This is a genomic window from Psychromonas arctica DSM 14288 (genome assembly GCF_000482725.1).
GTDB classification, from domain to species: domain Bacteria; phylum Pseudomonadota; class Gammaproteobacteria; order Enterobacterales; family Psychromonadaceae; genus Psychromonas; species Psychromonas arctica.
On record NZ_AXWP01000052.1, the window covers coordinates 1 to 51,318 of the forward strand.

Below are 51,318 nucleotides of genomic sequence, written 5' to 3' on the forward strand. Positions count from 1 at the left end.
GAGCAACAGATAAATAACCGTGAGAGCCACCATTTTCAGGTTTTAATTTGCCCGTCGCAAGATATTCATTGATGTGTCGATTAACACTTGTCTCATGAATGAGTAAAGCTTCCGCAATCTGACTAGTAGACCACCCATTTGAATGGTGGATAATGGCTTTAATACGATCACAAACACGCTTATCACGAGTTTCGTGATGTAACTGCATTAATTTATGCTTTTGGTCAGAAGTGAGGTTTATTTTTTGCATTGAGGTAGCATGATCCTCATTAAGCTAAAAATCAAGCATCTTCATTGATCACGGGTATATACCTCCGGTACAACGGGAAAACCGAAAGGCGTGGTACGTGAAAATGGCGGGCATGCTGTCTCAATGAAATACAGTATGTCGACAATTTATAACGCAAAACCGGGCGACGTATTTTGGGCGGCCTCTGATGTGGGTTGGGTAGTAGGACACTCCTATATCGTTTACGCTCCGCTTATTCACGGCTGCACCACTATATTGTATGAAGGAAAGCCGGTCAGAACACCTGACCCAGCGGCTTTCTGGCGAGTGTGTGAAGAACACCATGTTAATATTTTATTTTCTGCTCCAACAGCCTTTAGAGCGATTAAAAAAGAAGATCCTGAGGGCGAATTAATTAAGCAATATCCGATGCCTGCATTACGTACTATCTTTATGGCGGGCGAGCGCTTAGATCCTCCCACGTTAAAATGGGTTGAACAAAAAACGCAGCGACCAGTGGTCGATCATTGGTGGCAAACAGAAACGGGCTGGGCTATTTCAGGTAATCCTCTTGGTTTAGAACAATTTCCATTGAAACCAGGTTCTTCAACTAAACCAACTCCAGGTTTTGATGTACAAATTTTAGATGAACTAGGAGAGCAAGTGCCCGTTAATACACAGGGCATTATTGTGATAAAACTCCCCTTACCACCGGGTTGTTTAGCAACGGTTTGGCGTAACCATGATCGTTTCCAAAGTGGTTATTTATCACAGTTTCCAGGGTATTATGTTTCCGGTGACGGTGGTTATATTGATTCTGACGGTTACTTATTTGTGATGGGCAGGACCGATGATGTAATTAATGTGGCAGGGCATCGTTTATCTACCGGCGAGATGGAAGAAATACTGAGTGCCCATGATGATGTCGCTGAGTGTGCCGTGATTGGAGCTCATGACGAATTAAAAGGACAGATCCCTTTTGGTTTTGTGGTACTCAAAGATGGCCACTATTCAGTAGATGGCAATGTAGAAAAAGAGTTATTACAAAAAATGCGCGATGAAATAGGCGCGGTGGCAAGCTTTCGAAAAGTGGTGATTGTTAACCGCTTGCCTAAAACACGCTCAGGAAAAGTATTACGTCGAACAATTAAACAGGTTGCAGATGGAGAACAGTACGTCACACCATCAACCATTGACGATCCAACGAGTTTGACTGAAATAGAGAATGTATTTAATCAAAATAGGAAAATTTAGATTAACACGAAGAAAAACTAAACAATAAACGCTGTAGTAGTTGCTGTTATATTTATTGTTTTGAGCTTACCTTCTTTGCCCTTCGTGCCTTCGTGCCTTCGTGGTTATTTAGCTTTTGATTTTAAAAGAGCATAAGCAACCACGAAGCGCTACGCTTCACGAAGAGCACGAAAAAAACCTAAAAGTATAGAAATTATTGTTTTGATCTAACCTTCTTTATCCTTCATGTCTTCATGGTTGATTTGCGTTTGGCTTTAAAAGTAAAAAAACGAATATCACCATCACAAAGTGTCAGTTATTTTTACACCATTATTAGTATTTAATATAGAAATAAATTAAGACGCTTAGAATCATGCACTTAAAAAATAGGAACGATAATTGCAAAGCATATTACTATTAGGGTAGAAACAAAAACCAAGGAATTAAATTATGAATAGAATCGCAAGTATGTTTGTTTTATTATTTGCTAGCATAACCGCTAATGCTGGTATTTTATTAGACTCAGGTGACCCATTTTATGATTCTGGAAAGTGTGTAGCACAGGGTTGTAATGGTACAGGAGAGTGGTGGGCAGTATCTGCTTTTACAGCGTCTACTGATTGGACTATTACTGGTTTTAATTTTTTTGCCGTTGATACAAAATCGGTAGGTAATGCAAATTATCAATCAACAACGTGGAAAATATTTGAAGCACCAAGTACAACTGGTATCGCTAATTTAGGTACGGCAACTTATGAAGCTACAATTCAGGCATCAACATCTCAGTCTCTATTTACAGACGCATTTGGTGGGACTATTAATGTTACTTCATTTTTAATTTCAAATTTAGATATTGAATTATCTGCAGGTAATTATTTTTTAGCCCAACATCATGATTTTTCACAAGCAACGAACTTGACTATTGCTGGTACAGGAAATATTTCATCATTTTATAATACTGATTTTGCAGGAATAACTAATAAAGTGAATGATCAAATTGCACAAAAAATATTCGGTAAAGTATCGATTCCAGAGCCTGCTTTAATTGCATTATTTGGGATAGGTTTAGTTGGTTTAGGCTGGTCTCGTAAAAAAAGAGCCTAAATAAAGCTGAATTCAGTTAATAATATTCTTTTAGCCTCGTTATTTAACGGGGCTTTTTTATACCTGCTGTTCAATATGTCCTGCCTGTCGCTACTTTATCCACAAACCTAAAAAGACAACATTTATCAGACAATTGTAGCCTTGAATTTAAGTAATAAGCGCAATCAGTTCCAAAATAATAATTTGAAAGTGATAGCAATGTAAATTACTCTTTGTGCATGCTTTAAATTTAAACTTTGGCTGATTTAAAATCATAGCAATATCCCTAGTGTCGATAATATAAAGAACAAAATAAAAAGGAAGTAAACAATGAATGGAGCAGGAGGAAATACTGGTGGTATTGGACATTTTTTTATTGGTTTAATCATGATGTGTGGTGGCTTTTACATGTTACTTAATGCAATCACTGTCTCATCAAATTTTGGCTTGAGTTCGCGTATTTATAATCTACATAGTTTCGGAAGTGGCATAGGTATTACTGGCGGTACGATTATGATCCCTTTTATACTAGGGATCGGCATGATCTTTTATAATGCAAAAAACATCCTAGGCTGGTTACTCGCTATAGGCTCTATCACTGCTTTAATTTTTGGTGTTATTTCTTCAATTCGCTTTAGTTTACATAGCATGTCTTCTTTTGACCTGATTGTCATTCTAGTGTTAGCGATCGGCGGTTTAGGCTTATTTCTTCGTTCATTAAAGTCATTATCTTAATTTAGATCCGTTAACAATCAACCGACAACAATATGTTAAGTTGATACCTGTACCCAAGCATTTTCTCTTTAGTCTAATTAATACAAATTTCATTATCTATATGATCAATTATTGGCAAGGAAAAAATGTATCAATTTAAGCCAACAATATTGAACAACGATTTAACGGGATTGATATAATAGAGCACGTCAAAACTGCCCGATTAGGTATACACAAATGTAATCCTTTATTTGGGTGAAATGTCTGCTGGTATTGATTAACCATAATAGTTACCGGTATTGATTGTTCGGCTTTTTATTTCAAATTACTGAGAGTTAGACATAACAGGATAGAGGTCTTGTGCAGACCTGTATATAATCGCCCCACCATTAATTACTAAGATAGCCTTTTTATGAGCATGAATACACTGACTGATTTTTTAGAACAAGCCCAATGCCAATATCGAGCGTATGATTTAGGACGTATTGTGCAAAAAATTAATAACAGCGAATTCCAAAAAATAGCTAAAAATGAAATGGCCTACCCTTTCCCTATTCAACAACATGCTTTTATTGCATTAACTTTTTGGCAGGTAGCCGCTCAGAAAGAACATTTTATTTGGTTTTTAAAATTACCTTTAGATGAACAAGGTTTGATGAAGATAACCGCGCAGACAAGCTTTATTCGCATGGTAGTTGAAGCGATGGGCGAAGACCTAACTGCTGATATAAGTGATAAATTACAAGAAAGGTTAGCCAGCAACCCCTTTGTTTTTAAACCTAGTGCAGAAAAACTGGCCATTTTCAATGCCAATATAAACAGCGCATTTATTCGTCCACCTTCTTCTTTCTATGCCGCTATTCAACATTACTTTTCGGATCAATGTGATTGGCAACAATGGCAAAACTTAGGTTTACAAGGTTTTGCAGATCTTGCGGCACGTTTAAATCATGATAATAACCAGAAAAAAATAATAGATGCATTGGATTTTTTACCTGAACAACCTCTACAAACGTTATCTTTATGCCTTGAAAACCAAACGCAAATAAGCACTGAGCTCGCGACTCATATTGCAAATCAAGCAAATAAACGTTTGCAACAAGGTCAAGAAACCACCGCTATTTTATTATTAAGAGCAATAACCAGTGCCAATGCACAAGGGATCACGAAACAGCTTTTAAATGATCAATTTTCATCACCACTCGTGCACCAAGCTGATTGGTACATCACGATAGCCGGACGTTGCTGGATGCAGTTAGAAGATGAAACCTTGTTGAACCGGTACTTTGAGGCATTAGCAAACCATCATAAAGCACTGTTTCCACAACTTTTTGCTGACTTAGTTGCTATCCCGTCATTAAGAGATAAAGTATTAAAACAATTACGTTTAACGGCCCGTTCACCCGCATTATCAGAGGCAATTGGTTTATTATTTTCTGGCCTAAAAGCTGACACTTAAAAATACTTAAGGATGATTATGTGGGATTTGTTGTTTATTCTCGGTATGGTTTTTATTGGTACCACGGTATGGAAATTACGCCAACAATCAGAGCTAGCCAAAACCTTGATCGAACAGCATTGCAATAAACTTGATTTACAGCTTCTCTCCGTCGCTCGCTCTCGGTTTAATTTCAAATTAGGCAGTGACTTTTTACAAGCTAGTTTTATTTTCGAGTTTAGTAGTGATGGCACCAATCACTACCAAGGGACATTGACCTTAAATGGTTTAGTCAAACCCCGTTTTCAACTACCCGCTTATCGTCTTGTGGACGATCAAAGTACATTATATTAAAAAGGTCATTTCATGGATCGTATTATATTAGTTGCCCAACAACTTGCTAAAGAAGGTAAAACACCTAACACCGCTTTAATTAAAGCCCGTTTACCTAAAAACATACCTTTACCTGCAATTATTCAAGGGTTAAAAATGTGGCAAGATAACCCGAACAAACAAATAGAGGCACCGACTGAGCCGGCTTTAACTGGTGCAACTATGCACTCCGTAGGTGGCAGTATCGATGAGATAATCAATAGTAAAATTGCGCAAGCAATTAACCCATTAAAACAAGAAATCAATGAGTTAACTTTACAAATTGAAGCGCTCAAAGATAAGATTAAAAGTATCCCAACTACCGCTGTGGAAGAATAACTGTGTTCATTAAAGAATTAAGCTTTGAATGTTATCAAGATACTCAATATGCAAGCGTTGAGCGCGCCATTAACAACTACTTAGATATGTTACGTTATAATGGGCAAATCTTGGGCAGGGAATTCCCTGTCGCCATGCAAGGGGCTATATTTACAACACGATTGGTTTGCCCTGAAGAACAAAGCTTAAGTACACGTTTTAATAGCCCACAAGTTAACCATGCGTTGTCAGGACTAACCAAAGCAGGTCTACTTTCACCTAAAATAAAAACCATTGCAGAAGATTTAAATTCACAGCAATGCGCAACTAATTTTACGCCAAGTTGGCAGATTCTTTATACGACTTTTTTAGATACCTGCTCACCTATTCGCTGCGGTGAAACATTAGCCCCTATTCCGCTTTACCGTACACCAGAGGAAATTAGTAATGGAGACCGTAAAAGCGCAATAAAATGGCAAGAAGAATGGGTTAACTTAGACGAGTTGCAGATGAATGGTTCTGCCGTTTCAAGTGCCGCCTTAAAAGAGTTAGGTGATGTCAGCAGTAAATTTTTTCACCGTGGCAGTAATTTATGCAAACGTATTCAATATATAACTAAAGTGCCTACTTATTATTACTTGTACCGTGTTGCAGGCCAATCCTTACAACAAGAGCAAGACCGACTTTGCCCTAGCTGTAACGGAGAATGGCGATTAAAAACACCACTGTTTGATATTTTTGATTTTAAATGCGATCAATGCCAGTTAGTATCTAATCTATCTTGGGATTTCAAAAAATAGGAAATGAATATGTTAAAAAAATTAAAGTTAGTGGCAATGGTATTATTGCTACTTGTGATTGGCTTCTTTGTACTAAGGGGTTGCTCGCAAGATGAAGTAGGCGATGTCAGCTTAGGCTTATTCACCACTCAAGATATTAAACTCAATATATTAAAAGATCCGTTGGTGTCAGGTGTCACCTGTCATATTGCGTCAATCGAAGCAGATTTAAGCTTTTCAGACCCAAGTGATAGTGCGATTTCATGCCGTCAAACAGGTGAAATTACATCAGCAATGATAGCTAAGATTGATAAAAGCAAATCTGGGGATGTGGTCTTTAAAAAATCAAAAAGTATTTTCTTTAAAAACATGAAGATACGTCGTATTTTTGATACTGAAAACCAAACCTTAATGTATGTTTCATACTCAACTAAAGAAACGTCAGGTAGTTTTAAACATAGTCTTTCAACTGTGCCACTATGGGGTACAGATGCTTACCAAGAGCAAAAACAAGTGACAGAAAACGTAACAACAGAATAATAATTATCATGTCATAAAAGGCATATTGAGCATCGTTTTATGGATATAAAAAAACCTCGATCAGTGACAACTCATCGAGGTTTTTTATTGGATTTTAGTAAAACTTGTATTGCCTAATTCTATTGCGTCACGTCTACTGTTTAACTTTTACAGTTTATTGAGAGTTCTACAATTTATTGATAGCTCTCTTTGCTATAAACCTGACACCTATAACGTACGTATCAGTCAAACACGAATGCGATTCAATATGCTTCCATTGCTCAATTTACCAAGCTTAAGGGGTCTCATAAGCAATTAAGAGAGATTAGGCTCTAATATCGCTAACATTGCTTCAATATGATCATCACGATCATTTAGCGCGGCAATATAACGATACTTTTCACCACCAGCCTCTTCAAATATTTCTCTATTTTCAGATTCGATCTCTTCTAATGTTTCTAAGCAATCAGCACTAAAAGCAGGACTAATAATGGCAATATCTTTAATACCTTGTTCAGGCAACCCTTTCAATGTTTCGTCGGTATAAGGTTTTAACCACTCCGCTTTGCCGAAACGACTTTGGAAAGTACTAATAACATTGTCTTTATCTAGCTGCAGATCTTTATCTAAATTTAGTTTTTCAACAACTAAACGGGTCGTTTGTAAACATAAACAATGATAAGGGTCGCCATTATCTAAGAATAATTTTGGCATACCATGATAAGAAAAAACTAACTTTTGCGGCATACCATTTTTCTGTAAGTCTTCTCGAATACTATTAGCGAGAGCATCAATGTAGGTGGTATTTTTATGGTATCCATTAATAAAATGTAACTCTGGCACCCAGCGCCATTCACGTAACACATTGGCAACCGCATCAAATGTTGAGCCTGTTGTTGGGCTTGAATATTGAGGATATAAAGGTAATACAACGATCCGCGTAAAACCTTTCTCACGCAATTCCTCTAAACCCGATTGAATAGAAGGGTTACCATAACGCATACTCATAACCACTTCTGTATTTACATACCCCTGTTGTTTTAAGAGTGCACTTAATTTATCGCGTTGCAGTCGAGTAATGTGCGTTAATGGTGAGCCATTTTCAGTCCAAATACTTTTATACAGTTTTGCAGAGCGTTTCGGTCTCACGCGAAGAATAATGCCATGTAAGATCATCATCCAAATTAGACGCGGGATCTCTACAATACGTCGATCAGATAAAAATTCATTGAGGTAAGTTCGAACTGAGCTTGCTGTTGGCGCATCTGGACTGCCTAAATTAGTCAGTAAAATACCTGTCTTTTGATGAAAGCGCCCTTCGTGGGGATTATCGGTAATGCCTGAAAAACGTGACACAAAAAGCTCCTTATGAGCATAAAAAATTAAAAGGTGAGTTAATACTAATAACAGTTTATAGAATATCTATTTTACTGCTTAAAAAAACTTATTGCTTGCAAATCGGTTAACGTAATCAACCTTACCTATCTCTTTATACATATTTCTATGTTAAATAACCTTTCAACAAACAGTTATTACTTGGAAAAATTGTTTCGATAATTTACCTTGAACGACACAAAACGAATGGCACAGTATCAACTAAAGATTTTACATATGAATGTTTAATAATATTACACCCCCATTATCCAGCACTCAGGTTAAATAACGAAACAACGGCTATTTTAGATCACTATTGCGCTGGATTTGTCATGATACTTGTAAATAAACGTCTTAACTACCGTAACTACCAGTTCAAACTAGTCTGCAGCCATTTTTACAATAAAGGCTATAACGGCATCCACTTTAGTTTCTCGATTTAGTCATTTGAGGTTTATGATTTGAAATTGATAACTTTGAAATTGATAACTTTGAAATTTATGATTTACAGAATTATAGTTTTGATATTTTAAATTTTATTGTTTTAAGAATGTATTTAAATAGAAAAAGTCACGTTACTTTTAAGGTTTGCAGATTGCCATGATATAATTCACCGAGACATCTTTTGCTGAAATTGACCAGCGCCATAAAATAGGATTAAACACAAAACCACTTTTATCGATAAGCTTTAACCCAGATGTTTTTGTTAAATGATGAAGCTCATTTGGTTTAATAAACTTATGCCATTGATGTGTACCGATAGGTAACCAACGCATCACCCTTTCCGCTCCAATAATAGCTACTAAATAGCTTTTAGGAGACCGGTTGATAGTAGAGCATAACATCAGTCCATCTTTATTAAGCAATGCTTCACAGGCATTAAGAAGCGCTTGCGGAGAGGCGACATGTTCAATGACTTCCATATTAAGGATCACATCAAACAACTCACCTTCATCAACTAATGCTTCAGCCATGGTATTACGGTAGTCTATTGTTAATTCTGATTGCTTAGCGTGAATTTGTGCCACAGGTATATTTTTTGGCGCAGCATCCGCACCGACCACTTCAGCGCCTAAACGAGCCATTGGTTCGCTTAACAATCCTCCGCCACAGCCAATATCTAATAATCGCAAACCTTTAAAAGGTGCTGGCTTATTAAGATCTCGATTAAAATGAGCGGCTATCTGTTCGGTTATATATCGCAACCGAGTAGGATTTAACATATGCAGAGGCTTAAACTTGCCTTGTTCATCCCACCACTCTTCAGCCATTGCTTCAAATTTAGCCACTTCCAATGCATCAACTGTATTGGTAGATGTTAACTGACTCATGTTGCCTCCTGTTTTCATGTAAAAGTGATATGGAAAAATGCTATCGAAAAGTGGTTTTGAAAAATGTAATCACAAATGTAATCACAAAGGCTTCAGCATTAGTTCTCTACTGCAAATTGAAGAATGTTTAATCGGTAGATTTATACTTCATCCAAGTGATTACAGCGCTTAGAAGCTGTCTTTATCGTCTAACATATTAGATATTTTTTTAAAAAATGCTTTCTGTGTATCTTCATCATCATAATCCATATCAAAAGCCCCATGGAATAATAAAGTCACCGTCAAATCTTTAAATGATAACCAGCATGTGTAACCATCAAAATCCTGAGATGCTTTTACACCTGATAGTTCATACACCCCATCGGTCTTTTTTCCCTTAGTAGTCACTAGATCAAAAGCCTGTAGTAAGTCTCGTTTTTTTAATTTATCTACGTCCATAACTTGTGCCCCTATAGTTATTCAATACCGACATTATTTAGTTAAGCGATAAAGGCCTTAAAATCAGTAAGTTTATTAACTTCTCTAGCCTTATCTAACTAACATGATAAACATATTTGAGTTAATACCAATCACACTAATTAACTGAGCTATTTTACTTGTTAAAATAACTTATTTATTCGTTATAAATTTCGTAAAGGGAACAACCAGTTAGCTAAATTTACGCCTTAAACTAAGTCATGTGTCCTGCACAAAATTTAGATCACTTATTTAATGTAATCGGTATAATTAAGGACCATTGTAATTAATACGAATCAACAAAGAAAAAGATCAGCGAGTTAAATTGAAACTTTATACGCAAAAAAAATGCCTCAATGATCGCTCATTAAGGCATTAGTTAAATACTATTTCATCGCCATATGAAACGATGAATCAATACTGATAGAAATTAATCTTCCGAATCGTCAACAATAATTCTTTTCTTACGACGCATTGGTGCAGCGCCCACATCGATAGACTCATGGAAAACATGTTCTTGCTTTTTAGTACTTACCTTGGCTTTTTTAGCCAATGGTTTTTTCTTATCTTCAACCACTTTTTTAGCTTTCACTATTTTCTTTTGTACTGGTTTTAAGCCTTTAAATTTCGGGTTAATACCTTCCACTTTGTCAAAACTGATTGTTTGTGCGACAAAGCTTTCTACTTTTTTAAAGTTATCCCAATCTTTAGGGCCAATAATAGAAATAGCATCACCTAATTCGCCAGCTCGGCCTGTTCTGCCAATGCGGTGTATATATTCCTCAGTGTGTTTTGGAATATCAAAGTTAAATACATGGCTAACATGGATTAAATCTAACCCACGTGATGCGATATCTGTTGTCACTAATATTTTATTTTTACCGCGTGAGAAGGTATCCATTATCTGGTTACGATTACTCTGGGTCAGGTCCCCGTGCAAGGCAGCAGCAAGCATGCCTTTCTCTAATAAAATAGCACTTAAACGTTCCGTATCAGCACGTGTAGCGGTAAAGATAATTGCTTGGTCTATTTTTTCTTCTTTAAGGAAGTGAAACAATAATTTTTCTTTTTGGTTTAGGTTATCAGCCAAATAAAAGCGCTGTGTAATTTCACTATGCTGTTGATTCTCTTCACCTACTGCAATACGAATAGGGGACTTTAACAGGTGACCAGCGAATTCATTCACTTCGCCATGTCCTAAGGTTGCTGAAAACATTAACGTTTGACGTAGACGATGATTGGCAGCTTCATTGATGGCCGTTAATTGCTCCGCAAAACCTAAATCAAGCATACGATCCGCTTCATCTAAAATAAGCAATTCTAATCCCGGTAAATGTAATAACCCTTTTTTAAGGTGGTCAACAATACGTCCTGGCGTGCCCACAATAAAGTGAGGGTGTTTATCAATCGCTTTTACTTGATCATTAAAGTTTTCCCCGCCCAACACTAAGATAGACTTAATACTGGTATTAGAGACTAACAGACGTAACTGCGAGTAAACTTGTTTTGCAAGTTCACGAGTTGGTGTCAGGATCAATACACGAGGATCTCGACGAGTTAACGCACGTGTTTTTAGTACACGTTGCATCGCCGGTAATAAATAAGCTAACGTTTTACCTGAGCCCGTTTTAGATGATGCTAAAAGATCTTTCCCAGATACAGCAATCGGCACAGCTTCAGCTTGAATTTGTGTTGTTTCAGTAAAACCTAAATGTGAAACAGAAGTGATCAAACGCTGATCAATGGGTAAATCTTTAATTAGCAATGTATGCTCCAAGGAAGTAAAAATAGAAAATAAGTGCGTAGTATAACGATTAAGCGGAAAAACAAGAAATGAAGTTTGTAATAGCGGGTAAAAAAATGCATTAATTTAAGGATTAAATAAAAAAAGGAACAAGCAAACGCTTATTCCTCTCTTAAATTGGGATAATATAAGCTAATAAGGTAAATTGGATAGAATTACTGACCCATTACACTGAGCCCTACTATCCTTGCACGACGAAATAGTTAGATTGCACTTAAACCCATTTCAAAAATAAGTTTTTCAGCAGTACATTCAAACTGTAGTGAGACTTTGCTTTCAACACTGTCATTAGTTTGTTGAAAATCCACGTCTACTTTTACTGTTGCAAAACGTGCTTTTGCCGCTTTAATATATTTATCTGCTAATTGCTCAACACTGGCTTGATCTGGTCCGCTAAAAGGCAATACAAGTAGTGTGTCATTTTCTGCTATAACACTACCTAGCTCAACAATAGTACCGCATGCTTCGCATACATCGTTTTCTTGAGTTTGGATATTTTCAGACATATTTACCTCTGTGTTTATTATACAAGTGGTCAGATTGTAGCTCGCTTTAAACAAAAAAGGCGACATATAAAATGTCGCCTTTTACCTTTTAATGATTTACATCATTAAGCTGCAGGAAATTTTTCTAATTTCCAAATTTTGCTTGCATAATCTTCAATTGAGCGGTCAGAGTTAAATTTACCCATTGCACCTGCATTCAGAATAGCCTTTTCAGCCCAAGCTGACTGATCACGATAAAGTGTATCGATATCTTGGTGAGCAGCAACATAAGATGCGTAATCAGCAAGACATAAATATTCATCACCCCATTCCAATAAACTACGTTTAATATCAGATAATAAGCCAGCATGACCCGGTGTAAAGAAGTCAGTATCTAACCAATCAAGTACCGCTTTTAGCTCTGGATTTTTGTAATAGTAATCATATGGATTATATCCACTTGCTTTTAATGCTTTCACTTCATCAACACTTAAACCGAAGATAAACATATGTTCAGCGCCAATTTCTTCAGCCATCTCAATGTTTGCACCATCCATCGTACCGACAGTTAATGCACCATTTAATGAGAACTTCATATTACCTGTACCCGATGCTTCTAGACCAGCTGTAGATATTTGCTCAGACACATCCGCCGCAGGGAACATTTTTTCAGCCAATGAGATACGGTAGTTTGGTAAGAAGACAACTTTTAATTTGCCTTGAATACGTTCATCGTTATTCACTTTGTCTGCAATTTTGTTCAATGCAAAAATGATTTCTTTGGCCATGTGGTAACCTGGAGCGGCTTTAGCACCAAACAGGAATACACGCGGTACCATGTCATAATCAGGGTTTTCAAGTAAACGTTTGTATAGCGTTAAAATATGAATCAAGTTTAACTGCTGACGTTTGTACTCGTGTAGACGTTTGATTTGCACATCAAAAATAGCATCAACAGAGACTTCAACACCGGTTGTATCTTTAATGATTTTAGCGAGCTCTACTTTATTTTCTTTTTTAATGTCCATAAAGCGTTTTTGGAATGCAACATCTTTAGCTTTTGGAAGAATGCCTTTTAACTTATCTAAGTTAAGCACCCAGTCATCACCAATAGTTTCATCTAATAACGTTGCTAATCCTGGGTTACAAGCTTTCAACCAACGACGTGGAGTTACACCATTTGTAACATTGACTAATTTACCAGGGAATAACTCATGGAACTCAGGGAATAGATCCGTTTTAACAAGCTCAGAATGGACCGCAGCCACACCATTTACTTTATAAGCAGTGATAACACAAAGGTTCGCCATGCGTACCATGCGTTGTTGCGACTCTTCAATGACTGATAATTTTTCTTTTTTCAGATCATCTCCAGGCCATTTTTTCTCAACAACATTCGCTAAAAATTGCGAGTTAATTTCATAAATTATCTCTAAGTGGCGCGGTAATACTTTTTCGAACAAAGCCACAGACCATTTTTCTAATGCTTCTGGTAATAAAGTATGGTTGGTGTAAGCAAATGTTTCTTGACAGATTTTCCAAGCAGAATCCCAATCTAAACGCTCTTCATCAACTAAGATGCGCATTAATTCAGGAATAGCAATCGTTGGGTGTGTGTCATTTAATTGAATTGCCACTTTTTCAGGTAATAACGATAAATCTTTATTTGCACGTTTAAAACGACGCAAGATATCTTTTACTGAACAAGCACAGAAGAAGTATTGTTGAATTAAACGTAACTCTTTACCTGCATCTGTTGAATCATTTGGATAAAGCACTTTAGAGACAGTTTCAGCTTTTGATTTTTCAACTTGTGAGTCGACATAACCACCGGCATTAAATACATCCCAGTCAAAAGCTTCATGAGCACGACTTTCCCATAAACGTAAAATATTAACCGTTTTAGCACCGTATCCGACGATGGGAATATCCCAAGGAACACCTTTTAATTTTTGTCCCGCATGCCAAACTTTACGAGAACCTTCTTTTTGATCAAACACAGTTTCAACATAACCGTATAAAGGAATAAGTTGAATAGATTCAGGACGGCAAATTTCCCATGGATTACCGTATTCACGCCATGTATCAGGACGTTCAATTTGACGACCATCTTGGAATTCTTGTTTAAATAGTCCGTGTTCATAATGAATACCGTAACCAATCGCAGGGTAACCAAGTGTTGCTAGTGAATCAATAAAACATGCTGCAAGACGGCCTAAACCACCATTACCTAATGCCATATCCGGTTCTTCATCGCATATTTCATATAGGTCTTTACCTAACGCTTTTAACGCTTCTTCAGTAACTTGAAAAACTTGTAAATTTTGTAGATTGTTCGATAACAAACGTCCCATTAAAAACTCAAGGGATAAGTAGTTCACTGCGCGAGTGTCTTTCTCTGAGTGAGCTTGTTGTGTTTTTGTTAGTTTCTCAAAAACTAATTCGTTGACAGCCTGACAGGTTGCATTCCACCACGCTTTATTATTTGCTTTATGTTCATCAGTCCCAAGGCCTTTATGTAGGCGGTCGATGATTGCTTGTTGCATTTCAGCACTGCTAACCGTAGGCACTGCTACAGAATCCTTTGCTGCCGTTTTTTTAGATTTTTTAGTCGCCATGTTATACCTATTAGTTAAGTGAGGATAAAGTTCTATTCCATATAAAACTCTTTATAAATGAGAATGAGAAAGTACTAATATTTAAAATAATACCTTAACGCCCCCTCTAAAGTAATACTTTAGAAAATGCTCCCCCTCAGTTTGAGGTCGCAAGCTTAATGAATTCCTATTGAAGCCAAGATTCAAAATAAACATTGTGATATATATCACAAAAACCAATCATGTAAAAATAATTTTAATTTTATAATTTAGATCAAAAAACAAACAAGCAAGTCTATTTGTCTTAATATATCGTCTAAAATACAGATTAAAATTTTTAAAGAGTGGAGCAAAGTTCTGGTCAATAGCGGTAACTAATTGTTCTAGTTAAAAATAAAACAAAAAATTATTATACAGAGAGTTTAGAGAGACGATTTTTTACAGCACATAAAAAAGGCGAAGTAACAACTTCGCCCTATAATATTATTTTTTATTGTTTAAATATATTTATGTATTGGACTATAGACCTGCTTTAGCAAATGCCTGAGCCACAATTTCTTGTGCTTCTTTTTGGATCAAAGCGATATGATCTTCACCTAGAAAAGATTCAGAGTATATTTTATAAATATTTTCTGTGCCCGATGGACGCGCAGCAAACCAACCATTTTCGGTGGTCACTTTTAATCCGCCGATAGCAGCGCCATTGCCTGATGCATGCGTTAATTTAGCAGTAATTTTTTCACCCGCTAGCATTTCAGCCTCAACCATATCTGGGCTTAAGTTAGCCAGTACTTGTTTTTGCTCTGGTGACGCAGGCGCATCAAAACGTTGATAAACTGGTGCACCAAATTTTGCAGCAAACTCAGCATAGTGTTCGCCAGGATCTTTCTTAGTCACAGCAATTATTTCAGCTGCTAATAGCGCTAAAATAATACCGTCTTTATCAGTACTCCATACGGTGCCATCTTTACGTAAGAAAGAGGCTCCTGCACTTTCTTCACCACCAAATCCAAATTTACCTTCAAATAGACCATCTACAAACCATTTAAAACCAACGGGTACTTCACACATTTCACGGCCTAATTGATTAACAACACGGTCAATCATTGAGCTTGATACTAGTGTTTTACCTACAATCGCTTTATCTGACCAACCTGCTCGATGAGTAAACAAATAGTTAATAGCAACCGCAAGGTAATGATTGGGGTTTAACAGACCAGAAGATCTCGTCACAATACCGTGGCGATCATAATCAGGGTCATTAGCAATCGCTACATCAAAATGGTCTTTAAGCTTGATTAAACCAGCCATTGCATAAGGTGAAGAACAATCCATACGGATTTTGCCATCTTTATCCAATGTCATGAATGAAAAAGTAGGGTCAACACGATCGTTTACTACTTCAATATCAAGACCATAGGTTTTAGCAATCACAGGCCAATAAGCAACACCTGAACCACCTAATGTATCAACACCAATTTTAATGCCGGCTTTAGCAATTGCATCGAGGTCCAACACATTTTTTAAATCATCAACATAAGGCTGAATATAATCATATTCTTCCACTAGGTCAGATTGCATCGCTTCATCAAAATCAGCTTGTAAAATATCATCGTAATTATCGTTTAAGATTTCATTCGCACGGTCTTGGATAATTTTAGTCACGTCACTATCAGCGGGACCGCCGTTAGGTGGGTTATATTTGAAACCACCATCTTCAGGGGGATTATGCGATGGCGTAATAACGATACCATCAGCAAGAGAATCTGGGTGTGCTTTATTATATTGTAAGATCGCATGTGAAATAACAGGCGTTGGAGTGTAACCACCGCCTTTTTGCACAACAACTTTAATGCCATTTTCTACTAATACTTGTACTGCAGAAATAAAAGCAGGCTCAGATAGTGCGTGTGTATCTTTACCGATAAAAACAGGCCCCGTGTACCCTTTTTCTTTACGGTACTCAGCTAGGGCTTGTGTAATAGCAAGAATATGTAGCTCGGTGAATGCATATTTAAAAGAACTGCCTCGGTGCCCGGAGGTACCAAAGGCAACTTGTTGTTCTGCTACTTCAACATCAGGGAGATTGACATAGTATGCAGAGACTAATTTTGGAATATCAACTAAATCACTTGCTTGTGCAGGTTGGCCTGCGCGCGGATGAATTGCCATAAGTACCTCAGATTGTGATAAAAATAAGTAAAATTAAATTTCTTCTTTAATACGTTCAATTAAATGATGTGGGTAACCCATTGAAGCCATCATTTGCGTTAAAATGATACGCTTACGCCCGGTATTTGCGTTGGTGATCACCCAATAAGGCGTTTGCGGGATCATTCTAGGTTTGCTCGCTTTAAATTGAGCGAGTTCTTCTTCATTATCGGAGTTCAACAAATCCTGTAAATGGGTACCTAAATAGGCACGAGTACGACCTTTGGTGGTTTCTGCTGCCTCAATAAAGGCTTCTTTTTTCTCAAAATACATAGTCGTTAGCATCATCATGAACTTATGAGTTATCACCGACTCAGAAGTAAAAGCAGGATCTGTAAAGAGCTGTTGCACTCCTTGATGAAAATGTTCATTTTTTTCAGTTGAATGGTGCTCTGTTGGAATGTTTTCAGCTCTATTGTTATTGGATTGTACAAGCTGTTGTGTCGATTGGGTGCGAGTAGAAGGTTTATTTTCAACACTAGCATTTTTCTCAGGAGCGGTTGTCTGATCCGTATTATCATCCGACAATGCCAGTAAACGACGAAGAATTTGGGAGGGTGTTTCACCGAAGGCTTCAATATTATTCAAAATATACTTATATAGATCATCTTCTATTTCGATCGTTTTCATTATTTCCCCATTACCTTACTTATTTGTACTAGCTGAATAGAATACAGTAAAATCACATAACCATTAATATGGAGGTGTAAATACTTTCAGCTTTAATGCATAATTTGTTATTATTTTTAACTTTATTTATTCTCACTTAAAATGAGCTTTTATGCTACTAAATTACCAACTAAAACAAGCCGCTAAACATGAACCAGCTAATAAAAATGAGATTATTTTTATCATTCACGGTTTATTTGGTAGTTTATCTAACCTTTCCGGCTTAGCAAAAGAGTTGCAAGCTAATTTTGATGTTATTTTAGTAGACGTTCGTAATCACGGACAAAGTCCACGTAGTCGAAGCATGACTTACCCTGAAATGGCAGAAGATATTTTTGAACTAGCTGATTCGTTAGGTATCGAAAAATTTTCACTAGTTGGACATTCCATGGGCGGAAAAATCGCAATGACTTGTGCCCTATTGCAACCACAACGTATTAAAAACTTAGTGGTTGCAGATATTGCACCGGTTGCTTACGGCGATCGGCACAGCGATGTATTTACTGGTTTACAATCAGTTAGCTTATTACAGGCAAAAAACCGAACAGAAGCTGAAAAAATATTAGCGGGTTATGTGGAAACACCGGAAGTAAGACAATTTTTATTAAAGTCTTATCAACGTGGTGATGATGGTTTTGACTTTGTTTATAATGTTGATAACTTACACCATAATTATCACTTGATCAGTGGATGGCCAACGATTGATGGTGAATATACAGACTCAACATTATTCATTAAAGGTGAACGCTCCGATTATATTAATGAAAAAAGTATTGAATCAGTGATGGCATTATTTCCCAATGCACGGCTTAAAATTATTAATGATACCGGCCATTGGTTACATGCAGAAAAGGCAAAGACCTTTAACCGGTTAGTCGTTAACTTTTTTGCTTAGGTGTCAGTAATAAAACAACGTCATTTGAAAGTAAGCGCGAGTAATTAAAGCCTCAGTCAGACTACACAGTGCTTTTAGACAAGGTCGAAGGTTTGGCATTTGAGTGACTATTATGTACAAAATCGCCTATTTAATTAGAATGGCCAGACATAATAGTCATCACCTTGTTACCAAACATGAATAAATGACAATAAAAATGAACCTAAAAGATTAATGGAGACTAGGCTTTTACAAACATATTTGCCTATTTTCGATAGCATCTATATGCTATATTCCCTTTTTTAAAAGAAGCTAAAATATGCTGCAAGAATATACTGAGCAAATTGAAACAATTGGTTTATATGGTTTTTACCTTTTACTTTTTTTATTCATCGGTTTAGCCATTCAAGACGTATTAAAAAAAGGTAATGTACCAAAATTTGGGCGTCAGGTTGTTTGGGCAGTATTATTTTTTGGTTGCATCGGTTTCATCTCAAAAGCAATTATAGAAATTGTATGGGTTAATTCAGGTATTGGTTAAATAATTCTCTCGGTAATGATGACTAAGCAATATTGCTCAGTCAGGTTACTAGACAAGAATTCTTAGGTAAGTATTGTTAGGTAACAAAATGGCAAAGGAATCATTTGATCGCATTACTAGCGATCTATTTGCAAACGAGGTACGCCGAGGCAGGCCTAAAAGCAATCCTCATTCGCGTCAAGTTCAGCTAAAAATAAATAAGCAAAAACAGACGTTAAGAGATAAGCAAAACGGTTTAAAACGAATCGAATTAAAAGTAGATAGCGAATTATTTGAACAATTAAATACGCTATCTGACACACTATCAATAAGTCGTGCAGAGTTAATTAATAAACTACTACATGCACAGTTAAATCAAATAAATTAAGGTATAGAGTATGTCAAGCGTAGGTATTTTCTTTGGTAGCGATACAGGTAACACTGAAGCTGTAGCAAAAATGATACAAAAAGAATTAGGTAAGAAATTAGTTGAAGTAAAAGATATCGCTAAAAGTAGCAAGGAAGATATCGCAGAATTTAGCCTTATTTTATTTGGTATTCCTACCTGGTACTACGGTGAAGCGCAATGTGATTGGGATGATTTTTTCCCAGATTTAGAAGAGATTGATTTCACTGATAAGTTAGTGGCTATTTTTGGCTGTGGCGATCAAGAAGATTATGCTGAATACTTTTTAGATGCAATGGGACAGTTAGGCGATATAGTTGAAAGTAAAGGTGCTATTATTGTTGGACATTGGTCATCTGAAAGCTATGACTTTGAAGCTTCAAAAGCTTCAATCGATGATAAAACGTTCATTGGTTTAGGGATTGATGAAGATCGTCAGCCTGAATTAACTGCATCACGTGTTAAAGCTTGGTCTGAGCAAATTTATAATGAAATGTGTTTAGCGGAATTAGCCGACTAAATCCAAATACAGCAGTTAGGAAATGACATGAGTAATGAAAATTTAGCCCTTAAAGAAGCGGGTTTAAAAGTAACATCACCACGTTTGAAAATTTTAAGCTTATTACAGCTGCCAGAGAATCAACACTTAAGTGCTGAAGATCTTTACAAGAAATTGCTTGAACAAGGCGATGAAGTAGGTGTAGCGACGGTTTACCGTGTATTAAACCAATTCGATGATGCTGGGATCGTTACTCGTCATCATTTTGAAGGTGGTAAATCAGTTTTTGAATTAACTCATCAAGAACATCATGATCATTTAGTTTGCTTAAAATGTGGTGAAGTCATTGAGTTTAATGATCCGCTTATTGAAGAGCAGCAAAAACTTATCGCAGAAAAATATGGCATTAAATTAACCAACCACAGTTTATACCTTTACGGTGAACCTGTTGATGGTGAATGTAAACATAATACTTAAACAGCTTACGCTGCTTTTGAGGCATGTACTTACAATGCTAATACGATAAAAATAGCCTGTTTAATAACGGGCTTTTTTATGTTTATTTTTTGCTTATAGCGAAGAATAGATATGAGCAGTTTAATCGCTATGGCGGTAACAATGATCGTCGCCAATAATCGCTAACAAAGTATTGTGAAGGTATTGCTTGCTTTGGGTAAGGAGAAGCTAAGCTTAATGTTGCTTGAGTTCAGTTTGCTTCGTCAGATTAGTTTTGTACTACCGTATTCGAATCATCTTGAATTAATCCTACCTCTTTATAATAACGTAATGCACCAGGGTGTAATGGAGCAGATAAGTATTGAGTAACCATTGCATGCTTAGTGAGAAATTCAAAAGAAGGATGTAACTGTACAAAGTCGGTATGATTTTCAAAGACTGCTTTGACTATTTCATAGGCGATTTGATCCGGTAAATCAGTTGTGGTCACTACCGTAGCACCAACGCCAAATGTCATCGTTTTTTTAGGGCTGCCGCGATACATGTTGGCAGATATTGATGCCTTATCGTAATAGCTATGTGTCGCTATCAGTTGCGATACTTCTTCCCCTTTAACATTCACTAAGTTAGTTCGACAAGCACTACTCGCTTCTTTAATCGAGCTATTAGGGTGACCAACAACATATACAATAGCATCTATTTTATTATCGCATAGCGCCTGCGCTTGTTCACTGGGTGTTAATGATGTAGCTTGTGCAAAATCAGATTCTTGCCAACCGTAAATATCTAACAGCATTTCCATGGTGCCACGTTGGCCAGAATTAGGAGCTCCTATATTAACGCGCTTACCTTTTAGCTGCTCAAAACTGGTAATTTTAGCATCTTTCCTTGCTAACACGGTAAAGGGTTCCGAGTGCACTGAAAATAAGGATCTTAACTGAGTAAATTTTCCTTCACTTTTAAAGATAGAAGTACCGTTATAAACATGATACTGCCAGTCAGATTGCACCACGGCGATATCAAGTTTATGGTCTTTTAGTGCATTCAAGTTATAGATAGAACCCGGTGTACTTTTAATTTCACAGCGAAAACTATCGGCATCTTTTAACTGATTAACTAAAAAACAAATCGCGCCACCAGTTGGATAATAAACACCACTGATGCCACCGGTACCAATGGACACATAGTCTACCTTCGCAGTCACATTAGAATGCAGAAAGACCGTACTCAGCACTACAATAAGAGAGCGTAAAGGTAAATTTAAACTACGCATAAGATTAACGCTTGCAATCGCTAAATGGCAGTTTGAAATTACTTGCTTAAACACTTCTTTTATTTTATTCATATTTTTTTTATTAATACCTTTGAGTTACGCTTTAAGTTATACATCTCTTTTTTAGCCGCGGGTAATTGGCTAATTTCTGCAAACGCAAACCCCCTCTCTCTAAACCAATGGATACTTTGTGTTGTTAACACAAAAATCGACTCTAATCCTAATTGTCTGGCTTTACGCTCAACGTGTGCAACAAGATTATCAGCACGTGCTGCTCTACGGTATTTAGGATGGCTGACTAAACAAGCTAATTCGCCCATTTTATCATCCATAAATGGATATAAAGCCGCACAACCAATGACCATGCCATCTCGTTCTACAATCAAAAAATGCTCTATCTCATTCTCTAACAATTCTCGAGAACGTTTAACTAAAATACCTTGTTTTTCAAGTGGTTCAATTAATTGCAATAACCCCCCAATATCATCGATAGTAGCCGTACGAATTTTTTCATAACTTTCTTTTACAATCTGCGAACCAGTACCATCGCGCGTAAATAGCTCTTTTAATAATGCACCATCTTGATGATAACTAATGAGGTGGCAACGTGTTACGTCAGCTTGACAAGCTGCTACCGCAGCACGTAAAAGACGTAATGTCCCCGAAGCATGCTCTGATTCTTTTTCCATTGCATCAATATGAGCTTGAGCTTCTTCTGGTAATAACTCTGAAATCACTTCGCCATTTTCATCTAACACACCTTGATGAGAACAAAAGCCTATTAATTTATCTGCTTTCATATCAATCGCAACTTGGGTTGCAACTTCTTCCGCAAGAAGATTAAATACTTCACCCGTTACTGAATAACCAATCGGAGAAATAATCGGTATCGCGCCAGAAGAGAGTTGGGCTTTAATGCCATCAACATCAATACGGCGAACCTTACCAGCATGACAAAAATCTACACCGTCTTTGACACCAATAGGTTGAGCAGTGACAACATTGCTGATCACCGTACGAATTGCTGCGCCTTGCATCGGAGAGTTTGCTAATCCCATCGATAGCCCAGCTTGTAATTCGATTTGTACCGCACCGACAGCTTGCTTAATGAGGGTCAAACTACGATCATCAGTGATCCGGAGATCATCGTGAAATTGACTACTATGACCGTTCATATCAAGTTGCTTTTGAATTTGAGGACGTACTCCATGTACTAAAATCAACTTCACACCAAGACTGTTAAGTAACGCAATATCATTAATGATATGTTGAAAATTATCTGTTTCTAATGCTTCGCCACCAATCATTAAAACAAAGGTTTTGTGTCGATGTGCATTGATATATGGGGCTGAATTACGAAACCAATTTATCAATTGTGTTGAATTTGTTACTGCTTCCATTTGCCTACCTATTGCTCACAATAATCCACTAAACATGTAGGCCAAGTTGATCTTTCAAGTTAATTTTGTAACGAACTGCTGACAGTTTATATAAGGCGAAGCTTATAAAACGTGGTTATTTTGCATAAACAAGCAAAAAACAGTACAAATAGTCAGTCAACGTTACCCTGTTATTTCACCACAAGATGCCTTATGGTGAACAAATTTAAATGCTAAAGATCAACCGCCCCTAGTATAGGGAGTCTACCAAGTACAGCTTTGTGTTGGCAAAACAATTGTTTAAACAATGTTAAATGAATGCTCTTTAGTGATTAAGTATTGCCTTTAAATGGCAAACTCGTTGCTCATGCTTCTCGATCGTTACTAAATACAGGTAAAGAAAGGTGATAATAAATGGCACATAAACGTAATGATAAGGTGCCTAACATTGCCACAGCCATAGAAAAAATAGGGCCTAGCTCAATATAATCACACAACACGTATAATGTTGCTCCCAAAATAGAGGCTGTCGCATAAATTTCTTTTTGTAATACAAAAGGTATTTGTCCACTTAATATATCCCGGATCATGCCCCCCACTACGCCTGTAATACACCCCATTACAATAGCAACCGGCCAACTAAACCCAAGCATTAACGCTTTTTGTGCTCCATTAATAGTAAAAATAGCCAAACCAAAGGCATCAAAAATGGGTAACAGATAAGCAGGAAACCGATGTATGCGGTGAAGCCATATTAGACTTAATATTGCGGTAATAATAATCACGTAAATATACATATTATCCACAATCCAAAAAACTGGGGTTGCGCCCATCATCATATCTCGCAAGGTACCGCCACCAATCCCAGTCACGCCCGCTAAGACGATAATGCCAAAGGGGTCCATACGTAACCGCGTAGCAACTAATACACCAGAAATAGCACAGGTGATCACACCAATTAGATCTGAAACATAAATAAAACTATCTAACATTTGATTAACCATTCCTTATTAGGCTTTAAGCTATATTTTGGTGTCACACTCTATAAAAATAACAGGCATTAAATGATCTCAGTTTTTGAGTTAATTCCAATACAGGGATAGCTAACTTAAGCTCTGTAGTGAGCTATTTACATCTCTACAGAAGCTATTTATCTTACTCAAAACTGACAAGAATACTATTTAAGTACTAAGTAGTTAATATGACAGGAGTAATAGATCATAAAATGCGTATTGGATATTACTTTTTCTCACTCATAAACAATAGAAATATAAGCACACCTTTTATTTCAGCGAATGTTAAAGATCATTCAGCGGAGTCGTAAGTGTTGTCAGCAGTGGTTTTGTCTTTACCTTGTAAGCAGTTTGCCCACCAAACGCCAACGTTTGCACCAAGTATTAATAAACAAGGAGTTAGAATTAAAGTTAATACCGTTGCAAAGGTTAATCCACCCGCAATAGCAGTAGCTAATTGTGCCCACCATTGTGTTGATGGCGCACCAAATTCAATGGTTTGATTAAAGAAGTCTAAGTTCATTTTCATTACCATTGGCATCAACCCTAAGATAGTCGTAAATGTTGTTAATAAAACTGGACGTATACGTTGTGCGCCAGTCATTAAAATCGCTGGTTTAGTTGCAACACCTTGCGCTTTTAATACGTTGTAAGTATCAATCAAAACAATATTATTGTTTACCACAATCCCAGCTAAGGCGATCACACCAATCCCTGACATGACAATGCCAAAGGCACTTTGACTAATAAACAAACCAATAAATACACCTGCAGTAGAAAAAATAACCGCACTCAAAATCAAAAAGGCTTGATAGAAGGAGTTAAATTGTAATATTAAAATTAATGCCATTGCTGCCAGAGCAACCATAAATGCATTTTTTAAAAAAGCGGCCGCTTCCTCCTCATCTTCATTTTGCCCGCGTATTTTAAGTGAAATACGAGGATCGAGCTGTAACTTAGGGAGTTGTTTTTCTAATTCAGGCAACAGTAAACTCAAGTTATAACCTGCTGCCATATCTGCACCTACCGTCATCACAATACGACTATCTACTTTTTGTATCGCTGACTTTTTAGCGACTGGGGTTAAGGCAACAAAATGGCTGACCGGTATATGACCCAACGGGGTTTGTAGGCGTAAATCAGCGAGCTTTCCTAGACTACGCTCCTGTTCTGGGTAACGCACTCGAATATCTAATTCATCATCCACATCATCGGGACGATAGGAACCAAGCATTAAACCATTAGTTAAAAACTGCACACTACTTCCTAATAATGTCGCATCTGCACCATAACGTGCGGCATCTGCTCGATTGATCTGAAACTGCCATTCCACGCCAGGCTTGGCACTGTCGTCTTCGATATTCACTAAATATGATTTTTGTAATAACGCGTCGTGAATTTTGTCTGCTGCTTGCTGTAACAATTCAGGAAAACGAGAACTAATTTCTATTTGCAAATCTTTACTTGAAGGTGGTCCAGCTTGATCTTTCTTTAGCTCGATTTCTACTCCCGGTAAATCATCAGTTCGATTTTCAATATCGTTAATAATTTGATTAGCTGCACGCCTATCTTGCCAATCCTTTAAATTAATACGCATGCTACCGACTATTCCCTCCGTCGAATCACCTGTTTTCACGTATAGCGTTTCTATTTCATCAACTAGCGGCAGAATACGCTGTTCGATACGCTGCATAATTTGATCTTGTTCATCAATTGAAAAATCACCATAAGAGCGAACTTTGACATTGATGCCATTGGGCTCAACTTGAGGAAAAAACTCAACCCCTAAATGAGACTGCGTGAATAAAAAGATGCCTGATGTCGCAATGAATATTGCCGCCAACAAGACTAACCAAGGATAATGAAGTGCTTGATTTAATGTCTTAACATAACGTCCAGTGAATCCAGAAAGTTTTAATAGCTCCCCTTCTTCAGCCATTTTTGCATTATGCTTTTCTTTTGCCGTTAATAGTCGTGTTTTACCAAAAACACTCCCTAATACAGGAATAAAAATAAGCGCCATCAATAACGATGCGGTTAGTGTTGCCATCAAGGTTAACGGTAAATACATCATGAATTCACCGGTCACTCCTGGCCAGAATAATAAAGGAGCAAAAGCTGCTAAGGTGGTAGCAGTGGAAGCAATAATTGGCCATGCCATACGTTGTGCCGCATCTAGATACGCTTTATGCTTAGCCACACCAGCACTCATTTCGCGATCCGCAAACTCAGTGACCACTATAGCGCCATCAACCAACATACCTACAGCCATGATCAAAGCAAAGAGCACCACAATGTTAACGGTGATGCCTGCCACCCATAACACTAGAATACCGGTTAAAAATGAACCAGGGATGGCAATTCCGACTAGTGCGGCGCTGCGAATACCGAGTATCGCAATAATAACAATCACCACTAATAACACGGCACTTAATACATTGTTTTGCAAATCATTAAGCATGATTTTTACATCTTTAGAACTATCACCGGCATAACTGACATGGATATTACTAGGTAACAGATCTTGGCTCTCAGCCATTGTTTTTTTGACTTTATCAACTGTTTCAATGATATTTTCGCCAGGTCTTTTAATAACTTCTAACGAAACAGTAGGTAAACCATTCACTCGCACAAATGAACTTGGATCTTTAAAGGTACGGCGGATTTTAGCGACATCAGCAAACGTGATCACACTATCACCAGTCACTTTTATTGGCATAGACATGACATCTTTTATGGTCGAAAACACAGAAGGTACTTTTATAGGAAAACGCCCTTTCCCTGTATCCAGCACTCCCGCTGCAACCAAACGATTATTACGAGAAACTAAATTATAAATATCGTTCATATTAAGCTGGTAGCTTTCCATCAACAGTGGATCAATTAAAATTTCCACCATGTCTTCACGGTCACCACCAATATTGACTTCCAAGATTTCAACAAAACCTTCAAGCTTGTCTTGCATTATGCGGGCAATATTAATTAACGCCCTTTCCGGCACACTGCCCGATAACAAAATAGTTAATGCCGGATTTTCTGTCGCAAGCGTTACTTGCTTAATAATCGGTTCTTCGCTTTCCTGCGGTAGCTTTCCTTTTGCTTGATCAACTTTCTCGCGCACATCTATCAACGCCGCTTTTATATCAATATCGATATAGAATTCAAGCACAACGGAAGCATGTCCCGAGCTAGCGGTTGATTTCATTTCTTTTACACCTTCTAAACTTCGTAACTCTTGTTCTAAAGGTCTTAAAATAAGGCGCTCACCATCCTCAGGAGAAATTCCCTCATGGGTGATAGAGACATAAATAACGGGGATTTTTACATCAGGATCAGCTTCTTTGGGAATATTAAGATAAGCGTATAATCCCGATATCAGTAAAAAAGCCAACAACAATAATACTGCTCGCTTTCTTGATAATGCACCTTGAATCACTGTTTTCATGGCAACTACTCCGCGCCGTTAGGTGGAGCATTGACTGAGTGATGATCAGAGGTCTGCTTTTTTTCTACTTCGTCTTGTTCAAACTCACCTTGGTCAACTGCATCAACTTGATCTCCTACTTTAACAAAACCTTGCCCTAAGGTAATAATATCAACATCACCTGTAAAACCTGATAACCATACGCCATCATTATCAGTTTCAACTAATGTAATACCTTGAAAAGCAACCACGCCATCTTTGACCAGTTTCACACCGAGGTTACCTTGTTCATCTAAAGCTAATGCGGAAGGAGACACATAAATGGCCTCAACTTGATATAAAGGAATAGCTAGCTTAGCGCTAATACCTGACAGCACTTTTTGCTCTGGATTGGGAAACTCAGCCTCCACCCTAAAAGTACTGCTATCACTGTCAGCCATTGCCGCAATAAAAGATATTTTCCCCTCGATAATCTCGCCCGATAAGAGCGTTGCATGCACCGTTGATCCTAATTTTAAATCACCCATATAATGCTCGGTGGCATCACCTCTAATCACCATCGGGTCAACATTTTCAAGGCTAAAGATAGGATCGCCTACTTGCAAATAATCGCCTAAATCAGAAAACTGTTGCTGTAAAATACCGTTAAAGGGAGCAACAACACGAGTACGCTTCAACGCTAACTGTAATTGTGCGAGTATCGTTTGTGCAGATAAAAATAAACTGTTCTCCTCGGCTAAACGAACACGCCCCTGTAAACCTTTATCATTTAATGACTTCACGGCTTTATAAGTTAATTCTCTTTCCAACAAGCTAGCTTTAGCTTGTTTTAATTGCGCGGCTAACTCCCCCTTTTCAATATTAACAATGTTTTTATTGCGTGCAACATAGTCACCTTTATTGGCATTGATACTAATGATTTTACCCGCTATTTCAGCTCGAATAACAGCACGACTGTTCGCTTCGCTTCTGCCATAGAGTGTCAGGTATTTAGTGATTTTTTTAGTAACAAAGTGTGTCGTTTGTACTTTAGGTAAGGTAGTTCGTTGCTCATTATCCACTGATTCGCTTTCGAGCTGCGACTGTTAATTTGTACTTTCCGCAGTTTCCGTATGGTGGGGTAGCACCATCCAAACAACCAATAAAATCACAATGACTAATGCAATGAGATAGGGTCTTAAAGTAATAAAAGTGATAATACGAGAGAACATAAATGACCCTAAAAAGAATGATTCGGTTACAAAAAATAGACTTATCACCAAGGTAAAGTTATTAACTATTTAAAATAGAGATAAATTAAGGTTGCGATAAAGCAAGGTATCCTTAAATAAGAAGACCTTAAGCAAAGGATGCAGATAAAAGGGAGCTGTAGCACTTACTTTGATTAAATTGTCCGATGCTAATCACAGTAAATAGCGGATTTATTTCGCAAAATAAAACTCCTCACGTCTTTATTGTAATTTTTACGATTAACAACTACTTATACATTTTAGTTTTAAATGGCGTCGCTGTATTTGCGTGGCGTGAGCGACTATCGTTCAATGAAATGAGTTTTCTTACATTGTAATGATACATCTGAGTACAACATCTATCGTCATCGCACACGATGACGGTTTCCCTTATCAGATAAGCCTTACTACCTAACCTTGCCAGCAATGTGTCAAAGTAAATCAAAAAGCGCTTAATGTCCCTCATAAAGTGCAGCATGAGTTACAGAATTAAATCGGGTAAATAGAGGGGTAATAAATTCAGGATTAGCAGAGTGGATGATATAAATGCGATGGATAAAAGGAATAGTGATTATGGAAGGCTGATAGGCTCGATTATTGAAATTTAATGCTCACTAATAATTTTAAAAGTGAGCACTTACATTTTCAACAATGACGCTTGATCATGATTATTCTAACCAATAAAAGATTAGATAGAGAACGAAGATCCACAACCACAAGTTGCTGTAGCATTTGGATTATTAACTAAAAAGCGAGAACCTTCTAAACCATCAACAAAATCCACTGTACCGCCAACAAGATATTGCAAGCTCATCGGGTCAACTGATAAGGTCACACCACTATTCTCAATTAAAGTATCGTCATCATTTACTTTTTCATCAAAAGTGAAGCCATACGAAAAACCAGAACAACCGCCGCCTGTGACATAAACACGTAATTTCAGATCAGGATTTTCCTCTTCTGCAATCAACGTTTTAACTCGATTTGCTGCGTTATCACTGAAATAAATCGGTAACGCTATTTCCACTTCGCTTGTCATTATAATTTTTAGTCCTATTAGTTTGCCCGAACCTATTATCTAATACCTGACTAATTTGTTCAAGTATAAGCGGAATGATTTATTCACTCTCTTCTTGAGTTTCTAATTCTTTAAGCGATGAACCACCATTTTCGATAAAATCTTTCCAGTCATAAATTTTTTCTACACGTTGAGAACGACTCCAACGAGAACCATTAGCATCAGCAGATACAAATATTTGTTCCACTTTTGCCTTTTTAGGTAAGACGAACTCCCCCTTTAAGGTTTGGAAGTATTTAAACTTAAATGCGCCGCTAAAATCTTTATCAAGTTCGCTCAACTTAATTGGTTTTGCAGTTCCTTCACTGTCATCCGCGCCAGCAAAAGTAATATCAACACTCCCCGTTAAAACATGTCGCCCCGTTTGAGTTTGCATTAACACTAACTCATATGACCAATGATTTTTTTCTGCAGCCTGAGTGACGGTAAATGAATAGACATTTAATCCGCTTACAGAAAGACCAGGTGCAACCACTTGCTCATAAAAATATAATTTATTATTACTCGCATCTAGCGCTTGGTTCAACGTTTTATTTTCAACGACTAATGTTTCATTAACTTGCTTTTCAGCGATAAAATCGGCTTGAATTAAACTTAACTGTTGGGTTAGCTCTTGATTTTCTGCATTTAGGCTGGCGGCATCTAACTCTAATAAATGAATACTATTGTATAAAATATCTTGTTTAAATTTCCCTACCATAAAACCAAAGTAAGCAAACAATAAACTAATAGTTAACCATTTAAAAAAGCTCTTTCTATAACCGCGCATACAGTTCCTTCTTACTTATATTTATCATTAATACGGAACATTGCTTTATCCGTTGTTTGTTGACGTTTGGCACGCATTGATAATTTCAATGTTCTTTCTAATAATTGAGTATAAATAGGACGGCCCCCTAACGTTTGAGCAACCATAGTGGAACCTAAACAAGTAACAATTAATGGTAAAATCATTTCATAATTACTGGTCATTTCTATTACCAATAAAATGCCAGTGATCGGCGCACGTACTGTTGCCGCAAATAACCCGCCCATTCCTGCAATCGCAAAAGCGCCTGGGTCAGTGATCAACTCAGGAAATAATGCCTGAGCAATAACGCCAAATAACATGCCAAATAAAGTACCTAATGCAAGCGTGGGCGCAAATACGCCACCAGGCGCGCCAGAGCCAAAGCTGATTAAAGTGGTGAATGTACGTAAAATAAATAAAAGCAGCAAGCCCCCAGCAAGGTATTGCCCTCCCTCCACATGCGGAATTAATTCAAGACCACTAAATGCGATATCAGGTTCAATCACAGACAACGCACCAAATAACGCCCCTAAAAATAAGCCAATACCTACAAAACGCCAGCGTTGATTTTGATGAATAGACAAATACATGTCCTGTGTCGCTAAGACCATCTTATTAAAAAAAATACCAATCACACCAAAACAAAAACCTAAAATAAGGTAGAAGCCTAATGTGTATAAGTCAGGATGAGAATATTGTGTGACCGTTACAACGGCATCTTGATCAGTGAACAAGCGCATCACGATAGTCGCCATAACGGCACTCATAAATACACTCTTAGTAGAGGTTAAACTGTAATTAAATTGTGAACGCATCTCTTCAATAACAAACATAATGCCAGCTAAGGGGGCATTAAAAGCGGCGGCTAAACCACCGGCAGCACCCGCGGCTAATAAAGCTTGCGCATCCACTTTATCGACTTTGAATAAATCTGAAATCATTCGTCCGACATTCGCACCAAGCTGAACCGAAGGACCTTCACGCCCAAGCGCCATGCCGCTACCTAATGCCAGCAAACCACCAAAAAACTTAACTGGAATAACGCGTTTCCAACGTACTGGTCGCATTCCTTCCATCGCACCTTCTATTTCAGGAATACCACTGCCGCCGGCTTCTGGTGCAAAACGATGAGTGATGTAAAAAGCAGTTCCAGCCATTAAAGATGAGACAGGAATGGCAATCAGCCATAATGGCAGACCGCTGTCACCATAGGTATGGATAAATTCTAGGCGCATTTCTGATACCCAAACAATGCCGTGGTCAAATAATGCAGAGACGGTCCCAGCTAAGAGTCCAATAAAAATAGAAAGCCATATTAATAAAGCGCTACTTTTTCTGGTGAAAAAACGTTCAATAAAACGCTTTAATCCATTAATAAAAACCGACGGCAATGCTATTTTCATAAATGCAGTACAACCTAAACGAGAAAGTGAAGAAAAACTAATATTATAATAAAAATAATCATTCAAATTACTTGATTGGTATCATGTTAACAAACATTTAAACGATAAACCCCTGTTAAAATCATTATCGACTCTGCTTTGTCAGTTGCATCTTGATTTATCATGGGTATATTGCAGTTTCTCTCGACTTAAAAATAATTAATGGGATGCTTATGAGCAAATCAACTGAACTATTTAGCCGTGCACAATCTATTATTCCTGGTGGTGTAAACTCACCGGTTCGCGCATTTAATGGCGTTGGTGGCGGCCCTTTATTCATACAAAAAGCACAAGATGCTTACATTTATGATGTAGATGACAAACAATATATTGATTACGTCGGTTCATGGGGACCTATGATTTTAGGTCATAACCACCCAGCGATAAAAAAAGCCGTGATTGATGCCGCTGAAAATGGCCTTAGCTTTGGTGCGCCAACTGAAATTGAAATCACCATGGCAGAAAAAGTACAGCAGCTAGTTCCATCTATGCAACAAATTCGCATGGTAAGTTCAGGTACTGAAGCGACGATGAGTGCAATTCGCTTAGCTCGCGGGTTTACAGGCCGAGATAAAATATTAAAATTTGAGGGTTGCTACCACGGCCATGCTGATTCTTTATTAGTCAAAGCCGGCTCTGGCGCATTAACCTTGGGTCAACCAAGTTCACCGGGCATTCCAGCTGATTTTGCTAAACACACCTTAACCGCTAACTTTAATGATCTCGCCTCTGTTGAAGCATTATTTGCAGAATATAAAGACCAAATATCTTGTATTATTGTTGAACCCGTTGCAGGTAACATGAACTGTATTCCGCCAGCGGCCGGTTTCTTACAAGGGTTACGAGATATCTGTGACCAACATAAAGCTTTGTTGATTTTTGATGAAGTAATGACTGGTTTCCGTGTTGCACTTGGCGGTGCTCAAGCGCTTTATAATATCAAACCAGATTTAACAACCTTAGGTAAAGTGATTGGCGGCGGCATGCCTGTCGGCGCATTTGGTGGTAGCCGTGAAGTGATGCAATTTATTGCACCAACGGGCCCTGTTTACCAAGCGGGTACCTTATCGGGCAACCCAATTGCAATGCATGCAGGTTTAGCGTCATTAACGGCTTTAGATACACCTGAATACAAGCAACTAGCCATTAAAACTAAGAAACTTGCAGAAGGTTTAAAGCAAGCAGCAACTGAAGAAGGTATCGCGCTTAGTGTGAATTATGCTGGCGGCATGTTTGGTTTCTTCTTTACCAATGAAGCAGAAGTTACTAATTTCCAACAAGTGTGTGCCTGTGATATTGAAAGATTCAAAAAATTCTTCCATTTGATGTTAGATCAAGGTATTTACCTTGCTCCTTCAGCATATGAAGCTGGATTTTTATCATTAGCACATACTGAGCAAGATATTAACGACACAATCTCAGCGGCTAAAAAAGCATTTTCTCAGTTATAAATATTCTTTATAGCGTCATAAACTGACTGAGCAATAAAGCGCATTTTAAAAGTTATCAAACAACAACTAAAATGCGCTAAAGAGAAAGCTAGATAAATAGTAAAATAGATAAATAGATAAATAGTAAATCGAATAAAGTCATCAATCTTCTCTATTTATCATCAATGTTCTCTTGTTCAAGCTAAACAGTCATCTCAATGCGACTTGTTTAGCTTGTCTATCCATCTTCCAATACATCCTTAAAACACAATCACCATTTAACTCAATCGCCATTATTATTCTGCTCAAAATAAACGATCAAGGCTAACTTGCTGTAATTTAGCTCTATTAATGCATTTTTTTCACACTTAATTCGCACAAATTCATTTCTATTTCTGTCTTAGAATACAAGTGCTGTATACTCACGCTTTATTTATCCATTACCAATATAGGGCTGTACAATATGAGTGACGTGTTAGACATGAGTTTAGAAGGCGTGGAGCAATTATCGCTCGCTAAATTTACTGAAGATGCTTATCTCAACTATTCCATGTATGTGATCATGGACCGTGCACTTCCGCATATCAGCGATGGGTTAAAACCCGTACAACGCCGTATTGTTTTCGCTATGTCTGAGTTAGGTTTATCAGCTTTAGCAAAATATAAAAAATCTGCTCGTACTGTCGGTGACGTATTAGGTAAATATCACCCTCATGGTGATAGTGCTTGTTATGAAGCGATGGTATTAATGGCACAGCCCTTCTCCTACCGTTACCCATTAATCGATGGTCAAGGTAACTGGGGTGCGCCCGATGATCCAAAATCATTTGCTGCGATGCGTTATACCGAATCTCGTTTATCTGCTTTTTCTGAGTTATTACTGTCTGAAATTGGCCAAGGTACAACGGATTGGAAACCGAACTTTGATGGCACCTTAAAAGAACCTGAATTATTACCCGCTCGTTTGCCGCATATTTTGTTAAATGGTATCACAGGTATCGCTGTGGGTATGGCGACAGATATTCCGCCGCATAATGCGCGAGAAGTAGCCGACGCTTGTTTACACCTGATTGATAACCCAAAAGCTTCATTAGAAGATTTAATGGAGTTTGTACAAGGTCCTGATTACCCTACGGAAGCTGAAATCATCACACCGCGTAGTGAAATCGTTAATATCTATAAGACCGGACGTGGTAGTTTCAAAAGTCGTGCAGTTTATATCGTAGAAAGTGGTGAAATCGTGGTCACTGCTTTGCCGCATCGAGTGTCAGGCGGCAAAATATTAAAAGATATTGCTAAACAGATGCAGGATAAAAAGCTACCAATGGTGGCTGATTTGCGCGATGAGTCAGACCATGAAAATCCAACACGCTTAGTGATCATTCCGCGTTCAAATAGAATCGATATTGAAGCATTAATGAATCATCTTTTTGCTTCTACAGATTTAGAAGTCAGCCATAAAGTAAACCTTAATATGCTGGGATTAAACCAACGCCCAAGTGTCAAAGGCTTAGTCACTATTTTAAGTGAATGGTTAGTCTATCGTCGTAATACAGTACGTCGCCGCCTACAACATCGTTTAGATAAGATTTTAGCCCGCGTTCATATTTTAGAGGGTTTATTAATTGCCTACTTAAATATCGATGAAGTGATTGAAATCATACGTACCTATGATGACGCAAAAGCGGAGCTAATGTCTCGTTACTCATTATCCGATACGCAAGCGCATGCCATTCTAGAAATTAAACTACGCCAATTAGCTAAACTTGAAGAAATTCAAATTCGTAGCGAAATGGCAGAGCTTTCTGAAGAACAAAAGAAATTAGAACAACTACTTAGCTCAGACAGACGCTTAAATACGCTAGTAAAAAAAGAGATCAAAGCAGATGCTGATAAATACGGTGATGACCGTCGTTCACCAATGGTTGAAAGATTAGAAGCAAAAGCATTAACTGAAAAAGAATTAATGCCAAGTGAATCAGTGACAGTTGTATTATCAACACAGGGCTGGGTGCGCAGTGCTAAAGGTCACGATGTTGATCCACAAGCTCTGAGCTATAAAGCCGGTGATGAATACCTAACTAGCTGCCAAGGTAAAAGCAATCAAAGCTGTCTATTTATTGATACTACAGGCCGTGTTTATTCATTAGATGCACACTCCTTACCCTCAGCTCGTTCTCAAGGTGAGCCACTAACGGGTCGGTTCAATCAAAATGAAAACGTACCTTTTGCCTGTGTATTGATGGGAGATGATTCAGATCGTTATATTATCAGCAGTGACCATGGTTATGGATTTGTAGCCAATTTAAGTGATATTAATAGCCGTAATAAAAACGGTAAAGCTTTGATCAACCTAACTACTAATGCCCATTTACTCGCGCCACAAAAATTATCAAATAATAAACTCGACTTATGCTTAACCATCAGTAATGAAGGTCGCATGTTAATTTTTCCAGTTGCAAGTCTACCAAGCTTGAGTAAGGGTAAAGGTAACAAGATGATCAACATCATGACAGCTAAAGCGACTAAACGAGAAGAGTTTGTTACTATGCTGAAAATTATCTCGCCAGAAAGTGCAGTCACCTTGCATGCAGGTAAACGTAAGCTTACTTTAAAGCCAAGCGATTTAGCGCATTATCAAGGTGAACGTGGCCGTCGTGGTAACAAATTACCACGTGGTTTACAGCGCGTTGATAATATTGAAGTCATTACATCTGAAGTTGAACAAGAAGAGAACCAATAAACTATGTTATTTATTATCAGAGCAATTTTAATTATTGTTGCCGTTATTCTAATGAGTGCGTACTCACTCTTTTACTGTATTTTGAGTCCACGTAATCCTAAAAACACCTATCACTTTGCGATGTTATTTAGCAAAATGTCACGTTTAGTAGGATTAAAAGTCACGGTTCGAGTACCTGAAAGTGCCAAAAATAATGGCTCTGTTGTTTATATTGCAAATCATCAAAACAATTACGATATGGTCACTACAACAGGTGCGGTTCAACCGGGCTCTGTCACTATCGGTAAAAAAAGTCTGGTATTGATTCCATTCTTCGGCATTATTTACTGGTTAACGGGTAATATTTTGATTGATCGTGACAATAAAGATAAATCAAAAAATACGATCACCGACGTAGTAGAACAAATGCGCGCTAAAAACTTAGGCGTGTGGATATTCCCTGAAGGCACTCGTAGCCGCGGCCGTGGTTTAATGCCGTTTAAAATGGGTGCATTCCATACAGCATTACAAGCAGGTGTAAACGTGGTCCCCACAGTCGTATCTAATACGCATCAACAAGTTAACTTAAATCGTTGGGATAATGGCGAAGTGATTGTTGAAATGTTAGATCCGATTGATATTACCCAATACAAAAAGCGTGAAATTCGTCGCTTAATGAATGATTCTTATGAGATCATGCTAGCCAAATACAAACAACTTAATGAAGAAGTGAATCGTCCAGATTCTAATACCGATTGTTGTAAATAATTCACTTAGATAGAGAAGAGATAAAAATGTCAGAAGAACTTACACATGAAGAACTATTAGCGGAATTAGCTGAAGAAACAGCAGAAATTGTTGAGGCTATTTTAGAAGACGGCAGTAACCCTGATGCTGTTTATATGATTGAACATCACCTATCTTGTGATAACTTTGACGTATTAGAAAAAGCCGCTATCGCTTGTTTCAAAAAAGGTTATGAGGTAACCGACCCTGAAGAGTTAGAGCTAGAAGATGGCTCAATTATTCTTAGCTTTGATGTGGTTGTTGAAATGAACTTAGATGAAGAAGCTATTTTTGAAGACATTGAAAAACTAGTCGCATTAGCTAAATCATTTGATATTGACTATGACGGTTGGGGCACTTACCCTGAAGAATAAGGCTTAAACTTCATTAGTTAACATCTATAAAAAACCAAGCTTATTGCTTGGTTTTTTTATATTTATTTTTATGAATAATGCCAACTACATTAAATAAGTAATCTAAATTTTTGCACAGAAAAAATGATTTAGTTTAAGGTGTAAGTTGAGGTAAATGGTTGTTCCCCTCTACAAAACTTACAACAAAAATAGTTATTTTAACAAGTAAAATAGATCAGTTAATTAGTGTGATTAATATAAATTCAGATTTTAATAACGTACTAATAAAAATCGCTAATAAAGAAATACTATGAATAAATTAATTATGCGCCAACAACTTCTGTTGCTTCAGCTTCAGCATCTGAACCATCCACTTGAAACTTCTCGATTAATGCGTTTTTTAATACCATTGCTTCAATCTCTAAGCCACATAATTCCTCATCCCAGTTAACACCCGCAAACACTTGTTGTTTTTGCATGCCGTCTAACCAAGAATCAAAAAAGACCTCTAAAGCAATACTTTCTACTTTATAGTTTTCCCACTCTTCGGTTTTTAACTTTTCAGCTAATTCAACATCAGACCAAAATAAATAAACAGCAGTGGCATCTTTATTATCGTGCGCGTGACAATTTGCCCAACCTAAATTTTCATCAAACAAACCGAATAATTCATTGTTTGCAGCCACTTGTTCTACAAATAATTCTGCACGTTTTAAATATTGCTCTTTCATTTGATTCCTATTTACTCTTTTTCAATGTTTGTTGAATTATTTTCTGATGGGTTTTTATCAGTACTAGCTGAGTTGTTTTGATCTAACTTAGCTTCTAATTGCGCAAATTTCTCTTCCATTTGGTTGAGTTTTTCACGTGTACGCAATAGCACATGTGTTTGTACATCAAACTCCTCTCGGCTAACCATATCTAACTTGCCTAGTTGAGCTTGTAATACTTGTTTAACTTTACGGTCAATTTCATTACCAAAGCTTTTTACACCTTCAGGCATTGCATCACTGACTTGCTTTGCGATTTCTTCTAATTTCTGTGGATTAAACATAAAAAGCTCCTTAATAATTAGCCGCTATTGTAAACCCCAGTTTACTTAATTTCTATGGGAATATCCGAGCAATGCTTATTTTTTGATAAGCAAAAATGGCAACAAGCGATTTACACCACTTTCAGCACCGTTATTCCCCTTGTAATGAGGATTTGAAGCTTGAGGATTTAAGGCTTTAGCATTAATGTCCAATCGCAGAGGCTGTTTCAATAATTTTTGTTATTAACTTGAGCTTTTAGCTAAGCTTCTACACAATTCAGAAAAGCTTCAATCAAAGGTTCTGATAAGCGTGTTTTATAACAACACACCCCTAAATTAAATGAAGCAATCTCTCCCACTCCAGACAAGCTTTGAACGCGGTATCGCACTGGACTATTCTCAACAACAACATCTGGCACAACCCCAACCCCACAGCCTAAAGCGACCATACTGATCAAAGCTTCATGTCCTGCTACTTTTGCGTAAATTTGTGGTTTTCCTGATTTTAATGAACGGAACCAAGTATCAAAGCGACGGCGTATCGGCCCATGCTCAGGTAAAATAAAAGGAATATTTTTCCAGTCTATCGGTGATTGCTTGATCGTTTGAGTAACCGCACAGGGAATAGTAGGCACGACAATAGATAAAGGAATTTCAGCTAATTGGCTGAAATGTAAACGCGCAGGAAAGTTATCCGGAAGCGCGGTGATCGCAAAATCAACTTGATGCAGCATTACTTGCTCAATCGCAACGGCACTATCTCCGGTAGATAGTTTTATATCGACATTAGGATGAATACGTCTAAATCGTTCTAGGATAGGAGGAAGATGACTATAGGCTGCCGTCACTGAGCAATATAAATTAATTTCACCTTCTAATTCATTAGAGCCTTTAGTGATCGAATGTTTGAGCAATTCCCATTGCTCTATTTGCTGAATGGCAAACTGTTTAAAAGCGACACCCGCTTCAGTTAATAATACTGAACGATTATCGCGTATCAACAAGCTGCAGCCAAGTTCCTCTTCCAAACGTTGGATAAGTCGGCTTAAAGTAGATGGACTCACATGCATGGCTAATGCAGTTTTTGAAAAATGTAGGCTTTGACTTAAATGAACAAACGTTTGTAATGACTTAATATCCATTTAACGTGCCTTATTTATTTTATTTAGCATTATTGTGCACACTTTATTGTGTTCGCTTATTGAAAACTAATTCGTCGTTTTTTGCACGACAGGTAAATTTTCATTTGCGCCCCACTCACTCCATGAACCGTCATAGACACTTAACGCATCATAACCAGCAATTTTAGCGGCTAAAGCAAGAATACAAGCAGTCACACCGGATCCACAGCTAAATACCAAACGTTGTTTTTGCGGCATTAATGCCTCAAATATTTGCGCCAACTGATAAGCATTTTTCATGGTCTTATTATTTAATATTTCGTCAATGGGTAAATTGATCGCTGATGGCATATGCCCTGAACGCAATCCAGGTCTAAACTCAGGTTCTTCGCCTAAAAAACGGGCTTTAGGTCTGGCATCAATAATTGATACTCCTCGCTTATCAATCGCATCATGTACCTGTTCTTTATTGCTGATTAATTCAGGTTGATAAACCGCTTTAAAATTACCTTGCTGATAGCCATCAATACAAGGAGGTTGAGTATCTACACTCAATCCCGCTTCTTTCCAAGCAGACAAACCACCATCTAATACGGCAATATTATTAAACCCCATCGCTTTAAACATCCACCACACTCTTGGGCTGGAGAAAATGCCAATACTGTCATAAACCACAATGGCATGGTCATTATTAATACCTAATAATTGCGCTGATAGTTCAAAATGCTGAGCAGTGGGCATCATATGGGGCAATGCACTTTTTTTATCACAGACTTCACGGTCAAAATCGAAAAAACGCGAATGATCGATACGTTCACTCAACCACTCTTGATAACCATTACGCATTGTCATCGGCATGTGCCAGCTTGCGTCTAACAGAATCAAGTTTGTATGATGCAAGTGTTCAGCCAACCATTCGACCGAAACCAAGTCACTCGGCAATACCAGTAAAGACATAAAAACTCCTTTTAAGACAACAAGATAAAAAGTGTAAACGTTAACAATCAATAATTATAAAACAACATGTTCAAATCAACAATAATCTCTATAAGGGTTCAAGATACAGCATTGTTAAATTAGGTGTGATAAAAAAGTAATACTTTTTCTATAACTGCAATAATAAAGGTAGTATATTTCACTTTCTGCAACATGACATTGCTAATATATCATTTTGCGCAATATTACTTATACGTTATAGTGACCATCGAAATGTAAACAACGTTCAATATTAAACGTTATATTCGATTGTATTAAATATTAGATCTAAGTTTTCAGCAAAAATAGAACACTTAATTATTACGATTGATTTTACCCCTATTAATTTATTTTGGAGCTCAGCTAAATGGCTAACTACTTTAACACTCTTCCTCTACGTGAGAAGTTACATCAACTAGGTCAATGTCGTTTTATGGATCGCAGCGAATTTGCTGAAGGAAGTGAAGCATTAAAAGGCAAAAAAGTAGTTATCATCGGTTGTGGTGCACAAGGTTTAAACCAAGGTTTAAACATGCGCGATTCAGGCCTTGACGTTTCTTACACTTTACGTGCTGCAGCCATCGCTGAAAAACGTCAATCATGGAAAAATGCAACGGAAAATGGTTTCACAGTAGGCACGTACGAAGAGCTAATTCCACAAGCAGACTTACTATGTAACTTAACACCTGACAAACAGCATACTGCTGTAGTTGGCGCTGTTATGCCTCTTATGAAAGAAGGTGCAACATTAGCTTACTCACACGGTTTCAATATCGTTGAAGAAGGTATGCAAGTACGTGAAGATATCACTGTTATCATGTGTGCACCTAAATGTCCTGGTTCTGAAGTACGTGAAGAATACAAACGCGGTTTCGGTGTTCCAACACTAATTGCTGTTCACCCAGCAAATGATCCGCAGGGTCACGGCCTTGCATGGGCTAAAGCATACGCATCTGCTACAGGTGGTGATCGTGCTGGTGTACTTATGTCTTCTTTTGTTGCTGAAGTTAAATCTGACCTGATGGGTGAGCAAACTATCCTTTGTGGCATGTTACAAACTGGCGCAATCTTAGGTTATGAAAAAATGGTTGCTGACGGTCTTGAGCCAGCATACGCTTCTAAACTAATTCAATACGGTTGGGAAACAGTCACTGAAGGCCTTAAATACGGCGGCATCACTAACATGATGGATCGTCTATCTAACCCAGCTAAAATCAAAGCGTTTGATATGTCTTTACAACTTAAAGATATTCTACGCCCATTATTCAACAAGCATATGGATGACATCATTGAAGGTGAATTCTCTGCAACTATGATGGCTGACTGGGCTAACGATGACGTTAATCTACTTAAATGGCGCGCGGCAACTGCTGAAACTGGTTTCGAAAAGCAACCAGCTGGTGACATGGAAATCGGTGAACAAGAATTCTACGACCACGGTATTTTCTTAGTCGCAATGATTAAAGCAGGTGTTGAGCTAGCATTTGAAGCAATGACTGCATCAGGTATCATCGAAGAGTCTGCATACTACGAGTCTCTACATGAAACACCACTTATTGCTAACACTATCGCTCGTAAGAAACTTTACGAAATGAACGTTGTTATCTCTGATACGGCAGAATACGGCTGTTACCTGTTTGACCACGCTGCAAAACCACTACTTGCAGACTTCGTTAAAGCAATGAGCCCACAATACCTAGGTTCAGCACTTGAAGTTAAGTCTAACTCTGTTGATAACGCACGTTTAATCGAAATCAACGAAGAAATTCGTAGCCACCCAGTAGAAATCGTAGGTAAGAAACTACGCGGTTACATGAAAGACATGAAAACAATCGTAGAAGCTTCTTAATAATTAATTAAATAAGTTTTCTATTTAAGCCAAGCAGTTAGCTTGGCTTTTTTGTATCTAAAATCAGCTAAGGACTACTTCTATATCGATAACAGGAACAAGATAACAACCGACAATACATCAAGTAATTTTTACTAATACTTATGTCACCTTAACAAGGTTATGTGCACCTTTTCACTAAAAAGCATTTTTTCTAAAAATTAATTACTACTTTTGAATTAACCTACTACACTAATTTAAACCAATAATCTTTTCAAATAAATGCAATAAACACCACTATAAAATCATATTGATAGAGGGATATTCTAATTATGTTTATGAATAAGGCATTAAAAGAGGAAAACGCACAATTAAAAAGAGAACTACATTTTCTTAAACAGATAAGTAATAGCCTCGATGAAGATATGATACGGTTTTCATTAGATAGTGAAGGTAAAATTACTGAAACTAATGCAATGGTTGAATCAGAGCTAGGCTATACAGGCAAAGATGTTGTTGGCAAATACTTTATTGATTTAATTCCAGCTTATTATCGTGATACCAACCATTTCAAAGCACTTACTCAGGCATTGAAATCTGGCAAAAATTGGCATGGTGCTGTTCAAGCGAATAAAAACAATGGTCAAGAAACATGGTTAAGATCGATGTTAGAACCAGTATATAACCATCAAGACTCTTTAAGCTCGTTCATCGTCCTCTCTGCTGAATTAACCAGAACCATTGAAAACTCTCGTCAACAACAGGATATTCTAGAAGCCATAGACCGCTCTATGTCTACAATTGAGTTTACGCCAAAAGGTGAAGTACTTACCGCTAATAAAAATTTCCTTGGGGGGATGGGCTACAGTCTCAACGAGATAAAAGGAAAACATCATAAAATATTTTGTGATCCTGAAGAAGTGAACTCGCCAGAATATGAGGCATTTTGGAATAAGCTTGCAAAGGGAGAACATGTATCCAACCGTTTCAAACGCATTGATAGTTCAGGCCGAGAAATATGGTTGGAAGCGTCCTATAACCCTGTACATAATGATAAAGGTGAGCTTTATAAGGTCATTAAATTTGCTACTTTAATCACATCACAAATAGAGCAAGAACAAGCAGCTATTGAAGCCTCAAGAATTGCCCATACCGTTTCTAAAGAAACACGCCATCAATCAGAAAAATGTAAAGATATCATTCAAGATACTATTAATGGAATGCAACAACTAACCAAACAAATGGAAACTGTAAGTAACAGTATTAAATCACTAAATAAACACTCTGAACATATCAGCGATTTAGCTGGTAATGTGAAAGGCATTGCAGAACAAACTAACTTATTAGCACTGAACGCAGCTATTGAAGCAGCGCGAGCAGGAGAGCAAGGTAGAGGTTTTGCGGTGGTCGCAGACGAAGTCAGAAAACTAGCATCAAGAACAAATACTACAACAGAAGAAATAAGTAAGGTTGTAAATGAAAACCTTCATCAAATGTCAGAAGCTATCACTGCCATTGATCAATCTATAAAAGAAGCAAGTAATGCATTAGAGTTTTCTAACGAAGCCGGCATTACGATAGTTGAAATTCAAAATGGAGCAATGAGAGTAGTGGAAGCTATTGAGAATTTTAATCAAAATATCAGATCTTAACAAAGTATATTTGCTCCGTTCTGACACAGAATAGTAACCTAACCGCTACATTAATATTTAACAATATTAATGTAGCGGTTTTATATATTTGAAACTAAATTATTTTTGAGGTGAACTATTCTATAAATGAGTTACTTTTTAAATAATAAGTCGCAGGCAGGCAATTTCACCTTATTCACTTTAAAAAGTCGTATTACTGACCCGGTCAGTAAGAAACTACGTTACGTTATGAAAACACGAAAGCGATGAAAACTATCGTTGAAGCTTTTTAACATTTAAATTCACCCGTTTAGTAGGTATTAAAAAGAAACGATGACATTTTATGCGAATGTCGGTAATAACGAGCGGATCCCATCAATAAACATTTGTACTGACATGATCAGTAGTAACATGCCCATCAGCCTTTCTAACGCTTTTAGCCCTTTAGTTCTAAGGATTTTATAAAGCTGTGTCGAGAATAATAAAACCATGGCCGATAACAACCAAGCTAATAATAATGAAGCAAATAATTCACCAGTATGGTCTGTATTAGTTTTAGCTAAGACTAACAATGTTGCTAATGCGGCAGGCCCTGCAATCATTGGCATCGCTATCGGAACTACTAAGGGTTCGTCACCTTTTGTCGTAGCAAAAAGATCTGAACCATCGGAGTTAGGAAAAATCATTTTCAAAGCAATCACAAAGAAAATAATTCCACCAGAAATTGTTATGGCCTCTGTTTGAAGATGAAATAAACTTAAAAATCGCTCTCCAAAAAATAAGAAAATAAGCAATATGACTAAACCAATTACCATCTCTCTAACAATTATTGTTGCATGCCTTTTCTTATCTATATTTTTTAAAATGCTTAATAATAACGGTACATTGCCTAATGGATCGAGTATAAAAAATAATAAAATAGCAGTAGAAAAAATCGGAAATGAACTTTCCATAGAAAAGCACCTTATGTATTAATAAATGATAGGATTAAATACAGGTTATTGTAGGGGGTTAAATATAGAGAGCAATGTGTTAATAGCGCTTACTAGTCAATAAGCAATTAATAAGTTAGCCAAACAATAAGCCTTAGCATTATATATTGTTAATAGTACACACAAGCCATATAATTTAATCAATACACTTACCCATAATGTAAAATACAAGGTTATCAATGAATCCAATTATTGCAATTTTAAAAGAGCACAACGTAAGTGATGCAAAAGTAAAATCACTTTTTGAAGCATTAACTCAAAACCCCATGATGGCACTCAGCCTTGTGCAGGAGTTAGGCATTCCTCCAGAACAATTAAAACAGTTGATGGGGACAATAATGACTCAGCCTCATTTAATTAAAGAAGCTACAGATGAATTGGGTTTAGACTTTGCAAAAGTACAAGAAGCAAAAGAAAAATTAAATAAATAATTTATGCAATTTGCCAGTTAAATTATAGACTCCTGTCTTTAGGGAACTTTAAAAATATTTCCCTTAAAAAAGCCGTTCGACTTATGTGAGCGGCATTTTTTACAGGATCAATAATGGAGCCAGAAAGTCACTAAGTAGATTAACAACCGAATTTCCCATTATTATTTTTCCATTCTGATTCAGCCACAACAGATATTTTCAATCGTATCTCAATGCGTGGCAATTTCACCATTTTCAAATTTGAATATATCAAATTCAACTTTAGGACCCCAGATTCATATTTGCTATCTATGGCAGAGTGATCGCGATCGGTAAATGTACGTTTAACTTGTGCTTTCATAATGCCTTTAGGCAATTGATAAAGCGTTTCAGAAAACCTGCTAAAGCATTTTTATTGCTAATCAATAAGCAAACTCAACACCTTATTATCATCCTATTTTAGTCAAACAAAAATTGAAACTTGTCCCCTTACCTATCTGGCTATCAACATTAATTTCAGACTGCAATAAATGTAATAATTTTTGTGTGATAGCCAATCCTAACCCACCATGTTCTTTACTATCACAAATAGCATTACTCGCACGATAACGAGCATCAAAAATATAGGCTAATTCATTTTCATTAATTCCAGTACCATTATCGATAACCGATAGATTAAGTTGGTTATTTGGCTTTTCATCAACCTGTATTGTGATTTTCCCACCTGCTGCGGTATGCCTAATCGCATTATCAATTAAGTTACTTAATACTCTTTCTAATTTACCGATATCCGTATAAACCAAAAACTCACACTGCTCAGGGGATATATTCAGGGTTAACCCTTTTTCTTGTAAGCGATGTTGAAATTTAGCAGCAATATCATGTAATAACTCGGCTAAAGGAAATGTTTCTAAATCTAAGGTAACTTGCCCGCCATCTAGATGTGCTAATTCAAAAATTTGATCCACCAGCTTTTTTAGTTGATTGGCATTTTTAAAAGCAATATCGATAAATCGTTGGTGTTGTTCGCTACTGAGTTGAGCCCCTTTTAATTGAATCGTTTCAAGGTATCCTTGTAAAGCAGCAAGAGGTGTACGTAAATCATGGGAAAGATCAGTTAACATCTCTCGCCGTTTTTTGTCGTTTGCCTGTAATTGCACAAATTGATAATTAATTTGCTCAGCCATTTCATTAAACGCACTGCCTAGCTCATGAATTTCATTATGTTTAGCCGCTGGCCATTGTTGCAATATGACCTTATTTTTTTCAAATCCAGCCTGTTTAAAAGCGCGAACATTCTCAGTCAATTGTTTTAGCGGTTGAGTCAAAAAGCGTAATAATGCTATCAACACCAAAAAGAAGAAAACCATCACACTGAATAAAAATACCCACGACTGTGAAAGATGTTGTTCTGATAACACATCGGCAAAGATTGAATCATATTTTTCGCCACCGATAATGGTATATAAATAACCTTGTAAATTATCACCATTATAAATTGGCGCGGCTGAAAATATCTTTTGTGCGCAGGCGATCCCTTCACAATTATTACGCGGATCATCACCGTATATTGGCAATGATTTTTTATGGTTAATAAAATCGACTAAAGGTGCAATATCAATTTGTTCGCGTTTTACTTTACCGGGCTCTGCGGAATAACTGAGAATACTGCCACTGGGTGCGATAAAATAAAATTCAAAACTTGGCCCAAGAATCATTAAACTGTGGAACAGGTTTTTTAATTCACGGTAATCATAAACACCTTCTTTTAATAAAGGGTTATCGTTACCTAGATGCTCCGCTAATTGAAGATGTAAACGCTGTTCAGCTTCATGGCGAGAACTCACTTCAAGCTTTGCAGACCACCATGTAAAAGTGCAGGCAATAGCAAGGAAAAGTAATACTAGCGCAATGCTAATACGCTGATAAAGAGAGAGTATCATCAAGCAACACCTTCAGGGCTGAATTTATATCCCACACCAAAAACGGTTTGAATAATGGCAGGAAAAACTTTGTTGGTTAATTCAGGTTGACCCGCTACTAACTTGTTACGTAAGCGATTAATATGTGAATTAACCGTATGCTCATAACCACTATGCTGATAGCCCCACACTTTGTCTAAGAGTTGGGTACGAGAAAAAACTTGGCTAGGATGCTGCGCCATAAAACACAGTAGGTCGAATTCTGTTGAGGTTAATTCAATGGTTTTTTCACGTAATATCACTTCATGTGTACGACGGTTAATCATCAACTCGCCATGGCAAATAACGCTATTTTCTTGCCCACTTATAGTTTCATTATCAGTAGCTTGCGGTTTACTATTTTGTAATAAATGCACTCGGCGTAAAAGCGCATGCACACGTGCTTGCAACTCTCTAATGCTAAATGGTTTTGACATGTAGTCATCAGCACCCAACTCAAGGCCAACCACTCTATCAATTTCAGAAGTACGTGCGGTTAACATTAAAATAGCTTGCTCTTGTTTGACTTCTCTTACTTTTCGACAAACATCTAACCCACTACAACCGGGTAACGTGATATCTAATATTAATAGTGAAAAGTCATTGCTTAAGGCTTGTTTAATGGCCTCTTCACCGTTATCGCAGTGCGTGACTTGCAAGCCTAAATCTTGCATGTGCACTTTAACCAATTCTGCGATATCTTGATCATCTTCCACGATTAAAATACTATCAGCCATGCTGCCCTCACTATAAAAAAAGCCTATTTGTTATAGCAAGCACAGAGCTTACAACAACAAACAGACCAAAAAGGTTTATTTGATACGCGTGATAGTAACAGACATAACCGGGTTATCGAACTTCTGTTGATAAGTGAGCACTGAGCTACTTAAACCATCATCTGCACTAATAATTCCAGCATGCATCGCGACAAAGTTATTATTATCATCACGTTGTGGATTATAAGCTTCACCACCACCAGCAGGACCTGGCACTGTTTCTGCGCTTTCAGTATTCGCTTCAGTACCCGCATCATAGGCGAGTGTGCTGTATTTAACGGAATCGTTAATCGCAAATGAACTCAAGTCGATTTTATTAAGACCAGTAAATGCATCATTGGAGTTACCTAACATACTTGCAAATGATAAGTAACTGACCAGATCACCATGAGAAACCGTCACCGTAGAGGTTTCTCCCGGTAAAACAGGTACAGCACTTACCGCTACACTTGTCACTAAACTACTACTTTGCAATAAGCTGCTATCACCAGATTCAGCCAATAATTCTAGTGCATTAGAAGCGGGGCTACCAATCGTCCATAATGCGCTGCTATTATGTAGAATCAATGCAGGTGGAGAGATAGGTTGACCGTTCGTTAGATTACTTAAAGTAACTTGATACTCTACAGGCGTTGCCACCACGGTAACACTATCATTATTGTCATCACCACACGCAACTAATGTAAGTGCGGCTGCCGTCGCAACGGCGACTTTAGTAAATTTAATCATAAAAGCCTCCTTATTCGACAACAACTGTCAACTTTGCAACAGGGTTTAACCAACGGTGTACGCGGCTATCAAAATCACTAATACCACCTTCAGGATCTGTATCACCAACTACACCAGGATGAATATGTACGTTCGTATTACCAATCTCAGTTGCTACACCTGTTGCCCCAGTTGACGTAATGCCAATCGGGTTTGGCACGTTAGAAATAATTTCATCATTAGCCTCAGTGCCCGCATCATAAGCACTTAAAAGTACAGTATAAGTCCCCGCCTCCGTAGGAATTTTCCAGCTATCTAAACCAACAAAACCGTCATTAGTCGGTAACATCATTGCAGCTAAAGACAGGTAGTCATTGCCGTCACTGTTAGTGAGAGTAAACTCAGTATCACCACCGGCGCCTAATAAACCACCCGCTGGATTCGTCGTAATATCAGCACCATAACCGCTCAATAATAGATTAACGCCATCGATGCTTCCGCCCTCAGCTAGGGCTTGTAACTCTTCACTTGCCGCTTCTGCAGAATGGAAGATAGACGCCTGAGAATCATGCGCTGCTGCAATAATAGGTGTAAAGCTAATACCTTGGGTTAAATTAACAAGTGTAATAGTTAAGTCTTGCGCTTGGCTTGCTGCACTGAATAAACCTAGAAAACCTGCTGCAATAAGATGTTTGTTTGACATGGAAAAACTCCCTTTAATCGTAGTTGAATTATTTATCTTTAAATATATTTTGAATGTTGTTTAATTAGTTGGTGAAGAGAGTATGCCCATGAGATATCACGCAGTTATCACGAAAACTTCACTATTTAGTAGTGAATTGTTCGCTTTGTTATCGCAAGCATCGCCGAAGTTGATGATTAATTAATGACGCGTGTTTTTTTGCATATTCATTAACAGCACGTATAATCCGCCTTTCAAAAATCAACAAGAGCGAACCATGAACGAACAATACGAGAACCGCTTTGGTGGAATAAAACGCTTATATGGCACCACGGCATTACAAAAATTCCAAAACAGTCATATCTGTGTGATTGGGATTGGCGGTGTGGGCTCTTGGGTTGTTGAATCATTAGCCCGCTCAGGCATTGGGAAAATCACCTTAATTGATATGGATGACTTGTGCGTCACCAATACCAATCGTCAAGTACATGCATTGGCGGAAACCGTGGGTAAACAAAAGATCGAAGTGATGGCTGCGCGCTGTAAACAGATCAACCCAGATATTATCGTCAATTGTATTGATGATTTTATCGATAAAGAAAACTGCTTTGAATACTTATCTAAGGATATGGATTACATCTTTGATGCCATAGATAGCATTCATGCCAAAGTCGCTTTAGTGGCACACTGTAAGCGCAATAAATACCCATTACTTACCTGTGGTGGCGCAGGTGGCCAACTTGATCCGACACAAATTCAAGTCGCCGATTTAGCACGCACCATCCAAGATCCGTTAGCGGCAAAGGTACGCTCTGAATTACGTCGTCACTTTAACTTCACAACCAACCCTAAACGCAAATTTAGAATTAACTGTGTGTTTTCAACGGAGCAATTAAGCTATCCAGATATGAACGGGGAAGTGTGCAAAGAAAAGGCGGAATCAGACGGCAATATGAAAATGGATTGTGCGAGTGGTTTTGGTGCATCAACCATGGTCACAGCAAGCTTTGCCTTTATAGGCAGTGCGTTTATTCTGAGAAAATTAGCAGAGAAAGCAAAAGCTGAATAAAGAAAAAACATTTAACCACGAAGCGCTGCACTTCACGAAGAACACGAAGTTAAAAAAGCTTAAAGGATAAATGAAACCAAATTTTTATTTGCTTTGGCTCCTATAAATGACTTCTTTGTATTTAATCAGTTTTGTCGTTACCTTCTCTAACCTTCGAGCCTTCGTGGTTAAACAGCTTTTGACTTAAAAAAGAGCAACCACGAAGCGCTTCACGAAGAACACGAAGTTAAAAAAAGCTTAAAGAATAGATGAAACCAAATTTTTATTTGCTTTGGCTCCTATAAATGACTTCTTTGTATTTAATCACCGCAGTTTTCTCCTTACCTTCTCTAATCTTCTTGCCTTCTTGGTTAAACAGCTTTTGTCCTTACCTTCTCTAATCTTCGTGCCTTCGTGGTTAAATCGTTTTTGATCTTATTTCTCTTAGCGCTTTCGATCTTAATAAGCTTTTGACCTTATATACCTAAGCTCGACCTGTACCACTACAACCTAAAAAACACCCATATCGAGTAGGGTGAGGCTTTTGCCTCATCCCTCTCACAGAACCGTACGTACGGGCCTCGTATACGGCTCCTGTATTCTTTTATTCCATCATCCGCTTTTCATAAACGCTGATGGAGCAAGCCAACCTGTATTTACATTCTCTATATTATACAAACCAAGCCCTTCAAACCAACTATTCGGCATCGCAAAACTTGATAAGGGGCTTCTCGAATTTCGCCACGAGTTCATTTTAATGAACTTAAAGGGTGGCTTATATTTCAGCTGCTTTAATCGTCGATGTAGCCGACTCGGCTTCTTCCACAAGTTAAGCTGTACTGCCCTTAATCTTCGTCTTGTCCAACC

47 protein-coding genes and 2 pseudogenes are annotated in these 51,318 nt (G+C 37.5%); 22 read left to right on the plus strand and 27 right to left on the minus strand.

Annotated features, from left to right (window positions below):
- Nucleotides 1–250, minus strand: a 250-nt coding sequence (locus H592_RS0108205) for a helix-turn-helix domain-containing protein (protein WP_028868348.1), incomplete at its 3' end; no start/stop codon positions are given.
- A gap of 54 nt (nt 251–304) precedes the next feature.
- Here H592_RS0108205 and H592_RS21790 point away from each other — a divergent pair.
- From H592_RS21790 to H592_RS21795, 8 genes and pseudogenes are all read left to right on the plus strand, one after another.
- A pseudogene (locus H592_RS21790) lies at nt 305–1,483 on the plus strand (AMP-binding protein); the annotation flags it as partial.
- 429 nt (nt 1,484–1,912) lie between these two features.
- Entirely contained in the window at nt 1,913–2,566 is a 654-nt protein-coding gene (locus H592_RS0108215; protein ID WP_028868349.1) for a PEP-CTERM sorting domain-containing protein, read from the plus strand.
- Nucleotides 2,567–2,875: 309 nt separating this feature from the next.
- Nucleotides 2,876–3,280 carry a hypothetical protein gene (locus tag H592_RS0108220; RefSeq protein WP_028868350.1) on the plus strand — a complete coding sequence of 135 codons (405 nt, stop codon included), beginning with the start codon at nt 2,876–2,878 and terminating at the stop codon, nt 3,278–3,280.
- A gap of 391 nt (nt 3,281–3,671) precedes the next feature.
- Nucleotides 3,672–4,718: a DUF3549 family protein gene (locus H592_RS0108225; RefSeq protein WP_028868351.1), complete on the plus strand. Its 1,047-nt coding sequence runs from the start codon at nt 3,672–3,674 to the stop codon at nt 4,716–4,718.
- An 18-nt stretch (nt 4,719–4,736) separates the two neighbouring features.
- Nucleotides 4,737–5,051: a DUF3301 domain-containing protein gene (locus H592_RS0108230; protein ID WP_037071322.1), complete on the plus strand. Its 315-nt coding sequence runs from the start codon at nt 4,737–4,739 to the stop codon at nt 5,049–5,051.
- 12 nt (nt 5,052–5,063) lie between these two features.
- On the plus strand, nt 5,064–5,408 hold the full coding sequence (locus H592_RS0108235; RefSeq protein ID WP_028868353.1) for a hypothetical protein: 345 nt from the start codon (nt 5,064–5,066) through the stop codon (nt 5,406–5,408).
- A gap of 2 nt (nt 5,409–5,410) precedes the next feature.
- The gene (locus tag H592_RS0108240) at nt 5,411–6,187 is read left to right on the plus strand and encodes a Zn-ribbon-containing protein (RefSeq protein WP_028868354.1); all 777 of its coding nucleotides are present in this window, start codon (nt 5,411–5,413) and stop codon (nt 6,185–6,187) included.
- 36 nt (nt 6,188–6,223) lie between these two features.
- A complete protein-coding gene (locus tag H592_RS21795) occupies nt 6,224–6,706 on the plus strand; it encodes a CreA family protein (protein ID WP_051369090.1) in 483 nt (160 codons plus the stop codon).
- Nucleotides 6,707–7,000: 294 nt separating this feature from the next.
- Here H592_RS21795 and hemH read toward each other — a convergent pair whose 3' ends face one another.
- The 8 genes from hemH to H592_RS0108285 form a co-directional block, all read right to left on the minus strand.
- Entirely contained in the window at nt 7,001–8,041 is a 1,041-nt protein-coding gene (gene hemH, locus H592_RS0108250) for a ferrochelatase (protein WP_028868355.1), read from the minus strand.
- 599 nt (nt 8,042–8,640) lie between these two features.
- On the minus strand, nt 8,641–9,390 hold the full coding sequence (gene ubiG / locus H592_RS0108255) for a bifunctional 2-polyprenyl-6-hydroxyphenol methylase/3-demethylubiquinol 3-O-methyltransferase UbiG (protein ID WP_028868356.1): 750 nt from the start codon (nt 9,388–9,390) through the stop codon (nt 8,641–8,643).
- A 168-nt stretch (nt 9,391–9,558) separates the two neighbouring features.
- Nucleotides 9,559–9,828 carry a DUF3081 family protein gene (locus H592_RS0108260; protein ID WP_028868357.1) on the minus strand — a complete coding sequence of 90 codons (270 nt, stop codon included), beginning with the start codon at nt 9,826–9,828 and terminating at the stop codon, nt 9,559–9,561.
- 448 nt (nt 9,829–10,276) lie between these two features.
- Complete coding sequence (locus H592_RS0108265) at nt 10,277–11,611, minus strand: DEAD/DEAH box helicase (RefSeq protein ID WP_028868358.1); 1,335 nt, start codon at nt 11,609–11,611, stop codon at nt 10,277–10,279.
- A gap of 242 nt (nt 11,612–11,853) precedes the next feature.
- Nucleotides 11,854–12,156, minus strand: coding sequence for a DUF406 family protein (locus H592_RS0108270; protein ID WP_028868359.1), 303 nt, complete (start codon nt 12,154–12,156; stop codon nt 11,854–11,856).
- 104 nt (nt 12,157–12,260) lie between these two features.
- Nucleotides 12,261–14,753 carry a glycogen/starch/alpha-glucan phosphorylase gene (locus H592_RS0108275; protein ID WP_084296236.1) on the minus strand — a complete coding sequence of 831 codons (2,493 nt, stop codon included), beginning with the start codon at nt 14,751–14,753 and terminating at the stop codon, nt 12,261–12,263.
- A 498-nt stretch (nt 14,754–15,251) separates the two neighbouring features.
- Nucleotides 15,252–16,904, minus strand: a complete 1,653-nt coding sequence (gene pgm, locus H592_RS0108280) for a phosphoglucomutase (alpha-D-glucose-1,6-bisphosphate-dependent) (protein ID WP_028868361.1) — start codon at nt 16,902–16,904, stop codon at nt 15,252–15,254.
- 33 nt (nt 16,905–16,937) lie between these two features.
- The gene (locus H592_RS0108285; protein WP_028868362.1) at nt 16,938–17,573 is read right to left on the minus strand and encodes a Negative modulator of initiation of replication; all 636 of its coding nucleotides are present in this window, start codon (nt 17,571–17,573) and stop codon (nt 16,938–16,940) included.
- 151 nt (nt 17,574–17,724) lie between these two features.
- Between H592_RS0108285 and H592_RS0108290 the strand changes: the two genes are divergently transcribed.
- From H592_RS0108290 to fur, 5 genes are all read left to right on the plus strand, one after another.
- Entirely contained in the window at nt 17,725–18,507 is a 783-nt protein-coding gene (locus tag H592_RS0108290) for an alpha/beta fold hydrolase (protein ID WP_028868363.1), read from the plus strand.
- A gap of 298 nt (nt 18,508–18,805) precedes the next feature.
- Entirely contained in the window at nt 18,806–19,027 is a 222-nt protein-coding gene (locus H592_RS0108295; RefSeq protein ID WP_028868364.1) for a DUF2788 domain-containing protein, read from the plus strand.
- Between the two features lie 88 nt (nt 19,028–19,115).
- Nucleotides 19,116–19,394, plus strand: a complete 279-nt coding sequence (gene ybfE / locus H592_RS0108300) for a LexA regulated protein (RefSeq protein WP_028868365.1) — start codon at nt 19,116–19,118, stop codon at nt 19,392–19,394.
- 10 nt (nt 19,395–19,404) lie between these two features.
- The gene (gene fldA, locus H592_RS0108305; RefSeq protein WP_028868366.1) at nt 19,405–19,932 is read left to right on the plus strand and encodes a flavodoxin FldA; all 528 of its coding nucleotides are present in this window, start codon (nt 19,405–19,407) and stop codon (nt 19,930–19,932) included.
- 27 nt (nt 19,933–19,959) lie between these two features.
- A complete protein-coding gene (fur, locus tag H592_RS0108310; RefSeq protein WP_028868367.1) occupies nt 19,960–20,388 on the plus strand; it encodes a ferric iron uptake transcriptional regulator in 429 nt (142 codons plus the stop codon).
- A gap of 247 nt (nt 20,389–20,635) precedes the next feature.
- On the opposite strand, the gene H592_RS0108315 is transcribed toward fur, so the two are convergent.
- From H592_RS0108315 to clcA, 9 genes are all read right to left on the minus strand, one after another.
- A complete protein-coding gene (locus tag H592_RS0108315; protein ID WP_245600388.1) occupies nt 20,636–21,712 on the minus strand; it encodes a TAXI family TRAP transporter solute-binding subunit in 1,077 nt (358 codons plus the stop codon).
- On the minus strand, nt 21,709–23,040 hold the full coding sequence (gene argA, locus H592_RS0108320) for an amino-acid N-acetyltransferase (protein ID WP_028868369.1): 1,332 nt from the start codon (nt 23,038–23,040) through the stop codon (nt 21,709–21,711). The genes H592_RS0108315 and argA overlap by 4 nt, the downstream gene beginning before the upstream one ends.
- Nucleotides 23,041–23,384: 344 nt before the next feature.
- The gene (locus tag H592_RS0108325) at nt 23,385–24,011 is read right to left on the minus strand and encodes a trimeric intracellular cation channel family protein (RefSeq protein WP_028868370.1); all 627 of its coding nucleotides are present in this window, start codon (nt 24,009–24,011) and stop codon (nt 23,385–23,387) included.
- Nucleotides 24,012–24,324: 313 nt separating this feature from the next.
- Complete coding sequence (locus tag H592_RS21800; protein WP_084296237.1) at nt 24,325–27,477, minus strand: efflux RND transporter permease subunit; 3,153 nt, start codon at nt 27,475–27,477, stop codon at nt 24,325–24,327.
- A gap of 5 nt (nt 27,478–27,482) precedes the next feature.
- Nucleotides 27,483–28,517, minus strand: coding sequence for an efflux RND transporter periplasmic adaptor subunit (locus tag H592_RS21805; protein WP_245600389.1), 1,035 nt, complete (start codon nt 28,515–28,517; stop codon nt 27,483–27,485).
- A 24-nt stretch (nt 28,518–28,541) separates the two neighbouring features.
- Complete coding sequence (locus H592_RS24760; protein ID WP_281170608.1) at nt 28,542–28,667, minus strand: hypothetical protein; 126 nt, start codon at nt 28,665–28,667, stop codon at nt 28,542–28,544.
- 706 nt (nt 28,668–29,373) lie between these two features.
- A complete protein-coding gene (gene erpA, locus H592_RS0108340; protein WP_028868371.1) occupies nt 29,374–29,724 on the minus strand; it encodes an iron-sulfur cluster insertion protein ErpA in 351 nt (116 codons plus the stop codon).
- Between the two features lie 79 nt (nt 29,725–29,803).
- Nucleotides 29,804–30,532 carry a DUF6776 family protein gene (locus tag H592_RS21810; protein ID WP_051369088.1) on the minus strand — a complete coding sequence of 243 codons (729 nt, stop codon included), beginning with the start codon at nt 30,530–30,532 and terminating at the stop codon, nt 29,804–29,806.
- A gap of 11 nt (nt 30,533–30,543) precedes the next feature.
- Nucleotides 30,544–31,956 carry a H(+)/Cl(-) exchange transporter ClcA gene (clcA, locus tag H592_RS0108350; protein WP_028868372.1) on the minus strand — a complete coding sequence of 471 codons (1,413 nt, stop codon included), beginning with the start codon at nt 31,954–31,956 and terminating at the stop codon, nt 30,544–30,546.
- A gap of 212 nt (nt 31,957–32,168) precedes the next feature.
- Here clcA and hemL point away from each other — a divergent pair, with 212 nt between their 5' ends.
- From hemL to rraB, 4 genes are all read left to right on the plus strand, one after another.
- A complete protein-coding gene (gene hemL / locus H592_RS0108355) occupies nt 32,169–33,446 on the plus strand; it encodes a glutamate-1-semialdehyde 2,1-aminomutase (protein WP_028868373.1) in 1,278 nt (425 codons plus the stop codon).
- 442 nt (nt 33,447–33,888) lie between these two features.
- A complete protein-coding gene (gene parC, locus H592_RS0108360) occupies nt 33,889–36,168 on the plus strand; it encodes a DNA topoisomerase IV subunit A (RefSeq protein ID WP_028868374.1) in 2,280 nt (759 codons plus the stop codon).
- 3 nt (nt 36,169–36,171) lie between these two features.
- A complete protein-coding gene (locus tag H592_RS0108365) occupies nt 36,172–36,915 on the plus strand; it encodes a 1-acylglycerol-3-phosphate O-acyltransferase (RefSeq protein ID WP_028868375.1) in 744 nt (247 codons plus the stop codon).
- 26 nt (nt 36,916–36,941) lie between these two features.
- On the plus strand, nt 36,942–37,307 hold the full coding sequence (gene rraB, locus H592_RS0108370; RefSeq protein WP_028868376.1) for a ribonuclease E inhibitor RraB: 366 nt from the start codon (nt 36,942–36,944) through the stop codon (nt 37,305–37,307).
- A 302-nt stretch (nt 37,308–37,609) separates the two neighbouring features.
- On the opposite strand, the gene H592_RS0108375 is transcribed toward rraB, so the two are convergent.
- The 4 genes from H592_RS0108375 to H592_RS0108390 all read right to left on the minus strand — a co-directional run bounded on the left by H592_RS0108375 (nt 37,610) and on the right by H592_RS0108390 (nt 40,397).
- On the minus strand, nt 37,610–38,017 hold the full coding sequence (locus H592_RS0108375) for a DUF2750 domain-containing protein (protein WP_028868377.1): 408 nt from the start codon (nt 38,015–38,017) through the stop codon (nt 37,610–37,612).
- Nucleotides 38,018–38,028: 11 nt separating this feature from the next.
- The gene (gene ubiK / locus H592_RS21815; protein ID WP_051369089.1) at nt 38,029–38,340 is read right to left on the minus strand and encodes a ubiquinone biosynthesis accessory factor UbiK; all 312 of its coding nucleotides are present in this window, start codon (nt 38,338–38,340) and stop codon (nt 38,029–38,031) included.
- Nucleotides 38,341–38,579: 239 nt separating this feature from the next.
- Nucleotides 38,580–39,461 carry an HTH-type transcriptional activator IlvY gene (gene ilvY / locus H592_RS0108385; protein WP_028868378.1) on the minus strand — a complete coding sequence of 294 codons (882 nt, stop codon included), beginning with the start codon at nt 39,459–39,461 and terminating at the stop codon, nt 38,580–38,582.
- Between the two features lie 66 nt (nt 39,462–39,527).
- Entirely contained in the window at nt 39,528–40,397 is an 870-nt protein-coding gene (locus tag H592_RS0108390; RefSeq protein ID WP_028868379.1) for a sulfurtransferase, read from the minus strand.
- A gap of 385 nt (nt 40,398–40,782) precedes the next feature.
- On the opposite strand from H592_RS0108390, the gene ilvC reads away from it, so the two are divergent.
- The 3 genes and pseudogenes from ilvC to H592_RS24880 all read left to right on the plus strand — a co-directional run bounded on the left by ilvC (nt 40,783) and on the right by H592_RS24880 (nt 43,895).
- On the plus strand, nt 40,783–42,264 hold the full coding sequence (gene ilvC / locus H592_RS0108395) for a ketol-acid reductoisomerase (protein WP_028868380.1): 1,482 nt from the start codon (nt 40,783–40,785) through the stop codon (nt 42,262–42,264).
- Between the two features lie 317 nt (nt 42,265–42,581).
- Nucleotides 42,582–43,355: pseudogene (locus H592_RS24875) on the plus strand (PAS domain-containing protein); the annotation flags it as partial.
- A gap of 129 nt (nt 43,356–43,484) precedes the next feature.
- Nucleotides 43,485–43,895: a methyl-accepting chemotaxis protein gene (locus H592_RS24880; protein ID WP_425414382.1), complete on the plus strand. Its 411-nt coding sequence runs from the start codon at nt 43,485–43,487 to the stop codon at nt 43,893–43,895.
- 320 nt (nt 43,896–44,215) lie between these two features.
- Here the strand turns inward: H592_RS24880 and H592_RS0108405 are convergent, their stop codons facing one another.
- Entirely contained in the window at nt 44,216–44,827 is a 612-nt protein-coding gene (locus H592_RS0108405; RefSeq protein ID WP_028868382.1) for a YhgN family NAAT transporter, read from the minus strand.
- Between the two features lie 218 nt (nt 44,828–45,045).
- Between H592_RS0108405 and H592_RS0108410 the strand changes: the two genes are divergently transcribed.
- A complete protein-coding gene (locus tag H592_RS0108410; RefSeq protein WP_028868383.1) occupies nt 45,046–45,297 on the plus strand; it encodes a DUF2999 family protein in 252 nt (83 codons plus the stop codon).
- A 428-nt stretch (nt 45,298–45,725) separates the two neighbouring features.
- On the opposite strand, the gene H592_RS0108420 is transcribed toward H592_RS0108410, so the two are convergent.
- From H592_RS0108420 to H592_RS0108435, 4 genes are all read right to left on the minus strand, one after another.
- Complete coding sequence (locus H592_RS0108420) at nt 45,726–47,219, minus strand: sensor histidine kinase (protein WP_028868385.1); 1,494 nt, start codon at nt 47,217–47,219, stop codon at nt 45,726–45,728.
- The gene (locus H592_RS0108425; RefSeq protein WP_028868386.1) at nt 47,219–47,974 is read right to left on the minus strand and encodes a response regulator transcription factor; all 756 of its coding nucleotides are present in this window, start codon (nt 47,972–47,974) and stop codon (nt 47,219–47,221) included. Before H592_RS0108425 ends, H592_RS0108420 begins: the two co-directional genes overlap by 1 nt.
- A gap of 75 nt (nt 47,975–48,049) precedes the next feature.
- Nucleotides 48,050–48,742 carry a spondin domain-containing protein gene (locus tag H592_RS0108430; RefSeq protein WP_028868387.1) on the minus strand — a complete coding sequence of 231 codons (693 nt, stop codon included), beginning with the start codon at nt 48,740–48,742 and terminating at the stop codon, nt 48,050–48,052.
- A 10-nt stretch (nt 48,743–48,752) separates the two neighbouring features.
- Nucleotides 48,753–49,424, minus strand: coding sequence for a spondin domain-containing protein (locus tag H592_RS0108435; protein ID WP_028868388.1), 672 nt, complete (start codon nt 49,422–49,424; stop codon nt 48,753–48,755).
- Nucleotides 49,425–49,680: 256 nt separating this feature from the next.
- On the opposite strand from H592_RS0108435, the gene tcdA reads away from it, so the two are divergent.
- Complete coding sequence (tcdA, locus tag H592_RS0108440) at nt 49,681–50,472, plus strand: tRNA cyclic N6-threonylcarbamoyladenosine(37) synthase TcdA (RefSeq protein ID WP_028868389.1); 792 nt, start codon at nt 49,681–49,683, stop codon at nt 50,470–50,472.
- The last annotated feature ends 846 nt before the right edge of the window (nt 50,473–51,318 follow it).

Excerpts from the sequence above, each read along its gene's own strand:
- H592_RS0108215 (WP_028868349.1), top strand. The coding sequence starts at position 1,913 with ATGAATAGAATCGCAAGTATGTTTGTTTTATTATTTGCTAGCATAACC.
- H592_RS0108220 (WP_028868350.1), top strand. The coding sequence starts at position 2,876 with ATGAATGGAGCAGGAGGAAATACTGGTGGTATTGGACATTTTTTTATT.
- H592_RS0108225 (WP_028868351.1), top strand. The coding sequence starts at position 3,672 with ATGAGCATGAATACACTGACTGATTTTTTAGAACAAGCCCAATGCCAA.
- H592_RS0108230 (WP_037071322.1), top strand. The coding sequence starts at position 4,737 with ATGTGGGATTTGTTGTTTATTCTCGGTATGGTTTTTATTGGTACCACG.
- H592_RS0108235 (WP_028868353.1), top strand. The coding sequence starts at position 5,064 with ATGGATCGTATTATATTAGTTGCCCAACAACTTGCTAAAGAAGGTAAA.
- H592_RS21795 (WP_051369090.1), top strand. The coding sequence starts at position 6,224 with ATGGTATTATTGCTACTTGTGATTGGCTTCTTTGTACTAAGGGGTTGC.
- ubiG (WP_028868356.1), bottom strand. The coding sequence starts at position 9,390 with ATGAGTCAGTTAACATCTACCAATACAGTTGATGCATTGGAAGTGGCT.
- H592_RS0108260 (WP_028868357.1), bottom strand. The coding sequence starts at position 9,828 with ATGGACGTAGATAAATTAAAAAAACGAGACTTACTACAGGCTTTTGAT.
- H592_RS0108270 (WP_028868359.1), bottom strand. The coding sequence starts at position 12,156 with ATGTCTGAAAATATCCAAACTCAAGAAAACGATGTATGCGAAGCATGC.
- H592_RS0108275 (WP_084296236.1), bottom strand. The coding sequence starts at position 14,753 with ATGGCGACTAAAAAATCTAAAAAAACGGCAGCAAAGGATTCTGTAGCA.
- pgm (WP_028868361.1), bottom strand. The coding sequence starts at position 16,904 with ATGGCAATTCATCCGCGCGCAGGCCAACCTGCACAAGCAAGTGATTTA.
- H592_RS0108285 (WP_028868362.1), bottom strand. The coding sequence starts at position 17,573 with ATGAAAACGATCGAAATAGAAGATGATCTATATAAGTATATTTTGAAT.
- H592_RS0108290 (WP_028868363.1), top strand. The coding sequence starts at position 17,725 with ATGCTACTAAATTACCAACTAAAACAAGCCGCTAAACATGAACCAGCT.
- H592_RS0108295 (WP_028868364.1), top strand. The coding sequence starts at position 18,806 with ATGCTGCAAGAATATACTGAGCAAATTGAAACAATTGGTTTATATGGT.
- ybfE (WP_028868365.1), top strand. The coding sequence starts at position 19,116 with ATGGCAAAGGAATCATTTGATCGCATTACTAGCGATCTATTTGCAAAC.
- fldA (WP_028868366.1), top strand. The coding sequence starts at position 19,405 with ATGTCAAGCGTAGGTATTTTCTTTGGTAGCGATACAGGTAACACTGAA.
- fur (WP_028868367.1), top strand. The coding sequence starts at position 19,960 with ATGAGTAATGAAAATTTAGCCCTTAAAGAAGCGGGTTTAAAAGTAACA.
- H592_RS0108315 (WP_245600388.1), bottom strand. The coding sequence starts at position 21,712 with ATGAATAAAATAAAAGAAGTGTTTAAGCAAGTAATTTCAAACTGCCAT.
- argA (WP_028868369.1), bottom strand. The coding sequence starts at position 23,040 with ATGGAAGCAGTAACAAATTCAACACAATTGATAAATTGGTTTCGTAAT.
- H592_RS0108325 (WP_028868370.1), bottom strand. The coding sequence starts at position 24,011 with ATGTTAGATAGTTTTATTTATGTTTCAGATCTAATTGGTGTGATCACC.
- H592_RS21800 (WP_084296237.1), bottom strand. The coding sequence starts at position 27,477 with ATGAAAACAGTGATTCAAGGTGCATTATCAAGAAAGCGAGCAGTATTA.
- H592_RS24760 (WP_281170608.1), bottom strand. The coding sequence starts at position 28,667 with ATGTTCTCTCGTATTATCACTTTTATTACTTTAAGACCCTATCTCATT.
- erpA (WP_028868371.1), bottom strand. The coding sequence starts at position 29,724 with ATGACAAGCGAAGTGGAAATAGCGTTACCGATTTATTTCAGTGATAAC.
- H592_RS21810 (WP_051369088.1), bottom strand. The coding sequence starts at position 30,532 with ATGCGCGGTTATAGAAAGAGCTTTTTTAAATGGTTAACTATTAGTTTA.
- clcA (WP_028868372.1), bottom strand. The coding sequence starts at position 31,956 with ATGAAAATAGCATTGCCGTCGGTTTTTATTAATGGATTAAAGCGTTTT.
- hemL (WP_028868373.1), top strand. The coding sequence starts at position 32,169 with ATGAGCAAATCAACTGAACTATTTAGCCGTGCACAATCTATTATTCCT.
- parC (WP_028868374.1), top strand. The coding sequence starts at position 33,889 with ATGAGTGACGTGTTAGACATGAGTTTAGAAGGCGTGGAGCAATTATCG.
- H592_RS0108365 (WP_028868375.1), top strand. The coding sequence starts at position 36,172 with ATGTTATTTATTATCAGAGCAATTTTAATTATTGTTGCCGTTATTCTA.
- rraB (WP_028868376.1), top strand. The coding sequence starts at position 36,942 with ATGTCAGAAGAACTTACACATGAAGAACTATTAGCGGAATTAGCTGAA.
- H592_RS0108375 (WP_028868377.1), bottom strand. The coding sequence starts at position 38,017 with ATGAAAGAGCAATATTTAAAACGTGCAGAATTATTTGTAGAACAAGTG.
- ubiK (WP_051369089.1), bottom strand. The coding sequence starts at position 38,340 with ATGTTTAATCCACAGAAATTAGAAGAAATCGCAAAGCAAGTCAGTGAT.
- ilvY (WP_028868378.1), bottom strand. The coding sequence starts at position 39,461 with ATGGATATTAAGTCATTACAAACGTTTGTTCATTTAAGTCAAAGCCTA.
- H592_RS0108390 (WP_028868379.1), bottom strand. The coding sequence starts at position 40,397 with ATGTCTTTACTGGTATTGCCGAGTGACTTGGTTTCGGTCGAATGGTTG.
- ilvC (WP_028868380.1), top strand. The coding sequence starts at position 40,783 with ATGGCTAACTACTTTAACACTCTTCCTCTACGTGAGAAGTTACATCAA.
- H592_RS24880 (WP_425414382.1), top strand. The coding sequence starts at position 43,485 with ATGGAAACTGTAAGTAACAGTATTAAATCACTAAATAAACACTCTGAA.
- H592_RS0108405 (WP_028868382.1), bottom strand. The coding sequence starts at position 44,827 with ATGGAAAGTTCATTTCCGATTTTTTCTACTGCTATTTTATTATTTTTT.
- H592_RS0108410 (WP_028868383.1), top strand. The coding sequence starts at position 45,046 with ATGAATCCAATTATTGCAATTTTAAAAGAGCACAACGTAAGTGATGCA.
- H592_RS0108420 (WP_028868385.1), bottom strand. The coding sequence starts at position 47,219 with ATGATACTCTCTCTTTATCAGCGTATTAGCATTGCGCTAGTATTACTT.
- H592_RS0108425 (WP_028868386.1), bottom strand. The coding sequence starts at position 47,974 with ATGGCTGATAGTATTTTAATCGTGGAAGATGATCAAGATATCGCAGAA.
- H592_RS0108430 (WP_028868387.1), bottom strand. The coding sequence starts at position 48,742 with ATGATTAAATTTACTAAAGTCGCCGTTGCGACGGCAGCCGCACTTACA.
- H592_RS0108435 (WP_028868388.1), bottom strand. The coding sequence starts at position 49,424 with ATGTCAAACAAACATCTTATTGCAGCAGGTTTTCTAGGTTTATTCAGT.
- tcdA (WP_028868389.1), top strand. The coding sequence starts at position 49,681 with ATGAACGAACAATACGAGAACCGCTTTGGTGGAATAAAACGCTTATAT.